This window comes from Cellulomonas sp., assembly GCF_017744555.1.
Taxonomy (GTDB): Bacteria; Actinomycetota; Actinomycetes; order Actinomycetales; family Cellulomonadaceae; genus Cellulomonas.
In genome coordinates this window covers 57672-115342 of record NZ_JAGIBD010000010.1, presented here as the reverse complement: position 1 = coordinate 115342, position 57671 = coordinate 57672, and the positions used below count along the sequence as shown (strand labels likewise).

General features: G+C 74.3%; 45 protein-coding genes and 1 tRNA gene (2 of these 46 cut by a window edge). 27 read left to right on the top strand and 19 right to left on the bottom strand.

Annotated features, from left to right (window positions below):
* The 5 genes from J7523_RS08930 to rpmE form a co-directional block, all read right to left on the bottom strand.
* On the bottom strand, positions 1 to 237 hold the start of the coding sequence (locus J7523_RS08930) for an MraY family glycosyltransferase (RefSeq protein ID WP_291885117.1). It extends 939 nt beyond the left edge of the window; only the first 237 of its 1176 coding nucleotides appear in the window; it begins with the start codon at positions 235 to 237; the stop codon falls past the left edge of the window.
* A complete protein-coding gene (locus J7523_RS08925) occupies positions 234 to 938 on the bottom strand; it encodes an L-threonylcarbamoyladenylate synthase (RefSeq protein WP_291885114.1) in 705 nt (234 codons plus the stop codon). The genes J7523_RS08930 and J7523_RS08925 overlap by 4 nt, the downstream gene beginning before the upstream one ends.
* The gene (gene prmC, locus J7523_RS08920) at positions 935 to 1891 is read right to left on the bottom strand and encodes a peptide chain release factor N(5)-glutamine methyltransferase (RefSeq protein WP_291885110.1); all 957 of its coding nucleotides are present in this window, start codon (positions 1889 to 1891) and stop codon (positions 935 to 937) included. Before prmC ends, J7523_RS08925 begins: the two co-directional genes overlap by 4 nt.
* The gene (gene prfA, locus J7523_RS08915) at positions 1888 to 2982 is read right to left on the bottom strand and encodes a peptide chain release factor 1 (protein WP_291885108.1); all 1095 of its coding nucleotides are present in this window, start codon (positions 2980 to 2982) and stop codon (positions 1888 to 1890) included. Before prfA ends, prmC begins: the two co-directional genes overlap by 4 nt.
* Positions 2983 to 3111: 129 nt before the next feature.
* Complete coding sequence (rpmE, locus tag J7523_RS08910) at positions 3112 to 3327, bottom strand: 50S ribosomal protein L31 (protein WP_291885105.1); 216 nt, start codon at positions 3325 to 3327, stop codon at positions 3112 to 3114.
* A 207-nt stretch (positions 3328 to 3534) separates the two neighbouring features.
* On the opposite strand from rpmE, the gene J7523_RS08905 reads away from it, so the two are divergent.
* Entirely contained in the window at positions 3535 to 4686 is a 1152-nt protein-coding gene (locus J7523_RS08905) for a glycosyltransferase family 4 protein (protein WP_291885102.1), read from the top strand.
* A 152-nt stretch (positions 4687 to 4838) separates the two neighbouring features.
* Here J7523_RS08905 and rho read toward each other — a convergent pair whose 3' ends face one another.
* The 7 genes from rho to J7523_RS08870 all read right to left on the bottom strand — a co-directional run bounded on the left by rho (position 4839) and on the right by J7523_RS08870 (position 15004).
* Positions 4839 to 6788: a transcription termination factor Rho gene (gene rho / locus J7523_RS08900; RefSeq protein WP_291885100.1), complete on the bottom strand. Its 1950-nt coding sequence runs from the start codon at positions 6786 to 6788 to the stop codon at positions 4839 to 4841.
* Between the two features lie 276 nt (positions 6789 to 7064).
* Positions 7065 to 8048: a homoserine kinase gene (gene thrB / locus J7523_RS08895; protein WP_291885098.1), complete on the bottom strand. Its 984-nt coding sequence runs from the start codon at positions 8046 to 8048 to the stop codon at positions 7065 to 7067.
* A 5-nt stretch (positions 8049 to 8053) separates the two neighbouring features.
* A complete protein-coding gene (thrC, locus tag J7523_RS08890; RefSeq protein WP_291885095.1) occupies positions 8054 to 9145 on the bottom strand; it encodes a threonine synthase in 1092 nt (363 codons plus the stop codon).
* Entirely contained in the window at positions 9145 to 10491 is a 1347-nt protein-coding gene (locus J7523_RS08885; protein ID WP_291885092.1) for a homoserine dehydrogenase, read from the bottom strand. Before J7523_RS08885 ends, thrC begins: the two co-directional genes overlap by 1 nt.
* Positions 10492 to 10636: 145 nt before the next feature.
* Positions 10637 to 11998, bottom strand: coding sequence for a diaminopimelate decarboxylase (lysA, locus tag J7523_RS08880; RefSeq protein WP_291885090.1), 1362 nt, complete (start codon positions 11996 to 11998; stop codon positions 10637 to 10639).
* Entirely contained in the window at positions 11995 to 13674 is a 1680-nt protein-coding gene (gene argS / locus J7523_RS08875; RefSeq protein ID WP_291885087.1) for an arginine--tRNA ligase, read from the bottom strand. Before argS ends, lysA begins: the two co-directional genes overlap by 4 nt.
* A gap of 40 nt (positions 13675 to 13714) precedes the next feature.
* A complete protein-coding gene (locus J7523_RS08870; RefSeq protein ID WP_291885084.1) occupies positions 13715 to 15004 on the bottom strand; it encodes an MFS transporter in 1290 nt (429 codons plus the stop codon).
* Between the two features lie 163 nt (positions 15005 to 15167).
* On the opposite strand from J7523_RS08870, the gene J7523_RS08865 reads away from it, so the two are divergent.
* The 5 genes from J7523_RS08865 (at position 15168) to J7523_RS08845 (ending at position 19123) form a co-directional block, all read left to right on the top strand.
* Positions 15168 to 15821 (top strand): FCD domain-containing protein, encoded by a 654-nt coding sequence (locus J7523_RS08865; RefSeq protein WP_291885081.1) that lies wholly within the window; start codon positions 15168 to 15170, stop codon positions 15819 to 15821.
* Positions 15822 to 15878: 57 nt separating this feature from the next.
* Positions 15879 to 15951 (top strand) — tRNA-Arg (locus tag J7523_RS08860).
* A 138-nt stretch (positions 15952 to 16089) separates the two neighbouring features.
* Positions 16090 to 16797: a rhomboid-like protein gene (locus J7523_RS08855; protein WP_291885078.1), complete on the top strand. Its 708-nt coding sequence runs from the start codon at positions 16090 to 16092 to the stop codon at positions 16795 to 16797.
* A 92-nt stretch (positions 16798 to 16889) separates the two neighbouring features.
* On the top strand, positions 16890 to 17984 hold the full coding sequence (locus J7523_RS08850; RefSeq protein WP_291885076.1) for a right-handed parallel beta-helix repeat-containing protein: 1095 nt from the start codon (positions 16890 to 16892) through the stop codon (positions 17982 to 17984).
* 101 nt (positions 17985 to 18085) lie between these two features.
* Positions 18086 to 19123 carry an LLM class flavin-dependent oxidoreductase gene (locus tag J7523_RS08845; RefSeq protein ID WP_291885073.1) on the top strand — a complete coding sequence of 346 codons (1038 nt, stop codon included), beginning with the start codon at positions 18086 to 18088 and terminating at the stop codon, positions 19121 to 19123.
* Here the strand turns inward: J7523_RS08845 and J7523_RS08840 are convergent.
* Complete coding sequence (locus tag J7523_RS08840) at positions 19120 to 20571, bottom strand: MFS transporter (protein ID WP_291885071.1); 1452 nt, start codon at positions 20569 to 20571, stop codon at positions 19120 to 19122. The two genes, J7523_RS08845 and J7523_RS08840, sit on opposite strands and share 4 nt — an antisense overlap.
* A gap of 269 nt (positions 20572 to 20840) precedes the next feature.
* Here J7523_RS08840 and J7523_RS08835 point away from each other — a divergent pair, with 269 nt between their 5' ends.
* The 8 genes from J7523_RS08835 (at position 20841) to J7523_RS08800 (ending at position 33666) form a co-directional block, all read left to right on the top strand.
* Positions 20841 to 23909 carry a hypothetical protein gene (locus J7523_RS08835; RefSeq protein WP_291885068.1) on the top strand — a complete coding sequence of 1023 codons (3069 nt, stop codon included), beginning with the start codon at positions 20841 to 20843 and terminating at the stop codon, positions 23907 to 23909.
* 51 nt (positions 23910 to 23960) lie between these two features.
* Positions 23961 to 25670: a sodium:proton antiporter gene (locus tag J7523_RS08830; protein ID WP_291885064.1), complete on the top strand. Its 1710-nt coding sequence runs from the start codon at positions 23961 to 23963 to the stop codon at positions 25668 to 25670.
* A 50-nt stretch (positions 25671 to 25720) separates the two neighbouring features.
* Complete coding sequence (locus J7523_RS08825) at positions 25721 to 26365, top strand: LysE family translocator (RefSeq protein WP_291885061.1); 645 nt, start codon at positions 25721 to 25723, stop codon at positions 26363 to 26365.
* Positions 26366 to 26829: 464 nt separating this feature from the next.
* Entirely contained in the window at positions 26830 to 28065 is a 1236-nt protein-coding gene (locus J7523_RS08820; RefSeq protein ID WP_291885058.1) for a DUF222 domain-containing protein, read from the top strand.
* A 156-nt stretch (positions 28066 to 28221) separates the two neighbouring features.
* Positions 28222 to 30993 carry a bifunctional acetaldehyde-CoA/alcohol dehydrogenase gene (adhE, locus tag J7523_RS08815; RefSeq protein ID WP_291885055.1) on the top strand — a complete coding sequence of 924 codons (2772 nt, stop codon included), beginning with the start codon at positions 28222 to 28224 and terminating at the stop codon, positions 30991 to 30993.
* Between the two features lie 215 nt (positions 30994 to 31208).
* On the top strand, positions 31209 to 31766 hold the full coding sequence (locus J7523_RS08810) for a hypothetical protein (protein ID WP_291885052.1): 558 nt from the start codon (positions 31209 to 31211) through the stop codon (positions 31764 to 31766).
* A 309-nt stretch (positions 31767 to 32075) separates the two neighbouring features.
* Positions 32076 to 32201, top strand: a complete 126-nt coding sequence (locus J7523_RS08805; protein WP_291885049.1) for a molybdopterin oxidoreductase — start codon at positions 32076 to 32078, stop codon at positions 32199 to 32201.
* A gap of 223 nt (positions 32202 to 32424) precedes the next feature.
* Positions 32425 to 33666, top strand: a complete 1242-nt coding sequence (locus J7523_RS08800; RefSeq protein WP_291885045.1) for a pyridoxal phosphate-dependent aminotransferase — start codon at positions 32425 to 32427, stop codon at positions 33664 to 33666.
* Positions 33667 to 33804: 138 nt separating this feature from the next.
* Here J7523_RS08800 and J7523_RS08795 read toward each other — a convergent pair whose 3' ends face one another.
* Together J7523_RS08795 and J7523_RS08790 are read right to left on the bottom strand one after the other, a co-directional pair.
* A complete protein-coding gene (locus J7523_RS08795; RefSeq protein WP_291885042.1) occupies positions 33805 to 35259 on the bottom strand; it encodes a Bcr/CflA family efflux MFS transporter in 1455 nt (484 codons plus the stop codon).
* 415 nt (positions 35260 to 35674) lie between these two features.
* A complete protein-coding gene (locus tag J7523_RS08790; protein WP_291885039.1) occupies positions 35675 to 37213 on the bottom strand; it encodes a PLP-dependent aminotransferase family protein in 1539 nt (512 codons plus the stop codon).
* A 94-nt stretch (positions 37214 to 37307) separates the two neighbouring features.
* Here J7523_RS08790 and J7523_RS08785 point away from each other — a divergent pair, with 94 nt between their 5' ends.
* The gene (locus J7523_RS08785; protein WP_291885036.1) at positions 37308 to 38294 is read left to right on the top strand and encodes an aldo/keto reductase; all 987 of its coding nucleotides are present in this window, start codon (positions 37308 to 37310) and stop codon (positions 38292 to 38294) included.
* A 77-nt stretch (positions 38295 to 38371) separates the two neighbouring features.
* Positions 38372 to 39109, top strand: coding sequence for an SOS response-associated peptidase (locus J7523_RS08780; RefSeq protein ID WP_291885033.1), 738 nt, complete (start codon positions 38372 to 38374; stop codon positions 39107 to 39109).
* A 10-nt stretch (positions 39110 to 39119) separates the two neighbouring features.
* Here the strand turns inward: J7523_RS08780 and J7523_RS08775 are convergent, their stop codons facing one another.
* Complete coding sequence (locus J7523_RS08775; protein WP_291885031.1) at positions 39120 to 40247, bottom strand: adenylate/guanylate cyclase domain-containing protein; 1128 nt, start codon at positions 40245 to 40247, stop codon at positions 39120 to 39122.
* A 14-nt stretch (positions 40248 to 40261) separates the two neighbouring features.
* Positions 40262 to 41131, bottom strand: a complete 870-nt coding sequence (locus J7523_RS08770) for a biotin--[acetyl-CoA-carboxylase] ligase (protein WP_291885029.1) — start codon at positions 41129 to 41131, stop codon at positions 40262 to 40264.
* 141 nt (positions 41132 to 41272) lie between these two features.
* Between J7523_RS08770 and J7523_RS08765 the strand changes: the two genes are divergently transcribed.
* From J7523_RS08765 to J7523_RS08750, 4 genes are all read left to right on the top strand, one after another.
* On the top strand, positions 41273 to 42892 hold the full coding sequence (locus J7523_RS08765) for an acyl-CoA carboxylase subunit beta (RefSeq protein WP_291885141.1): 1620 nt from the start codon (positions 41273 to 41275) through the stop codon (positions 42890 to 42892).
* A gap of 13 nt (positions 42893 to 42905) precedes the next feature.
* Complete coding sequence (locus J7523_RS08760) at positions 42906 to 43451, top strand: hypothetical protein (protein WP_291885026.1); 546 nt, start codon at positions 42906 to 42908, stop codon at positions 43449 to 43451.
* A complete protein-coding gene (locus tag J7523_RS08755; protein WP_291885023.1) occupies positions 43448 to 43666 on the top strand; it encodes an acyl-CoA carboxylase epsilon subunit in 219 nt (72 codons plus the stop codon). The genes J7523_RS08760 and J7523_RS08755 overlap by 4 nt, the downstream gene beginning before the upstream one ends.
* A gap of 147 nt (positions 43667 to 43813) precedes the next feature.
* Positions 43814 to 45526, top strand: a complete 1713-nt coding sequence (locus J7523_RS08750) for a DUF885 domain-containing protein (protein WP_291885020.1) — start codon at positions 43814 to 43816, stop codon at positions 45524 to 45526.
* 65 nt (positions 45527 to 45591) lie between these two features.
* Here J7523_RS08750 and J7523_RS08745 read toward each other — a convergent pair whose 3' ends face one another.
* Positions 45592 to 46302 carry a vitamin K epoxide reductase family protein gene (locus J7523_RS08745; RefSeq protein ID WP_291885017.1) on the bottom strand — a complete coding sequence of 237 codons (711 nt, stop codon included), beginning with the start codon at positions 46300 to 46302 and terminating at the stop codon, positions 45592 to 45594.
* A 248-nt stretch (positions 46303 to 46550) separates the two neighbouring features.
* Here J7523_RS08745 and J7523_RS08740 point away from each other — a divergent pair, with 248 nt between their 5' ends.
* The 7 genes from J7523_RS08740 (at position 46551) to J7523_RS08710 (ending at position 55931) form a co-directional block, all read left to right on the top strand.
* Entirely contained in the window at positions 46551 to 47246 is a 696-nt protein-coding gene (locus J7523_RS08740) for a nucleoside triphosphate pyrophosphatase (protein ID WP_291885014.1), read from the top strand.
* A gap of 194 nt (positions 47247 to 47440) precedes the next feature.
* Complete coding sequence (locus J7523_RS08735; RefSeq protein WP_291885012.1) at positions 47441 to 49258, top strand: biotin carboxylase N-terminal domain-containing protein; 1818 nt, start codon at positions 47441 to 47443, stop codon at positions 49256 to 49258.
* Between the two features lie 5 nt (positions 49259 to 49263).
* The gene (locus J7523_RS08730; protein WP_363266711.1) at positions 49264 to 49917 is read left to right on the top strand and encodes an NUDIX domain-containing protein; all 654 of its coding nucleotides are present in this window, start codon (positions 49264 to 49266) and stop codon (positions 49915 to 49917) included.
* Between the two features lie 218 nt (positions 49918 to 50135).
* Complete coding sequence (efeU, locus tag J7523_RS08725; protein WP_291885010.1) at positions 50136 to 51008, top strand: iron uptake transporter permease EfeU; 873 nt, start codon at positions 50136 to 50138, stop codon at positions 51006 to 51008.
* Positions 51009 to 51151: 143 nt separating this feature from the next.
* Positions 51152 to 52309: an iron uptake system protein EfeO gene (gene efeO / locus J7523_RS08720; protein ID WP_363266709.1), complete on the top strand. Its 1158-nt coding sequence runs from the start codon at positions 51152 to 51154 to the stop codon at positions 52307 to 52309.
* Positions 52310 to 52456: 147 nt separating this feature from the next.
* On the top strand, positions 52457 to 53803 hold the full coding sequence (gene efeB, locus J7523_RS08715) for an iron uptake transporter deferrochelatase/peroxidase subunit (RefSeq protein ID WP_291885137.1): 1347 nt from the start codon (positions 52457 to 52459) through the stop codon (positions 53801 to 53803).
* A gap of 58 nt (positions 53804 to 53861) precedes the next feature.
* Positions 53862 to 55931, top strand: coding sequence for an endonuclease/exonuclease/phosphatase family protein (locus tag J7523_RS08710; RefSeq protein ID WP_291885008.1), 2070 nt, complete (start codon positions 53862 to 53864; stop codon positions 55929 to 55931).
* Positions 55932 to 56008: 77 nt separating this feature from the next.
* On the opposite strand, the gene J7523_RS08705 is transcribed toward J7523_RS08710, so the two are convergent.
* On the bottom strand, positions 56009 to 57671 hold the 3' portion of the coding sequence (locus J7523_RS08705) for a peptidoglycan-binding protein (RefSeq protein WP_291885005.1). Its footprint extends 83 nt past the window's final position; only the last 1663 of its 1746 coding nucleotides appear in the window; its start codon lies beyond the right edge, outside the window; it ends in the stop codon at positions 56009 to 56011.

Genomic DNA, 57671 nt, shown 5'->3' with positions numbered 1-57671 from the left:
CGGGCGCGGGTTGCCGTAGAGCGCGTGCAGGAACGGCAGCCGGCTCGCCATGAGGATCGCGACGAGGATGCCGGCGAACATCGCCATGCCGCCGAGGCGCGGGGTCGGGATCGCGTGCACGTCCCGGTCGCGCACGGCGGTGATGGCACCCCAGCGCAGCGCGCACCACCGGGCCAGCGGCGTCGTCAGGTACGCGACCGCTGCGGCGATGAGCAGGACCAGGAGGTAGACCCTCATGCGGTCGGACCCTCCGGGGTGGGCCCGGGCGGGTCCGCGTCCGCCGTGCCGGCAGCCTCGGGCCCGTCGACGGCGGTGACCTCCCGCAGCTGCTCGAGCGAGAGCGCGCCCGCGCGGACCAGCCGCAGCCGGTCGCCGGTCGCGTCGACGATCGTCGACGCGACGCCGCCGGGTGCCGCGCCCGCGTCGAGGTAGACCGTGACCGACTCGCCGAGCTGGTCGAACGCGTCCTGCGCGGTCACGGCGGCGGGCGAGCCGGTGCGGTTGGCGCTGGACACGGCCATCGGACCGGTGCGGCGCAGCAGCGCGAGCGCCGTCGGGTGGTCGGGCACCCGGAGCGCGACCGTGCCGCGGGTCTCGCCGAGGTCCCAGGCGAGCGACGGCTGCGCGGTCACGATCAGCGTGAGACCGCCCGGCCAGAACGCCTCGGCGAGCGCGCGCGCCCCGGCCGGGACGTCGGTCGCGAGGCCGTCGAGCGTGCGCACGTCGGCGATGAGCACCGGTGGCGGCATCTGCCGGCCGCGGCCCTTCGCGTCGAGCAGCGCCTGCACGGCGGGCGGGGTGAACGCGTCCGCCCCGATGCCGTACACGGTGTCGGTGGGGAGCACGACGAGGGCGCCGCGGGAGACCGCGTTGACCGCCTCGTCGATCGCGGGTCCCCAGGTGCTCGGGTCGTCGGCTGCCGAGATCCGCTCGTTCACGCCTGCGATCCTCCCACGGTGTCGGTGGGCGACTCGCCGGACCTGCCGGGAGCGCCGGGGTGCGCGAGCCGCGCGACGAGCATGCGGGGCCGACCCGTGAGGTCGGGTCGGGTGTGGACGTCGGCGAACGCACCGGTCGCGTCGGCGTCCCGCCGTGCCGCGGCGTCCTGGACCTCGGCGTGCTCCATCACGAGCAGCCCGCCGGGGACGAGCAGCCGGACGGCCGCCGCGATCACCGCGCGCGGGATCTCGAGCCCGTCGGCGCCGCCGCCGTAGAGCGCGAGGTCGGGGTCGTGGTCGCGCACCTCGGGGTCGACCGGCACGGCGTCCGGCGGGATGTAGGGCGGGTTCGACACCAGGACGTCGACGCGGCCGTCGAGGTCGGCGAGCAGCGCCGCGTCGCGCACGTCGCCGAGCTCGACCCGCACACCCGGTGCTCCGTTGGCGTCCGCGTTGCGGCGGGTCAGAGCGACCGCGGCCGGTGCGGCGTCGACCGCCGCGACCGTGGCCGTCGGCACCTCGGTCGCGACCGCGACGGCGATGCCGCCGGCACCGCAGCACAGGTCGACGACGACCGGCGCGCGGCCCTCTGCGGCGAGCCGCGCAGCCTCGTCGACCGCGACCTGCGCGACCTGCTCGGTCTCGGGCCGCGGCACGAAGACGCCGGGCTCGACGTACATCGTCAGGTAGCGGAACCCGGTCGAGCCGGTGATGTGCTGCAGGGGCTCGCGCAGCCGACGGCGCTCGACGAGCTGCGCGTACCGATCGGCGAACCCCGCAGGGACGGGCGGCGGGAGCACGAGCTCGAGCCGTTCGACGCCGAGCGCGTACGCGGCCAGGGCCGTCGCGTCGCGGCGCGGGGACGCGACGCCGGCCTCGTCGAGCACGCGTGCCGCACCCTCCACGAGCGCGCGCAGCCCCGGCTCGGGCCGCCGGGCTGCCGCGGTGCTCACTCCGCGGTCCCCGCGGCCGCCGCCAGGCGGGCCGCCTCGTCCGCGTCGACCGCCGACTGCACGACCGGCCCGAGCTCGCCCGAGAGCACGGTGTCGAGGTTGTACGCCTTGTAGCCGGTGCGGTGGTCGGCGATCCGGTTCTCGGGGAAGTTGTAGGTGCGGATCCGCTCGGAGCGGTCGACGGTCCGGACCTGGCTGCGCCGGGCCTCGCTCGCCGCGGCGGCCGCCTCCTCCTGCCGGGCGGCGAGCAGCCGCGCACGCAGCACCCGCATCGCCTGCTCGCGGTTCTGCAGCTGCGACTTCTCGTTCTGCATCGAGACGACGATGCCGGTCGGCACGTGCGTGATGCGGACCGCGGAGTCCGTGGTGTTGACGGACTGGCCGCCTGGGCCGGACGACCGGTAGACGTCGATCCGCAGGTCGTTGGGGTCGATCTCGACCTCGCCCTCGTCCTCGGCCTCCGGGAAGACGAGCACGCCGGCGGCCGACGTGTGGATGCGGCCCTGCGACTCGGTGACGGGGACACGCTGGACGCGGTGCACGCCGCCCTCGTACTTCAGGTGCGCCCACACGCCGTCCTCGGGCGCGGCCGCGCCGCGCGACTTGACGGCGACCTGGACGTCCTTGAACCCGCCGAGGTCGGACTCCGTGGCCTCGAGGACCTGCGTCGACCAGCCCATCCGCTCGGCGTACCGGGTGTACATCCGCAGCAGGTCGCCGGCGAACAGGGCCGACTCCTCGCCGCCCTCGCCGGCCTTGATCTCGAGGATCACGTCGCGCGCGTCGTCGGGGTCGCGCGGGATCAGCACGTTGCGCAGCCGGGCAGCGGCGGCGTCGGCGGCTTCGCGCAGCGCCGGGAGCTCGGCCGCGAAGGACTCGTCGACCTCGGCGAGCTCCTGGGCCGCCTCGGCGTCGTCCGTGGCGGCGCGCCAGGCGCGGTAGGCCTGCGCGACACGGCCCAGCTCGGCGTAGCGGCGGCCGAGGCGGCGCGCCCGGGCGGCGTCCGCGTGGACCCCGGGGTCGGCGAGCTGCGCCTCGATCTCGGCGTGCTCGGCGAGCAGCGGCTCGGCGGCGGCGAACGCGTCGCTCATGGGGTCTCCTGGCTGCACCGGGGATGCCGTCCCGTCGGGACGGCCCTGACAACGACACAGCGCCGGTGCCCACGCGGACACTGCCATGGAGGGCAGTCGTCCGCGCCGGGCACCGGCGCTGCGAGGGTGCTAGTTGGCCGGCTTCTTGCCGTACCGCGCCTCGAACCGGGCCACGCGGCCACCGGTGTCGAGGATCTTCTGCTTGCCCGTGTAGAACGGGTGGCAGGCGCTGCAGACGTCGGCGTGGATCTTGCCGCTCGTCACGGTGGAACGCGTGACGAACGAGTTGCCGCAGGTGCACGTGACCTCGGTGACCACGTACTCCGGGTGGATGTCAGACTTCACGGGATTCTCCTCGCTGGGGGTGTCCCCGGGTCCCGCACGCGAGCGCGCGCAGGTGAACCGCAGACCAGCAGAACATTGTGCCAGAACGGTTCGCCAGCCAGAAATCTTCCCGGTCGGCCAGCCCGGTCGCCCGGGACCTCGGACCGGCGCGGTGCCCGTCCCGCCGGTCCTACGATGATCGGACCGATCATTGCCCCGGAGGACCGCTTGCCCAGGACGCTCGTCGTCACCAACGACTTCCCCACCCGGCAAGGCGGCATCGAGGCGTTCGTGGCCGCGCTGAGCGACCTCTTCCCGCCCGGCGAGGTCGTCGTCTACACCGCGTCCATGCCCGGCGACGCCGCGTACGACGCGGAGCTCGCCTACCCCGTGGTCCGGGACCGGGCGACGACGCTCCTGCCCACCCGCCGCGTGCGTCGCGACGTCGTGGCCGCGTTCCGCGAGCACGGGTGCGACCGCGTGCTGTTCGGGGCGTCGGCCCCGCTCGGCCTCCTCGCCCCCGCGCTGCGGGCGGCCGGCGCACAGCGCATCGTCGCGCTCACGCACGGCCACGAGGTGTGGTGGGCCCGGATGCCCGTGACCCGGCGGCTCCTGCGCCGCATCGGCGACGAGGTCGACGACCTCACCTACATCTCCGACTGGTGCCGCGACGAGATCGGGCGCGCGCTGTCGCCGGCCGGCCGCGCCAAGCAGCGCCGCCTCGCGCCTGGGGTCGACCCCGACCGGTTCCACCCGGGCTGCGGCGGCGCCGAGGTCCGCGCGGGGCTCGGTCTCGACCCTGGCGTCCCGCTGGTCGTGACTGCGTCCCGCCTCGTCGAGCGCAAGGGCCAGGACATGCTCGTCGAGGCGTGGCCCGCCGTGCGCGCGGTGGTCCCCGACGCCCGGCTGCTCGTGGTCGGCGACGGCCCGCACCGGCGCACTCTCGAGCACCGGGTCCGGACGCTCGGGCTCGACGACGCCGTGACGTTCGTGGGAGCGCGCGCGTGGAAGGACATGCCGCCGTACTTCGACGCCGGCGACGTCTTCGCGATGCCGTCACGGACGCGGCTGCACGGCCTCGAGCCCGAGGGCCTCGGCATCGTGTTCCTCGAGGCGGCGGCGTGCGGCAAGCCCGTGCTCGTGGGCCGCAGCGGTGGCGCGCCCGACGCGGTGGACGACGGCGTCACCGGGTTCGTCGTCGACCCGACCGACACCGCCGAGATCGCCGCCCGGCTCTGCGACCTGCTCACCGACCCGGCGCGCGCCCGTGCCATGGGCGCCCTCGGCCGTGAGCGCGTGGTGCGGGACTGGCGGTGGGAGCAGGTCGGCGCGACGTGCCGCGAGTACCTCGACGGGCAGACCGTCAGCGACGCCGTCTGACGCCGCTCGCCCCTGCAGGACCGGCCACACGGTCGCTGAACACCGCGCCCCGACGTCCGCGTGGCGTCACGGCGACGTCGGACCCTTCGCCGGGAGCGACGACGGCCCCGCACTCCACGAGGAGTGCGGGGCCGTCCGCCGGACGGGCGTTGTCAGTCCTGGCCGGGCGTCGTCTTCTGCACCTGGAGCAGGAACTCGACGTTCGACTTCGTGTCACGCAGCTTGCCGAGCAGCAGCTCGATGGCCTGCTGCTGGTCGAGGGCGCCCATGACGCGGCGGAGCTTGTAGATGATCTTCAGCTCGTCGTTCGCCATGAGGATCTCCTCGCGGCGCGTGCCCGACGCGTTGACGTCGACCGCCGGGAAGATCCGCTTGTCGGCGAGCGACCGGGACAGTCGCAGCTCCATGTTCCCGGTGCCCTTGAACTCCTCGAAGATGACCTCGTCCATCTTGGAGCCGGTCTCGACGAGCGCCGAGGCGAGGATCGTGAGCGAGCCGCCGTTCTCGATGTTGCGCGCGGCACCGAAGAACCGCTTCGGCGGGTACAGCGCGGACGCGTCGACACCACCGGAGAGGATGCGCCCCGACGCCGGGGCCGCCAGGTTGTACGCCCGCGACAGGCGCGTGAGCGAGTCGAGGAGCACCACGACGTCCTGCCCCAGCTCGACGAGCCGCTTGGCGCGCTCGATCGCGAGCTCCGCGACGATGGTGTGGTCGGAGGCGGGCCGGTCGAAGGTCGAGGCGATGACCTCGCCCTTCACCGTGCGCTCCATGTCCGTGACCTCCTCGGGGCGCTCGTCGACGAGCACGACCATGAGGTGGACCTCGGGGTTGTTCGCGGTGATCGCGTTCGCGATCTGCTGCATGATGATCGTCTTGCCCGCCTTGGGCGGCGCGACGATGAGGCCGCGCTGGCCCTTGCCGATGGGCGCCACGATGTCGATCACGCGCGGGGTGATGCGCGTGGGCTCGTACTCCAGGCGGAGGCGGTCCTGCGGGTACAGCGGCGTCAGCTTCGTGAACTCCGCGCGGCCGCGGGCCTCCTCGGGCGTCATGCCGTTGATGGTGTCGAGCCGCACGAGCGCGTTGAACTTGTTCGGCCGGTTGCCCTGCGGGGCGGGCTGCTGCTCGCCCTCGCGGGGCTGCCGGACGGCGCCCGTGATCGCGTCGCCGCGGCGCAGGCCCGACTTCTTCACCTGGCCGAGCGAGACGTACACGTCGTTCGGGCCCGGCAGGTAGCCGGACGTCCGGACGAACGCGTAGCTGTCGAGCACGTCGAGAATGCCCGCGACGGGCAGCAGGACGTCGTCGTCGGTGACCTCGATCTCGTCGAGGCCCGCCACGTCCGGGGTGCCCGTGCGTCCGCGGCCGCGCTTGCGGTCACGGTCGCGGTAGCGGTCGCGCGAACGACGACGGCGGCCGCCGCGCTCCTCGTCGTCGAGGCCCGCCTGGTCGCCGCTGCGCGGCGCCGTCTGCGTGCCCTGCTGCTGACGGTTCTGCTGACCGCCCTGCTGCTCGCCACGCTGGTCGGGGCGCTGGTCGCCGCGCTGCTGGCGGGGCTGGCCCTCCTGCTGACCCTGCTGGGCCTGGGACGCGTGGGCGTCTGTGTCGTCCGCCGGGGCACCCTGGCCGCGGCCCGCGCGACGCGAGCGACGCTCGCCCGTCACGGCGCCGACGGCCTCGGCCGCACGGCTCGCACGGTCCTCGCGCGGCTCTGCGGGGGCCAGGCGCGCGTCGAGCGCGGCCTCGAGGCCCGCGAGTGCGTCCGTGCGCGGAGCGCGCTCCGACTCGGTGCGCGCGTCCGCCTCGGGGGCCTCGGTCGTGGTCGCCGCGACCCGCGCGGGGCGCTCCCGGCGCGCGCGGGCCGGCGGCTCGGCGACGGCGACCGTCTCCGTGCGACGCGGCTCCAGCGCGTGCGGCCGGGAGCCGGCGCGGGCGGCCGAGATGGCCTCCACGAGGTCACCCTTGCGCATCTTGGAGGTGCCCTTGACGCCCAGCTCGGACGCGAGCGCCTGCAGCTCGGGCAGGCGCAGCGCGGAGATGGAGGCGCCACGAGCTGATCCGCCGGTGGGGCTCACGGCGGGATCGATGGTGTCTGTCACGAAGGACCCTTCCCCTCGTCGATGGGCCGACGCCCCGCGGGGACGGGGGTTCGGCCTGCGTCCGGTCGCTCTGACCGGAACGAGCTGGCACGCGCGGCGTACGACGACGTCTGCGACATCTGCGCGCGTGGGCTGGATTGTTCCCGGACCGTCGACTCGTGCTGGACACCCGGGCTCTTGACGGCGCGGGAGACCCGGAGGACGAAATCCGGGGAACGCGTCGATGCTACCACTGTCGGTCGCTCCTCCTGGGCGCCTGACGGGCCCGAACGGCATTCACCCGATCGGCCGTCGCGCCGCCGCGCCGACCCGCTCACCCGTTGCCCCGAGGGTGTCCACGGTCAGCGGCAGGATGCGCCAGCCGCCCATCGCGCCGCCGAACGCCGCCTCGAGCGCGGCGTCCGCGTCGGTGCGGGGGACGCCGTCCGCGCCGGGGGCGCCGCCGAGCCGGCGGGCGAGCGCGAGGACCGTCGGGCCGGCACCGGACACGACCGCCGCGACGCCGCGGGCCCGCAGCGCGTCGACGAGCGCCATCGAGTCGTGCATGACCGAGCGGCGGTACTCCTGGTGCAACCGGTCCTCGGTGCCCGCGAGCAGCAGCGACGGGTCCGAGCCCAGCGCCTGGACGAGCAACGCCGCCCGGCCGGCCTGGAACGCGGCGTCGACGTGCGGGACGGTCCGGGGCAGCACGCCCCGCGCCGCCTTCGTCGAGAGCTGGACGGACGGGACCACCGCGACGGGGACGACGTCCGGGTGCACGGCGATCCGGCTCGCGCGGACCGTGCCCGTCCCGGTCTCGGTCCAGGCGACCGTCGCGCCGCCGAGGATCGCGGGGGCGGCGTTGTCGGGGTGGCCCTCCATCGCGGTCGCGAGGGCGAGGACCGTCTCGTCGGGCAGCGCCTCCGGCTCGGCGACCAGCTCGCGCGCCGCGACGATGCCCGCGACCACCGCCGCGGCGGACGACCCGAGGCCGCGACCGTGCGGGATGCGGTTGCGGCACACCAGGTGCAGGCCGGTCTGCGGGGCGCCGACGTGGTCGAGCGCCGCGCGCAGCGCCTGCACCACGAGGTGCGACTCGTCGTCGGGCACCTCGCCCGCACCCTCGCCGGTCACCTCGACCGTGACGCCCGCGGTGCCGAGCGCCCGGACCTCGAGCTCGTCGTGCAGGCCCAGGGCGACGCCGAGCGCGTCGAAGCCGGGGCCGAGGTTGGCGCTCGTCGCGGGGACCCGCACGCGGACCTGGTCCGCCCCCAGGCGCACGGCCGTCAGTCCAGGCCGAGCGCGGACGCGATGGACACGACGTCCGCCGAGACCCGGACGGGCTGCACGTCGCTGCCGTCCGGCGTGCGCAGCGCCCACTGCGGGTCCTTGAGGCCGTGCCCCGTGACCGTGATGACGATGCGCGCACCCTGCGGGACCCGGCCCGCGTCGGCCAGCGCGAGCAGCCCCGCGACGCCCGCGGCCGAGGCCGGCTCGACGAACACGCCGACCTCCGCCGACAGCACGCGGTGCGCGGCGAGGATCTGCTCGTCGGAGACCGCCTCGATGAGGCCGCCCGACGTGTCGCGCGCGTCCTCGGCCTGCGCCCAGGACGCCGGGTTGCCGATGCGGATGGCCGTCGCGATGGTCTCCGGGTCGTCGATCGGGTAGCCCGCGACGATCGGGGCGGCGCCCGCGGCCTGGAAGCCCCACATGATCGGCGTCCTGGTGGCGACGGCGGCGTGCGCCGCACCGGCGTCGAGACCCGCGTACTCGCGGTAGCCCTTCCAGTACGCGGTGATGTTGCCCGCGTTGCCGACCGGCAGGACGTGGATGTCCGGCGCGTCGCCGAGCGCGTCGACGATCTCGAACGACGCCGTCTTCTGGCCCTCGATGCGGTCGGGGTTGACCGAGTTCACGAGCTCGACCGGGTACGCCTCGGCGAGCTTGCGGGCGGCCACGAGGCACGCGTCGAAGTTGCCGTCGACCTGCAGGAGCCGGGCGCCGTGCGCGATGGCCTGGCTGAGCTTGCCCATCGCGATCTTGCCGTCCGGCACGAGCACCGCGCAGACCATCCCCGCACGCGTCGCGTACGCCGCCGCGCTCGCGGAGGTGTTGCCGGTGGACGCGCAGACCACGGCCTTCGCGCCCCGGCCTGCGGCGGCGGAGATCGCCGACGTCATGCCGCGGTCCTTGAACGAGCCCGTCGGGTTCATGCCCTCGACCTTGACGAACACCTCGGCGCCCGTGCGGTCCGACAGCACCGGCGCCGGGACGAGCGGCGTGCCGCCCTCTCCCAGCGTGACGACAGTCTCCTGCACGTGCGCGGGCAGGCGGTCGGCGTACTCGGCGATGATCCCGCGCCACTGGTGGGCCATCAGGCTCCTTCGACTCTCAGGACGGACACGACCCGACGCACCACGTCGAGGGCCTCGAGGGCCTCGACCGTGCTGCGCAGCGCGTGCTCGGTGGCGGTGTGCGTGGTGATGACGAGCATGGCGAGGTCGGTCACGACCTTGCCGTCGCCCTTGGGCGTCTGCCGGACCGACTCGATCGACACCTCGCGGCCGGCGAGGACCGCGGCGACCTGCGCGAGGACACCCGGGCGGTCGGCGACCTCGAGGCGCATCTGGTAGCGGGTGCGCGCCGCGGCGGCGGGCAGCACCGGGAGCGCCGCGTACGACGACTCGACCGGTCCACGCCCGCCGAGCACGCGGTGCCGGGCGACCGAGACGACGTCGCCCAGCACGGCGGACGCCGTCGGCTGCCCGCCCGCGCCGCGCCCGTAGAACATGAGCTCGCCGGCCGCGTCGGCCTCGACGAACACCGCGTTGAACGCGCCGCGCACACCGGCGAGCGGGTGCGCGGCCGGCACGAGCGCGGGGTGCACGCGGACCTGGACCCCGGCGGTGACGGTGCCGTCGTCGGCGCGCGACTCGCCGCGCTCGGCGATCGCGAGCAGCTTGAGGACGTAGCCCGTGCGCTCGGCCCACGCGACGTCGTCGGCGGTGAGCGACGTGATGCCCTCGCGGTCGACGTCGTCGATCGAGACGCGCGTGTGGAACGCGAGCGACGCGAGGATGGCTGCCTTCGCGGCGGCGTCGTAGCCCTCGACGTCGGCCGTCGGGTCGGCCTCGGCGTAGCCGAGCGACTGGGCCTCCTTGACGGCCTGCTCGAGGTCGAGGCCCTCGGTGGCCATCTTGTCGAGCACGTAGTTGGTGGTGCCGTTGACGATGCCGAGCACGCGGCGGACGTGGTCGCCGGCGAGCGACTCGCGCACCGGGCGGACGATCGGGATGGCGCCCGCGACGGCGGCCTCGAAGTACAGGTCGACACCGGCCGCGTCGGCGGCGGCGTACAGCACCGGGCCGTCCTGCGCGAGCAGCGCCTTGTTGGCGGTGACGACGGAGGCGCCGTGCTCGATGGCCCGCAGCAGCAGGCCCTTCGCGGGCTCGAGGCCCCCCATGAGCTCGACGACGACGTCCGCCTTCGCGACGAGGCCCTCGGCGTCGGTGGTCAGCAGCGCACGGTCGACGACCGGGTCGCGCGGTGCGTCGACGTCGCGGACCGCGACCCCGACGAGCTCGAGCGGGGCACCGACCCGGGAGGCCAGGTCGTCGGCCTGCGTCGTGAGCAGCCGGACGACCTCCGTGCCGACGACGCCGCACCCCAGGACGGCGACGCGCAGGGCCGGGCGGACGTCGGCGGACGAGGGCGCAGACACGGCTGCCTCCAGACGGGTTCGGGCACCGTCCCCGACGATCCCGGGGCGGGCGCCCCCAGGATAGGGGTGCCGTCCACGTGGTGGGCCGCGCGGTCCGCCCTGTGGGAGCGCCTCGACGCGACGCGGTCCTGTGGACGGCTGGAGGTCAGCCCGCGTCGAGCGCGAGCAGGTCGTCGACCGTCTCGCGGCGGACCAGCACCCGCGACGCCCCGTCCCGCACCGCGACCACCGGGGGGCGCGTCAGCAGGTTGTAGTTCGACGCCATCGACCGGCCGTACGCGCCCGTCGCGGGCACGGCGAGCAGGTCGCCCGCGCGCACGTCGCCCGGGAGCTGCACCTCGTGGACCACGATGTCGCCGCTCTCGCAGTGCTTACCGACCACGCGCGCCAGCACGGGCTCCGCGGTCGACACCCGGCCGACGATCTCCGCGTGGTACTGCGCGCCGTACAGCGCCGGTCGGATGTTGTCGCTCATGCCGCCGTCGACCGAGACGTACGTGCGCACGCGCCCGTCGTCCAGCCGCACGGGCTTGACCGTGCCGACCGTGTAGAGCGTGAGCCCGGCAGGCCCGACGATCGCGCGACCGGGCTCGATCGAGAACCGCGGCAGCGCGGTGCCGAGCTCCGCGGCGGCCGCCGCGACCGACCCGGCCACGTCCTTGGCGATCCGGTCCGGGTCGAGCGCGACCTCACCGGGCAGGTAGGCGATGCCGTACCCGCCGCCCAGGTCGACCTCGTCGACCAGCACGCCCGTGCGTTCCGCGAGGTGCGCGCGCAGCGTGAGGACCGCGCGGGCGGCCACCTCGAACCCGGACGGGTCGAGGATCTGCGAGCCGATGTGCGAGTGGATGCCGAGCAGGTGCAGCTCGGGGCGGGCCAGCACCGCGAGCAGCGCGGTCACCGCCGGGCTGTCCGCGCCCTCGTCGGCCGCCAGGGACAGCCCGAACTTCTGGTCCTCGTGCGCCGTCGAGATGTACTCGTGCCCGCCGGCGTGCACACCTGTCGTCACGCGCACCATCACGGGTGCGGGGTCTCCCCCGCGGCGCTTCACGAGGTCCGCGAGGCGGTCGATCTCGACGAGCGAGTCGACGATGATCCGGCCGACGCCCGCGTCGAGCGCCGCCGCGAGCTCGTCGTCCGACTTGTTGTTGCCGTGCAGCCCGATGTGCGCACCCGGGACGCCGGCCCGCAGCGCGACGGCGAGCTCGCCGCCCGAGGCGGTGTCGACCCGCAGGCCCTCCTCGTGCACCCAGCGGGCGACCGCGACCGACAGGAACGCCTTACCCGCGTAGTACACGTCGACGCCCGCGCCGACCTCGGCGAACGCTGTCTCGAACGCGCGCCGGTAGGCCGTCGCGCGCGAGCGCAGGTCGGCCTCGTCGAGCACGTACGCCGGTGTGCCGTGGGTTGCCGCGAGCGTGTGCACGTCCACACCGCCGACCGACACGGTGCCGTCGTCGGCCCGTGCGACGCCCCGGGACCAGGGCTCGCCGGGGATCGTGCTCACATGCGCTCCGGCGCGCTCACGCCGAGCATCGCGAGGCCGTTCGCGAGCACCTGGCGCGTGGCGTCGTTGAGCCACAGGCGCGTGCGGTGCACGTCCGAGACCTCCTCGTCGCCGAACGGCGTGACCCGGCGCTGGTCGTACCACTTGTGGTACGCCCCGGCGAGCTCCTCGAGGTACCGGGCGACCCGGTGCGGCTCGCGCAGCTCGGCGGCCTGCGCGACGACGCGCGGCAGCTCGGCGATCTGGCCGAGCAGCACGGCCTCGGTCTCGTGGTCGAGGAGCGACGCGTCGAACCCGTCCTCCTTCGACACGCCCGCGTCGGCCGCGTTGCGGCCCACGTTGACCGTGCGCGCGTGCGCGTACTGGACGTAGTAGACGGGGTTCTCGTTCTTCGCGGACGCGAGCAGGTCGAGGTCGAGGTCGATCGACGAGTCCGCCGACGAGCGGGCCAGCGCGTACCGGGCCGCGTCGACGCCGACCGCGTCGACCAGGTCGTCGATCGTCAGGACCGTGCCGGCACGCTTCGACATGCGGACCGGCTGGCCGTCCTTGACGAGGTTGACCAGCTGGCCGATGAGGATCTCGAGGTTGACGTGCGGGGTGTCACCGAACGCCGCGCACACCGCCATCATCCGGCCGATGTACCCGTGGTGGTCGGCGCCGAGCATGATGACGACCCGGTCGAACCCGCGCTCGCGCTTGTCGAGGTAGTACGCGATGTCGCCCGCGATGTACGCGGCCTGGCCGTCCGACTTGATGATGACGCGGTCCTTGTCGTCACCGAAGTCCGTGGTCCGCAGCCAGACGGCGCCGTCGGCGTCGAACACGTGGCCGCCCTCGCGCAGGCGCGCCACCGCGTGCTCGACGGCGCCCGACTCGTGCAGCGAGTCCTCGTGGAAGTACACGTCGAAGTCGACGCCGAAGTCGTGCAGCGACTGCTTGATCTCGCCGAACATCAGCTCGACGCCGCGCGCCCGGAAGGCCTCGGTCGCCTCCGCCGTCGGCAGCGTGCGCGGGTCGGGCTCGCCGGCCGCGAGCGCGTCGGCGACCACCTGCTCGGCGATGTCGGTGATGTAGGAGCCGCCGTAGCCGTCCTCGGGCGCGGGCTGCCCCAGAGCGCGCGCGACGAGCGAGCGCGCGAACCGGTCGATCTGCGCGCCGTGGTCGTTGAAGTAGTACTCGCGCGTGACGTCGGCGCCCGACGCCGCGAGCACGCGGGCGAGGCTGTCGCCGACGGCCGCCCAGCGGACGCCGCCGATGTGCAGCGGGCCCGTCGGGTTGGCGGAGACGAACTCGAGGTTGACCTTGACGCCGGCGAACGACTCGTTCTGCCCGTACTCGCCGCCCTGCTCGACGACCGTCCGTGCGAGCTCGCCGGCCGCGGCCGTGTCGAGCCGGATGTTGAGGAACCCGGGACCCGCGACCTCGACGGACGCGATGCCCTCGACACCGCCGAGGCGCGCGGCGAGCTCGGTCGCGAACGCGCGCGGGTTCGTGCCGGCCTTCTTCCCGAGCTGCATCGCGACGTTCGTCGCCCAGTCGCCGTGCTCGCGCTGCCGGGGTCGCTCGAGGTGCACGGTCGCGGGGATGTCCGCGGCGTCGAGAGCGAACGTGCCGTCGTCGACGGCGTGCACCAGGGCGGCCCTCAGGGCCTCGGAGAGCTGTGCGGGAGTCACCCGTCAAGGGTAGGGGACCTCGGACGGCGTCCCGGACGGGTTATCGGGCGTCGACCGGCAGGCGGGCGTCGTCCGTCGCGGGCTTGCCGAGCATGTCCGGACGGCACGCCCGCCACGCGACGACGGCCTGCACGCCCACCAGCCCGAGCAGCACGGCGATCGGCACGTCCCAGCCGCCCGTCGCGTCGTAGAGCAGCCCGATCCCGACCGGCCCGAGCCCCGCCACCGCGTACCCGACGCCCTGCACCATGCCCGAGAGCGTCACGGCGATCGCGGGTGTCGCGGTGCGCAGCCCGATGAGTGCGAGCGACACGGGGAACGTGCCGCCACCGATCCCGAGCAGCACCATCCAGAGCGCGGTCGCGTGCGCCGGCGCGAACCACAGGCCCAGGTACCCGACGGCCCAGCACGCGAGGAAGGACGCGACGAGCGGGTACGGGTTGCGCATCCGAGCGGTCAGCACCGGGCCGAACAGGGCGGCGGGCAGCCCCATGATCGCCACGACCGCGAGCCACCGTCCGCCGGCCGCCGCGTCGAGGCCCGCGTCGGCGAGGATCTCGGGGAGCCACGCGAACAGCACGTACATCCCGGTCGTGTTGAGCGCCCACGTCGCTGCGAGCGCCCACGCGAGGGGCGAGCGCCAGACGAGCCGGGTGACACCGCGGTCGTGCGACACGAGCACCTGCTCGCCCGACCGCCGGGGCGCCCGGCGCAGCAGCTCGCGCAGGTGCGCGCGGGCCGTCACCGAGCGGACCACGACGACCACCCACGGCACCGCCGCGGCCACCCCGACGACCGCCCACCACCCGATCGCGACCCGCCACCCGTACCGCTGCGCGAGCGGCAGCGCGAACAACGGCGGCAGGGCCGTGCTGACCGAGATCGCCACGGAGTACACCGCGGTGACGAACCCGATCCGGTCCGGAAAGTAGCGCTTGACCAGCGGCGGGAGCAGCACGTTGCCCATCCCCATGCCCGCGAGCGCGAGCACCGACCATGCCAGGAACGCAGGCGCGGAGGAGACCGTCGCCCGGACCACCTCGCCGGTCGCCGACAGCAGCATCGCGAGGACCATCGTGGGCTCGAGTCCCAGCCGGCGCGCGCACGGCGTGGCGAGCGAGCCGAACACCGCGAACGACACGACCGGGATGGTGCCCAGCAGACCGGCCTGCCCGGCCGAGAGGGCCACGTCCTCGCGGACGACCACCAGGATCGGCGACACCGCCGCGACGGCGACCCGGAGGTTGAGGGCGACGAGCACGATGCCCGCGAGGACCACGAGCCGGCCGCGCCAGAAGGGCCGGGGGATCACGGGCTGGGAGGACTCCACTTGCCAGGAGCCTATCGGCCACGTGCCCGACGGCCTCACCCGTCCGGCGCACGGCCGCGCCCGCGGACGGGCCGGAGAGCCATGTCCCCTGGTCGGAGGTCTAGCACAGGCATGCCCCACCGGTGTTGACTGCACGGCATGCCTGGACACGGAGCCTGACCGGATGGCGCGTCGCACCGGTCTGATCGACACCGCCGTCGACGAGATCCGCACCCGCATCACCGCCGGCGACTGGCCGGTCGGGACGCGGATCCCGCCCGAACCCGCACTCGTCGACCTCCTCGGCGTCGGGCGGAACACCGTCCGCGAAGCGGTGCAGTCGCTCGTGCACGCGGGTCTGCTCGAACGACGCCAGGGCTCCGGCACGTACGTGCTGTCGACGTCCGAGCTCGCCGTGACCATGGGCCGCCACATCGCCGACGCTCGGCAGCGCGACGTCATCGAGGTGCGCCGGGCGCTCGAGATGGAGGCCGCTCGTCTGGCGGCCCGCCGCCGCACCTCGACGGACGCCGCCGCGCTGCTCGACCGCCGTGACGAGCGCGCCGCCGCCTACCGGTCCGGCGACCTCGACCGCATGGTCGTCACGGACCTCGACCTGCACCGCGCGATCGTCCGCACCGCCGCCAACCCCGTGCTCGTCACCCTCTACGAGAACCTGCTCGACGCGATCGGCGAGAACATCCGGTTCAACTTCGTCACGGACACGCACGGGTTCGACGCGCACGACGGGCTCGTCGAGGCGATCGTCGCGGGTGACGACCGCGCCGCGGTCGACGAGACCAGCCAGTACCTGTCCGCGCTGCTGGGTGAACGCTGACGGGCTGGTAGTGTCGTGCACCGCGCGAGGCGACTCGCGTGCCGCAGTACACAGCATGCCCGCGTAGCTCAGTGGATAGAGCGTCTGCCTCCGGAGCAGAAGGTCGAAGGTTCGAGTCCTTTCGCGGGCACCCTCACCGATCGCAGAGCCGTACCGTCACCACGCGGTGCGGCTCTCGTCGTCTCCGATGCGTTGCCCCGCAGCCGTCTCACAGGTCGGCGGAGCATCGTCGTGCCACGCCGGACCGTCCGCCGGCCAGGGAGACGCCATGGGCGCACGCGCGGGCCACGCGCTCGCGGCCGCCGGGGATGCGGCGCACCAGGCCGGCCGCTGGCTGCGGGGGGCGCCGGGGACGCTCGTGTGGCTCGGGATCCTGCTCGTCACCGAGATCATCAGCGGGCGCCTGTCACCCGAGGCGCTGCACGACGTGCTCGGTGCGCGGTCGACGAACCTCGACCACCTCGCGTCCGACCCGGTGCACGTCCTCGTCGTGAGCGCGTTCTGGCTCGCGGGCGGGACGTGGCTCTCCTACGCGGTGCTGTTCCTCGTCTTCGTCGCGACCACCGAACGGTGGCTCGGGACGGGCCGGTGGCTGGTGGTGCTCGCGACCGCGCACGTGCTCGCGACGTACGTCAGCCAGGGGGTCCTCGCCCTCTGGATCCACCTCGGCCAGGAGCCGGCCAGCGAGGCCCACACGCTCGACTACGGCGTGAGCTACGCGCTCGCGGGCTGCCAGGCGGTCCTGACGTGGCACGTCGCCCGGCCGTGGCGGTGGGCCTACCTGGCCGCGCTGCTGGCCGTGTACACGACGCCGCTGCTCGTCGACGTCGACTTCACCGACGTCGGGCACGTCACGGCCGCGCTCCTGGGCCTGGCGCTCTATCCGCTGACGCGCGGGATGGGCGAGCCGTGGGACCCCGGGCGCTCCTGGCGCCGGCGGCGCGCGGGCGTGACGCGCGGCTTCACCCGGACGTGACCTGTGTCGTACCGGGCATAACAGGGCATAGTGGACACACCCGGCGTCCGTGACACGGCCGTCGCCGCCCGAGCTCCACCGTGGAGGTCCCCGTGCGCGTCCCGGCCACCCTGTCCTGTCTCGCGCTCGCGAGCGCCGCCGTCCTCGTCGCGACCCCCGCGGCCGCCGATCCCGGCACACCCGCCTGCGGCTCGACGCTCACCGTCGACACCGTGCTGCGGTCCGACCTCGTGTGCGCGGGCGACGGACTCACGCTGGCCGCCGACGTCGACCTCGACCTGCACGGGCACACGCTGCGCGGCACCGCCGGCGGCGTCGGCCTGTCGATCGCGTCCGTCGGCAGCGCCACCGTCAAGAACGGCACGGTCACCGGCTGGGACACCGCGGTCCGCACGCTCGTCGACTGGGACGTTGACGAGGGGAGCGGGCCGCTCACGGTCGACCGGGTGTCGTTCCGGGGCAACGGCACCGGGATCGACGGGACCGGCGACGGAGGTCTGCGCGCCAAGTCCATGACCGTCACGCGGTCGACGTTCACGGGCAACCGCCGGGCGGGGATGACCGCCGAGCTGACCACCGTCCGCATCGACTGCACCACGTTCGCCGACAACGCCGTCGGGTACTGGGGCGACACGGGCTCCAGCGCGACGGTCACGAGCACCCGGTGGCTCCGCAACGACCGCGCACTCATCGCCGTCGAGGCGAACGCGGACATCGCGCGCTCGACGTTCCGCGACAACCCCCAGGCCGTCTACAGCACCGGTGCCGTCGCGGGGATCAGGCTCACGGACAGCCGGCTGAGCGGCTCGGACGTCGCGTTCGACGGTCGGGGCGCGGAGGCGCGGATCTCCTCCTCGACGTTCGTCGGCAACACCACGGCCGTCGTCGTGGGTCCGTTCGGGGCCACCGTCTCGTCGAGCACGTTCCGGGACAACGGCACGACGGTGACGCTCGACCCCGATGCGCTGTGGAGCGAGCCCTCCGTCGTCGTGCAGGGCAACGTCTTCCGGCACAACGCCGACGGCCTGCGGCTGGAGGGGGTGGGTGCGTTCGTGAGCATCGGCGGCAACACCGCGCGCTACAACACGGGCTGGGGCATCTACGCGCCGGGCGCGACCGACCTCGGCGGGGACACCGCCAGCCACAACGGGAACGAGCCGCAGTGCGTCGGGGTCGCCTGCTCCTGACGGCGGCCGCAGCGACCATCATCCGGGACGGTGCGCGTGACGGTTGACCTGCGTCGGACCGGTTCCTAGGGTCCGCACCCCCGACCGTCAGGAGCCCCGCCGTGCCCACGATCCGCTCGCTCGCGTTCCTCACGCCGGGCAACTTCCTCGACGACGACCCCGCCACCGGGCTGGAGTCGACGCTCGGCCTGTTCGCGTTCGCCGAGCGGCTCGGGTACCAGGGCGCGTGGGTGCGGCAACGGCACCTCGAGCACGGCATCTCGTCCGCGGCCACGTTCCTCGCGGCCGCCACGCAGCGGACGCGCACGATCGAGCTCGGCACGGCCGTGATCCCGATCGGGTACGAGAGCCCGTTCCGGCTGGGCGAGGACCTCGCGACCGTCGACGTGCTCTCGCACGGACGGCTGCAGGCCGGGCTCAGCGCGGGCACGCCGCCGCATCTCGAGCTGCTCGGCGAGAAGGTGTTCGACGGCGACTGGCGGGACGTCGACTTCTCGCACGCGCGCATCGAGCGGCTCGCCGACGGCCTGCGCGGCACGTACCTGGGCGACGAGGACACGCGGATCGTGTCGCCGGGCAACGTGCAGCGACCCCGGCTGCAGCCGCACAGCCCGGGGCTCGTGCGGCGGCTCTGGTACGGCGCCGCGTCGCGGGCGTCGTCGCTGTGGGCCGCGGAGCACGGGCTGCACCTGCTCACCGGCAACATCGTCGCCGGTGAGGGTTCCGACGACTTCGTGACCGCGCAGCGCGCCAACCTGGCGGCGTTCCGGGCCGCGTGGGCCGGTGCGCACACGCCGCGCGTCGCGCTCGGGCGGGTCGTCGTGCCCACCGACGGCGCCGACCGGGCGACGCGCGAGCGGTACCGGGAGTACGCGCGCAGCAGGCACGAGCGGACGCTCGCGCCCGTCGGCCCGCGCCGCACCCTTTTCGCGCCCGACCTCGTGGGGAGCAGCGACGAGATCGTGGAGCGGCTCCTGGCCGACGACGCCGTCGGCGACGTCGACGAGCTGCGGCTCGAGCTGCCGTACGAGCTCACCGCCGAGGACTACGAGCAGATCCTGCACGACGTCGCGAGGCTCGTGGCGCCGCGGCTCGGGTGGCAGCCGGCGACGACGTCCGAGGCCGTCGCGGTCCCCTAGCCGGGGACCTCCGCGAGGGCGGCGTCGGCCACGTCGACGTCGTCGGGCGTGCGGCCGTCGCGTCGGCCGCCGTGGAGCCAGCGGGTCGAGCCGACCACCGCCGCCAGGACCAGCAGCACCGCGCAGAACAGCAGAGACACGACGAACGACGACGAGGTCACCGCCGTGTCGGCGCCGCGGAACAGCAGGCCGGATGCGACCGCCACGCAGAACGTCGCCGACAGGCGCTGCGTGAGCTGCAGGAACGACGCGGCGACGCCGTGGAACCCGGGCGGCGCGAACGCGAGCGTCACGGCCCGCAGCGGCGGCTCGACCAGCCCGCTCGCGAAGCCCAGGAGCACCTCGACGACCGCGACGACGACCAGCAGCGCCGCGCCGTCCGCCCCGCGCGCGACGGCGGCGGCGAGTCCGGCGAGCGCGACCACGTGCAGCAGCAGCGCGACCGGGACGAGCCGCGAACCCTGGCGGTCGAAGACGCGTGCGGCGAGCGACGACGACACGACGCGGCTCGCCGCCGACGGCAGCAGCACCGCGGCGACCGCGAGCGCGCGGACGTGCGCGCCCTCGAGGAGGAACAGCGTGACGACCGTCGAGTGCGCGACGACGGACCCGAACCACAGCAGCGCGACCGCGTTCCCGGCGACGAACCCCGGCTGCCGGACGAGCGCCGGCGCGAACAGCGCGACGCGGCCGCGCCGCGCGTACCGCCGTTCCCAGACGACGAGCACGGTGACCAGGACGGGCACGGCGACGGCCGCGGTCCCCCACACGGACGGGCGGGCACCGGGGTCGATGACGGGCAGCGTGACCAGCACCGCGAGCCCGCCGAGCAGGACGACCGCGGGGACGTCGAGGTCGGGCCGCCGGCCCGTGCGGGCGGTGGCGGGGACGACGCGCACGGCGAGGACGAGCGTCGCGACGGCGAACGGGACGTTGACCAGCAGCACCGCCCGCCAGCCCCACGCGGGCGGGAGCAGCGCGAGGAGCGTCGCCGCCGACACCGGCCCGACGAGCGCCGCCGCGGCACCGGCGCTCGTGTAGGCCGCGAGCGCGCGGACCCGTCGGGCGGACGTGAACAGGTCCTGGATGAGGCCGAGCACCTGGGCGCTGATCAGGCCCGCGCCGAAGCCCTGCACCAGCCGCGCGCCGACGACCCACCACATGCCGCCCGCGACCGCCGCGGTGCAGCCTCCGACGACGAACACGGCCAGCCCGGCGACGAGCAGGCCGCGTCGTCCGAAGGCGTCGCCGAGCCGTCCGCCGGGCACCAGTCCGAGGCCGAACGTCAGCGAGTACGAGGCGAGCAACCACTGCACCTGCGCGGTGCTCGCGCCGAGCTGCTCGGACAGGCTCGGCACGGCGAAGCCGAGGACGGCGGAGTCGACGAGCGTCGCGAAGCCGGCGCCGAGGCAGCACCACAGGGCGAGCCTGGTCTGTCGGTCGGTCACGGTGCGGCCCTCCGGTCGGTGGGCACCCGGGGCGGGGTGCGGCGGGCACCGTAGGAACCGCGTCGAGCCTGGTCAACGGCGGGTCGGGTGTGCTCACGATGCGGACCGTGGCCGTGGGGCGCGCCTGCTCGCCGTCGTCGGCGCGGGTGGCCGATCGGGTGAAAGGCGCGACTGGTCGCGTCGCGTTCCCGCTGGCCAGGGCATCAGGGACGCGAGCGGCGTGTGACGTGGGCCACATCCGCCCAGGTCGCGTTCCTACACTGCGCCGCGTGCTCCGCTCCCCCCGTGCCTGGCCGGCGCTCGTCGCGGCCCTCGTCGTCCTCGCGCTCGGCGCCGCCGTCGCCGTGGGCGTCGGTCAGGTGCTCGGGCTGAGCTTCACGCCCGCCGACACGCCCGCCGCAGCGCCTGCCGGTCGCCCGCCCACGCCGGTCGTCGCCGCACCGGCGATCGCGAGCCTCGACGTGCCGGCCGGCGAGCGCGTCGCGTGGGCGGCCGAGGCCGTGCGCGAGGCGCTGACCGGGCGCGGGCTGCCCGCGCCGGCGATCACGACGGGCGCGACCGACGCCGACCTCGCAGCCCGCGTCGTGCCCGCCTTCGACGACTCCCCCGAGGCCTACCGGGTGCGCACGACCGGTGCCGGGCGCTACGCGGTCGAGGCCGCCGGCGTCGACGGGGTCGCAGCGGGGCTGTACGCGGTCGCGGACCGGATCAGGTCCGGCGCCGCCGTCGTTCCTGCCGGCACCGACGGCGCCACGCAGTCGCCGCGGCTCGGGCTGCGGCTCACCGACTCCGGGTCGGTCGGGCGCGAGCCGGACGAGGCCGCGTTCGCCGCCGGGGACGACTACTCGCTCAACACCGACGTCGTCGCCGGGGCCGTGCTGCCCGCTGCACCCTGGGTCGACGCGGCGGCGGTCGCGCGGATCGACGAGCAGTTCCGGCAGCTCGTCGGGCACGCACTGCGCCAGGGGTACAACGGGGTCGTCGTGCCCGGGTTCCTCGAGTACGTGTCGTTCCGCGACGTCGACGGCGTCTACCCCGCCGGCGACCCGCACGTGGAGCGCGCGCAGGCGATGGTCGAGGCGTTCGCACCGGTGTTCCGGTACGCGCACGACATGGGCCTGCACGTGTACCTCCTCACCGACATGCTCGCCGTCTCGCCCCCGCTCGAGGCGTACCTCGACCGGACCGTGGGCGGGCTGGACGTCGAGGACCCCGCGCTGTGGTCCGTGTACCAGGCGGGGCTCTCGGAGCTGTTCGACGCGATGCCGTTCGTCGACGGGCTCATGGTGCGGATCGGCGAGGGCGGCGACGTCTACCAGGCCGGGTGGGACTACTCGTCACGGCTCGCGGTCACCACGCCGGCCGCGGTCAGGACGATGCTGCGTGCCCTGCTCGACACGGCCGGCGCGCACGACAAGGACCTCATCTTCCGGTCGTGGACCGTCGGCGTCGGTGCGGTCGGCGACCTGCACACGAACCCGGCGTCGTACGACGAGGTCCTCGGCGACCTCGACGACCCGCACCTGGTGGTGTCGACCAAGTACACGATGGGCGACTTCTACAGCCACCTCCCGCTCAACCCGACGCTCTCGATCGGGTCGCAGCGTCGCATCGTCGAGCTCCAGGCGCGCCGCGAGTTCGAGGGGTTCGGTGCCCTGCCGAACGACCTCGTCGCCGAGCAGGGGCAGGCGCTCGCGACGTTCCTCGCCGCGAACCCGCACGTCGAGGGCATCTGGAACTGGACGCAGGACGGCGGCCCGCTGCGTGCCGGGCCGATGACGCTGTACCTGCGGACCGGGTTCTGGCAGCTCTACGACCTCAACACGTACGGCGCCGCTCGTCTGGCGTGGGACCCGTCGGCCTCGCCTGCGCAGGTCACGTCCGACTGGGTGCGCCAGACGCTGTCCGACGACCCCGCGACCGCGGACGCCGTCGCCGGCGCGCTGGCCCGGTCGCGCGAGGCGATCACGCGCGGGCTCTACATCGGGCCGTACGCCGAGCAGAGCGTCAAGGCGCTCGGCCTCGAACCGCCGCCCATGATGTGGATCTTCGAGTGGGACATCGTCACCGGCGACTCGGCCGCGCTCGACAGCATCTACGCCGTGAGCCGTGACGACCTCGACGGGGCGATCGCGGACGGTACGAGGGCGGCGTCCGTCGCGTCCGGCATGCGTGACCAGGTCGCGGCGACCGACCCCGCGACCTGGCGCTCGCCCGAGCTGTACCGGTCGTTCGTCGACGCGCTCGACTACGAGACGAACCTGCTGCAGACGCTCGCCGCCTACCGGGCCACCGTGCTGCGGCACGCCGAGTGGCTCGACACCGGAAGTGCGACCGCACGCGCGCAGTGGGAGGCGGCCGAGCAGGAGTACCGCGCGGCTCGGGCGGCGCACGTCGCCCGGTACTCGGGCGACGTCGACCTGCCGGCGTACAGCTTCACCGCCGCCGACCTCGGCAGCGTGCGGGCCGACCGCGACCCGGCGATGGCCTGGCTCGCGCGAGGGCTGCTCGCCGCGACGCTCGTCGTGCTGGCGCTCGGCTCCGGGCCCGTGCAGCGGCGGCTGCGGCTTCCTGGGTCAGGTGCGCTGCAGGCGCTGCTCGTGGCAGCCGTGCGGCCGTGGCGTCTCGGTGCGGTCGCGGCCCCGACGACGCGGGTGGACCGGGTCGTCGTCTGGGCGCTGCCCGCCGCCGTGCTCGTCGTGAGCCGCGCCGCCTACACCTGGTTCGCCGCGCCCGCGCACCTCGTCGCGACCCTCGGGGCGTGGGCCGTGCTCGCGGCCCTGCTGCGCCTCGTCGTCCGACGCCGGGACCCGTTCCACCTGTGGGCCGCGCTCGGCGGCGTCGTGCTGCTGCGGACCGTCGTGCTGCTCGTCGCGCTCGCCGTGCGTGGGCCAGGGCGGTACTGGTTCGCGTTCTGGACCGCCCCCGCGTCTCGCACCGTGTACGTCACCGTCGCGTTCGCGGCGTTCTGCTGGCTGTTCGTCGTCGTCGCGCTCGTGCTGCGGCGCGCGTACGGGCTGTCGACGCCACGCGCGGCCGGGCTGACGGCTGCAGCCGGCGGCCTCACGCTGGCCGTCGTCGCCGGGGTCGTCGCCGGGATCGGGCTCGAGCGTGCCCTCACGGTGTGGAACGACCAGATGGCGCTGCTGCCGTGGGGGCTGTCGCGGATCCTCGGGATCACCGTCTACCTGGGCATCCCCGCGTCGCTGCCGGGTGCGCTCGCGGTCGTCGGGCTGGTGGTCGCGGCCGTGGGGGCTGCCGTCGCGGTGCCGCGCCGCCGTCTTGCGCCTCCTGTCGCGGACGCCCCGGAGCGTGCGGCGGTCGTGCACGGCTCGTAGGGTCGCAGCAGCCCTGCACCCGACGGCTCGGAGGCGGCCACCGTGCACCACGTGGAGATCTTCCTGCTGGTCGCCGGGGCCGTGCTCGTCGCGGCCGCGTGCCGTCGACGGGGCTGGCCGGCACCCCTCGTGATCGTCGCGATCGCGCTGGTCGTCTCGTTCGTGCCGCACGTGCCCCGGTACGAGATCGACTCCGAGATCATCCTCGAGTTCGTCCTGCCGCCGCTGCTGTACTCCGCCGCGCTGTCGAGCTCGTACCGGGACTTCCGGGCCTCGCTGAACTCGATCACCCGGCTCGGCGTCGGTCTCGTGCTCGTCTCCGCGGTCGCCGTCGCGCTCGTCTTCTGGGCCTCCGAGATCGCCGTGCCGTTCGCGGCCGCGCTCGTGCTCGGCGCGGTCGTCGCACCACCGGACGCGGTCGCCGCCGCGGCCGTCGGGCGCAGGCTCGGGCTGCCCCGGCGCGTCATGACGCTGCTGTCGGGCGAGAGCCTCATCAACGACGCGACGTCGCTGACGCTCTACAAGGTCGCGCTCACCGGCGTCGCGACCGGCACGTGGCTGCTCGGCGACGCCGTCAGGACGTTCAGCCTCGCCGTGGTGCTCGGCGTCGGCGTCGGGCTCGTGCTCGGCTGGGTGGTGCACCAGATCCGGCTGCACCTCGACGACCCCGTCGTCGCGTCCGCCATCGGGCTGCTCACCCCGTTCGCGGCGTACTGGTTCGCCGAGGCCGTGACCGGCTCCGGCGTGCTGGCCGTCGTCACCGCCGGGCTCTACCTCGGGCACACGTCGCCCCGCGCCGGCTACGCCACCCGGCTCTACGAGGAACCCATCTGGTCGACGCTCGACATCCTGCTCGAGTCGTTCACGTTCGCCCTCATCGGCGTCCAGCTGCCCTGGGTCATCCGCGACGTCATCGCGTCCGACCAAGGCCTCGGGCACGGCATCGCCGTGTCGCTGCTCGTGCTGCTCACCGCGATCCTCGTCCGGCCCGCGTACATCTTCGTGACCTCACGGTTCGACCACCTGCGCCTGCGCGGCAGCCACCGACCGGCGCACGACTCGCTCACCGCGCGCGAGTCCGCCGTCGTGTCGTGGGCCGGGATGCGCGGCGTCGTCACGCTCGCCGCCGCCGCCGCCATCCCCGTCACGCTCGGCGGCGCACCGTTCCCCGAGCGCGCGACCATCCAGCTCGCCGCCTACACCGTCGCGCTCGGCACGCTCCTCGCGCAGGGGCTCACACTGCCGTGGGTCATCCGCCGCCTGCGGGTCGGCTCCGACGACGAGGCCGCGCGCGACGCCGCCCAGGAAGCCGCTACCCGCGTCGCGACCGCCGAGGCCGTGCAGCAGGCGCTCGAGTCGCGGCGTGACGCGTGGGCGGCGCTGGTCGGCCCCGAGCAGGCCGACGAGACGATCGGGCGGCTGTCCGCCGCATGGCGCGCGCGCGCCGCAGCAGCCGCCGTCATGCTCGACCCCGAGCACGCCGACGAGCTGCTGCCCGACGACCTCGACGTCTCCGAGAGTGCGCGCGGGCTCGGGCCGCTCGCCGCGCCGCCCAGCGAGGACGGTCGGCTGCCGGGGGCCGAGGAGTCTCGACGCGCCCAGAAGCTGCGGCGCCAGATCGTCGCCGTGCAGCGCGACGTGCTCATGCAGCGGCGGGACTCCGGGGAGCTCGACGAGACCGTGATGCGGCGGATGATGCGCGAGCTCGACCTGGAGGACGAGAGCCTGTCGTCGTCGTGGTTGGAGCGCGTGCAGGGCTGACCGCGGCTGTGCGGCCGGTGCGCGGGCCTGCGTTGCTACTGTGCGCCGCTGTGACCGAGGAAGGGGCCCACGACGTGATGCACTACCTGTCGTTCGCGGTGTTCGCCCTGGTGGTGGCCGTCGCGCCCGGACCGGACACCCTGCTGACGCTGCGGAGCACGGTCGCCGGAGGGCGCGCCCGAGGGCTCTGGACGATGGCCGGCATCACCGTCGCGGGGTCGCTGCAGGGCACGCTCGCGGCGTCCGGGCTCGGCGTCGTCATCGCCCGCGCGGAACCCGTGTTCGAGGCGATCCGGTGGGCGGGAGTCGCGTACCTCGTCTTCCTCGGAGCTCAGGCGCTGCGCGCCGCGCGGAGGTCCGACGGCGTCGACTGGGCCGCGTCCGAGCGCCTCCCCCGTACCTCGCCGCAGCGCGCCCTGTGGACCGGGTTCCTCTGCAACATCACCAACCCGAAGGTCCTCGCGTTCAACCTCGCCGTGCTCCCGCAGTTCGTCGGCGCCAGGGCGGGGGTGTCGTCGTGGCTGCTCTACGCGCTGACGCTGTCCGCGGTCGGCGCGCTCGTGCTGCTCGGCGTGGTGCTGGGCGTGGGGGCCGCCACCCGGGCGATCGCCTCGCGGCGGGCGCAGCGTCGGGTCGACGCCGCGGCCGGGGTGGCGTTCCTGGGGTTCGCCGCCGCACTCGCCGTGGAGGGGTGACGGCAGGATCGCTCACCGTCGAAGGCTGACGGCAGGACCGCTCACCGGTGGGGGCTGACGGCGTGACCGCTGACCGTCGGAGGCTGACGGCGTGACCGCTGACCGTCGGGGCTGACGGCGTGACCGCTGACCGTCGGGGGCTGACGGCGTGACCGCTGACCGTCGGGGCTGGCGGCGGGCGCCGGTGGGCAGGGGCGCCCTCACCTGTGGACGGAGTTGCCTGTGGACAGGGGGCCTGTGGACGGCTCGACGACGCGTTTGCGCAGGTCAGGGGCTTGACACGCACACCGCACTGGGGCACGATCGAACACATGTTCGACCCTAATCCGTCGCCTGCGCTCGCCGCTCTCGCGGCGCTGGAGCCGCTCGTTGACGCTCTCGTCGACGAGGCGCGCCGGGCCGACGGATGGACTCGACAGGCACGCGACGCTGCGCTGAACGGTCTGGACCGACTGAATGCCGCCGTGGCACAAGCGCGAGCGCACGTGCTCGTCGCGGAGCGTGCGGCCGGCACGTCGGTCGGGCCGGGCGACCGCTCGTTCGAGGCAGCACGGGCACGCCGCGCACGGCTCGGGCTGGGCGAGGCCTCACGGCAGGTGCGTCAGGCCGACGCCCTGGTCACCATGCCTGTCGTCGCGGCGGCGGTCCGGTCCGGCGGGTTGCCGCTCGAGCACCTGGACGCCGTCGCACGGACGACCGCCCGGGCGTCCCTCGCCGTCGCCGAGCGGCTGTCGTCCCCCGAGGGTCAGGCGGCCGTCGTGCGGATGGCGGCGTCCCAGAGCGCGCCCGAGTTCGCGCGGTCGCTCGCACACATGGTCGCCACGATGGAACCGGCGGCGCTCGAGCGAGGCCACGAGGCGCAGCGGCGCGAGCGGTTCTTCGTGCTGACCGACCGACCCGACGGGACGTTCGTGCGCGGGCGGCTGGACCGGATGGCAGGCGAGGCGCTGCGGCTCGCGGTCGAGGCGGTCGGGGAGGTTCCCGGCCCGGACCGATCGCCCGAGCAGGCGGCCGCGGATGCGCTGGTCGCGCTCGCGGAACGCGCCCTGGCGGCCGGTCGCGTGGGCGGGGATGTTGCTGCCGTGTCGGGGGTGTCGGCACGGCCGCACGTGTCTCTCGTCGTGCCCGCCGAGACGCTCGCCGAGCTGCGTGCGCACCACGCCGCACGAGCTGCCGGGGACGAGCCCGCATGGACGTCGGTCCCGCCCTCGTCGACCGAGGACGGCTCCCCCGTGCCCATGTCCGTGCTCGCCCGCGCGCTGTGCGACTGCGAGGTGACGCGGATCGCCGTCACGGCCGAGGGGACGCCGACCGACCTCGGCCGGACGCGGCGCGTCTACACCGGGGCGCAACGGCGGGCGGTCGTCCTGCGCGACAGGCACTGCGCGTGGAACGGGTGTGGCAAGCCGGCGCGTTGGGGCGAGGTCCACCACATGCGCTGGTGGGATCGCGACGGTGGTCGGACGTCGGTGTCGAACGGCGTGCTGCTGTGCGTCTACCACCATCACGAGGTGCACCGGATGGACCTGACGATCGAGCGCCACGTCGCGCCGCCACGACGAGAACGCCCTGTGCGCAGCGACGTCCTGGGCATGCCGACCGCCGCGAGGTACACGTTCCGCTCCCGGTCCGGTCGGGTCGTCAGCGCGCCGCCCCAGGCGGTGGGTGATCAGGGCGAACACGTTTGGTCGAGCCCCTGACCTGCAACAACGCCGCTGCACGGCCTCCGGGGGGCAGGTCAGGACCTTCGCCCCATTCATCCGACGTCTCGAGTCAATAGCGTCATGGATGTCGCAACCGCGATCTCCAGCGTCGGAGCGAACCCACACCTGTTGCCTGCTCAAGGGGAGCCCACGGTGACCGTCACCGAGTCCAGCACGTCGCGCACGTCCAAGGGCCGCAAGGCCGACACCGTCGTCCCGGCAGCCGCCTCCGCGGTCGCCGTTCCGACCACCGCACCCGCGCCGACGACGCCCGAGGCCGACATCACCGGTGCCATTGACCAGCTCGTCGCGAACGCCTCCAAGGCCCTCGCCGAGTACTCCCGCTTCACGCAGGAGGACGTCGACCGACTCGTGAAGAAGGGCTCTGTCGCCGCGCTCGACCAGCACGGTCAGCTCGCCAAGCTCGCCGTCGAGGAGACGGGCCGTGGCGTCTTCGAGGACAAGGCCGTCAAGAACATCTTCGCGTGCGAGCACGTGACGAACTCGATGGCGGACCTCAAGACCGTCGGCGTCATCAACCGCGACGACCTGCGGGGCATCACGGAGATCGCCGAGCCCGTCGGCGTCATCTGTGGCGTCACGCCCGTGACGAACCCGACGTCGACCGCGATCTTCAAGTCGCTCATCGCGCTCAAGACGCGCAACCCGATCATCTTCGCGTTCCACCCGAGCGCCCAGAAGTCCTCCGTCGCGGCCGCCAAGGTCGTGCGGGACGCCGCGGTCGCCGCCGGCGCGCCGGAGCACTGCATCCAGTGGGTCGAGACCCCCTCGATCGCCGCCACCAACGCGCTCATGAACCACCCGGGCGTCTCGACGATCCTCGCGACCGGCGGCAACGCGATGGTCCGCGCGGCGTACTCGTGCGGCAAGCCCGCGCTCGGCGTCGGTGCCGGCAACGTCCCCGCGTACATCGAGAAGTCTGCGAAGCTGAAGCGGGCCGTCAACGACGTCGTGCTGTCGAAGGCGTTCGACAACGGCATGATCTGCGCCTCCGAGCAGGCCGTGATCCTGGACGACGTCATCTACGACGAGGCCATGCGCGAGTTCGCGGTCCTGCACGCCTACCGTGCGACGCCCGCCGAGAAGGCCAAGCTCGAGCAGTTCATCTTCGGCGTGGACGCAGAGGGCACGAACTGCGCCGAGGCCAAGCTCAACCCGTCGGTCGTCGGCCAGACCCCGCAGTGGATCGCCGAGAAGGCCGGCTTCTCCGTCCCCGCCGACACGTCGATCATCCTGGCCGAGGTGTCGGGCGTCGGCCCGCAGGAGCCGCTGACCCGCGAGAAGCTCGCGCCGGTCCTCGCGGTGCTGCGCGCGACGTCGACCGAGCACGGCATCAGCCTGGCCGAGCAGATGGTCGAGTTCGACGGCCTCGGCCACTCGGCGGCGATCCACACGCGCGACGACGCCCTCACCGAGGAGTTCGGCAGCCGGGTCAAGGCCGTCCGCGTCATCGCGAACGCCCCCAGCTCGCTCGGCGGCATCGGTGACATCTACAACGCGTTCATCCCGTCGCTCACCCTGGGCTGCGGGTCGTACGGGCACAACTCCGTGTCCAACAACGTCTCGGCGGTGAACCTCATCAACGTCAAGCGGGTCGGTCGCCGCAACAACAACCTGCAGTGGTTCAAGGTTCCGGCGAAGACGTACTTCGAGCCCAACGCCATCCGCTACCTGTCCGACATGGCCGGCGTCGAGCGCGTCACGATCGTCACCGATGCCACGATGACCACGCTGGGCTTCGTCGACAAGATCATCGACGTCCTCAACCGCCGCCCCAACAAGGTCGCGCTGCAGATCATCGACCAGGTCGAGCCCGAGCCGTCCGTGCGGACCGTCAAGGCCGGTGCGGCGCAGATGCGCCACTTCCGCCCCGACACGATCATCGCCCTCGGCGGCGGCTCGCCGATGGACGCGGCGAAGGTCATGTGGCTGCTCTACGAGCACCCGGAGATCGACTTCAACGACCTCAAGCAGAAGTTCTTCGACGTCCGCAAGCGCGCGTTCAAGTTCCCGCTGCTCGGCGACCTGGCGCAGCTCGTCTGCATCCCGACCACGTCGGGCACGGGCGCCGAGGTCACGCCGTTCGCGGTCATCTCCGACCCCGACGCCGGCAAGAAGTACCCGCTCGCGGACTACGCGCTCACGCCGACCGTCGCGATCATCGACCCGGTGCTGACCTCGAAGATGCCCGCCTCGCTCGCCGCGGACTCGGGCTTCGACGCCCTGACGCACGCCACCGAGGCGTTCGTCAGCGTCTACGCCAACGACTTCACGGACGGCATGGCCCTCCAGGCGATCCGCCTGATCTTCGACAACCTGGCGATGTCCGTGAACGGGGACCCGAACGACCCCGCGACGCGGGACGCCCGGGAGAAGATGCACAACGCCGGGACGATCGCGGGCATGAGCTTCGGCAACGCGTTCCTCGGGATCGTGCACGCGATGGCCCACGTGGTCGGGTCGACGTACCACCTGGTGCACGGCCGCACGAACGCGACCCTGCTCCCCCACGTCATCCGCTACAACGGCACCGTCCCGACCAAGCTCACGAGCTGGCCGAAGTACGAGAACTACGTCGCTCCGGAGCGGTTCCAGCAGATCGCCCAGATGCTCGGCCTGCCGGCCTCGACGCCGGCCGAGGGCGTGGAGTCCTACGCCCTCGCGGTCGAGGCGCTGCGCTCGAAGGTCGGCATCCCGTCGTCCTTCCAGGCGCAGGGCGTCGACGAGCGGGAGTTCATCTCCCGGCTCGACGAGGTCGCGATGGGCGCCTACGAGGACCAGTGCGCTCCCGCCAACCCGCGCATGCCGATGATCGACGACATGAAGGACCTGATGACGGCGGCCTACTACGGAACGTCGCTGGAGGACGTCCGTACGCGCCGCAGCGAGCAGCTGGAGGCCTGAGACCTCCGCGGCCGCCCTGCCCCCCCTCTGCGGGAGCGGCCGACCTGCTCGCCCCGATGCCTCGCCCGGCTGACCACCCGCCGGGCGAGGCATCGCCTTGTCCGGTGACGAGCCGCGAGCGGCATCACGTTGCCGGGCCGGCGGCGACCGCACCGGTGGGCGAAGCCGGCGACGGGCGGGCAGACTATGGCGGACCCGACCCCCAGGAGGACACCGTGCCCCCGATCGGCCACCCCCTCACGCGGACCGCGACCCCCTTGTCGTTCCGCACCCGCACCACCTCACGCCTGGCCGTGCTCACGCTCACCGTGGGCGCCGTCGCCGGCCTCGCAGCCTGCTCCGACTCGGACATCGACGACGCCGCCCAGCAGGCCAAGGACGCTGCCAGCAGCGCCCGCAGCGCCGTCGACGAGGCCCGCCAGTCCCTCGAGGACGCCAGCCAGGAAGCGCAGAAGGCCAAGGACCAGATCGCGGCCGCGAAAGAGAAGCTGAGCGCGCTCGACGCGAACGCGAAGGCGAAGGCCGACGAGGCCGTGAGCCAGGCGCAGCAGGCCGTCACAGACGCCCAGGCCGCGCTCGACAAGGCCAAGGCCGACGGCACCGAGCAGAGCCAGCAGGCCATCGCCGACGCGCAGGCCGAGCTCGACGCGGCGCGGCAGAACCTCGACGCGGCGAAGGCCGACGCGGGCGGCGACGCCGCCGACGCGCTCGACGACCTCTCGCAGCAGCTGTCCTCGTTGAGCGACGACCTGCGGAACGCGACCTCCGGCTGACGGTCGACGGGGCTCCGGCCGGCGAGCCGGAGCCCCGTGGTCGGCACGCGCAGTGCCCACGGTCGCGAGCCGTCCCGTACCGCGTCGCACTCGACTGTCCACGACGGGCACCTCGTCGGGTGCGAGCCGTCCCGTCCGACGTCGCACTCGTCCGCCCACGACGGGCGCCTGGTCGGGTGCGAGCCAGACGTCGCACTCGTCCGCCCACGACGGGCGCCTGGTCGACCGGGGCCGCGCCCATCCGGGTGATTTCGCGGCTTCACGGCGCGGGACGTTGTACCGCCGGACCGACGTGCCGATGGTGAAGGTATGGCCGACCGACACCCCGTGCGCGTCACGCGCAGGCACCACGTGGAGTGGTGGGTGCTGAGCGCCTGGGCGTCGCTCGCGATGCTCGTCGTCGTCGGTGCGATGGCGGCGGCCGGCATCCTCTGAGCCGGCGCCCGACGCCGACGCTCTCGTCGACCCTGCGGCTCGTCGACCGTGCGGGTCCACCGTGCGGGTCCACCGTGCGAGTCGCCCACCGAACGGGTCGTCCATCGAACGGGTCGTCCGCCGCGCGGGTAGTCCATCGTGCGCGTCGTCGTCGACCGGCTGTCCCGCGCGGACGGGAACGGTCGACGGAGCCTCGGGCGCACGGTCGGCCTATCCTCGCGAGGTGACGACGCCGACCACCTTGACCCCTCGCTGGCGTGAGGTGGCCCGTGCGACGGGCCTCCTGACTCCGACCGGCGACGTTCGCGCGACGGTGTTCGCCGAGATGTCGGCGCTGGCGACCCGGACGGGTGCGCTGAACCTCGGGCAGGGCTTCCCCGACGTCGACGGTCCCGGATCGGTCGCCCGGGCGGCGGCGGACGCCATCGCACAGGGAGCGAACCAGTACCCGCCAGGCCCGGGGATCCCGGCGCTCCGCGAGGCCGTCGCGGAGCACCAGCTGGCCCGGTACGGGCTGACGTTCGACGTCGATCGAGAGGTGCTCGTCACCGCTGGCGCCACCGAGGCGCTCGCGGCCGCAGTCCTCGCCCTGACGGGTCCGGGTGACGAGGTGCTGACGCTCGAGCCGTTCTACGACTCCTACGCGGCCGCCGTTGCGATGGCCGGCGCGACGCACACGACCGCGCCGCTGCGCCCGACTCCCGACGGCTTCCGGCTCGACGTCCAGGCGCTCACGGCCGCGTTCACCGACCGCACCCGGCTCGTGCTGCTGAACACCCCGCACAACCCGACCGGCACCGTGCTGACCCGCGAGGAGCTCACGGTCGTCGCGCGCCTCGCGATCGAGCACGACGCCGTCGTCGTCACGGACGAGGTGTACGAGCACCTCCTCCTGGGCGGCCCCGCACGCCCCGAGCACGTGCCGATCGCGACGTTGCCCGGGATGGCGGAGCGCGCGCTGACCGTGTCGTCGGCGGGCAAGACGTTCTCGTTCACGGGCTGGAAGATCGGCTGGGTCACCGGCCCCGAGCACCTGGTCACGGCCGTGCGGACGGTCAAGCAGTTCCTGACGTACGTGTCGGGCGCGCCGTTCCAGCCGGCCGTCGCGTTCGCGCTGCGCGACCCGGAGGTCGCGGACTGGGTCGACGAGCTGGCTGCGTCCCTCACGCGCCGCCGCGACCTGCTGTGCAGCGGGCTGGTCGACGCCGGGTTCGGCGTGGTCCGGCCCGACGGCACCTACTTCGTGCTCGCCGACGCGGCCCCTCTCGGGTTCGACGACGGCGAGGCCCTGTGCCACGCGCTGCCCGGGCTCGCCGGTGTCGTCGGCGTGCCCGTCACCGCGTTCACGCACGCCGGGTCGGAGGCCGACACCGCGCTGCGCTCGTGGGTCCGGTTCACCTTCGTCAAACGGGACGACGTCCTGGAGGACGCCGTCCACCGCCTGCAGGCGCTCCGCACGCGCTGAGCGGCCGCCCAGGGCGGCTCCTGTCCGCTCGGTCCGCCGAGCCCGTCGACGCGGCACCGGTCGATACCGACCGGCGATGTCGCTGCACCGCTGCCGCCGCGGCCGGCGACCCGTCGGGACGTCGGCCGCGGAGCACGGTCACGCCGCCCAGGCGCCCCCGCGACGGTAGGCGGGGGTCGCGATCGCAAGCACCAGCAGGGCCGCCACCGCCGCAGCGACCATGACGCCGGCCATCGCGACGGAGTCCCCGCCGAACAGGCTCGACAGCGGGCTGATCGCCGCGGACACCCCGATGCCGATCGCCCCGATGAGCGCCGCGGCGGTGCCGGCGATCTCGCCGTGCCGGCTGAGGGCGAGCGCGGACGCGTTCGGCGGTGCGAGGTTGACGAGCGCGAGCACGAGCCACAGCGCCACGAGGATCGCGGCGAGCCCACCCCACCCGGTGATCGCGATGGCCAGCAGACCCGTCGTGAACGCCACGGACAGCGGCAGCGCGACGCGGATGATCCGGATCGGCGCGACCCGCCGGACCAGTGCCGCGTTGACCTGCGCACCGCCGACGAGCCCGAGGCCGTTCACGGCGAAGAGCAGCGAGAACTGGTGCGACGACAGCCCGTACCCCTCCTGGAGCACGAACGGCGACGCGACGACGTAGCTCATGAGCACGGCGTTCCCGAGACCGGGCATGAGCGCGAGCGCGAGGAAGTGCCGGTCGCGGAAGAGCCGGGCGTACCCCGACATCGCCGTCCGCATGCCGCCGTCGCGTCGCCGCTCGGGCGGGAGCGTCTCGGGCAGGCGGCGCCAGACGACGAGCCACAGCGCGACGCCGAACAGCCCGAGCGCACCGAACACGCCGCGCCACCCGACCTCGCCCGCGATGAGTCCGCCGACCGAGGGCGCGAACAGCGGGGCCACGCCGATGACGAGCATGAGGCGGGAGATCAGCCGGGACGCGTCGGCGCCGACGAACCGGTCACGGATCACGGCCATCGCGACCACGGTCGCGGCGGCGTTGAAGAAGCCCTGCGCCACCCGGATGCCGATGAGCGGGAGGATCGCCGGCGCGAGCGCGCACAGCACCGACGTGACGACGTGCAGAGCGACACCGATGAGCACCGGCTTGCGCCGGCCGAACCGGTCCGACAGCGGCCCGATGACGAGCTGGCCGAGCGCGCCCCCGACCATCATCGCGGTCATCGTCAGCTGGGCGGCCGTCGCGGACGTGTTCAGGTCGCGCGCGACGTCCGGCAGCGACGGCAGGTAGATGTCGTTCGAGATCGCCGGGAGCGCGCACATCATGCCGAGCAGCAGCACGTACTTCGCGTTCGGGCGGTACGTCGGCGCGGTGGACTCCGCTGCGGCGGGATGGACCGCGCCGCCGTCGGTGCCAGGCGTCTCGGCCGGGGCGGCGGTCGACCCCGGGGCCGGCGCGGCGTGGACCGTCGCGGGCGTCGCCGGCGTGGGGACGGACGGCGTGGGCACGGCCGGCGTCGGCACGGCCGGCGTCGGCACGGCCGGCGTCGGCACGGCCGGCGTCGGGTGGGGCGAACCGGGGAGGGTGGCGTGGCGGCCCGGGCTCAGGTGCGTGGTCATCGGCTGCTCGACGAGGGTCGGTGGCGGGCGGGATCGAGGGCGGGGGCATAGGTCGTGCGCAAGCTCATCGCGGTCAAGTCTCACACCGCCGACGCTCCGACGCGAATCGATTCGACCCGCGTCAACCTGCGGTGTCGTCAACATCACCCCGCTCGACGGCGGCGCGCATGGACCTCGTCATCGTCGGGTCACGCGGCCCCCCGGACACCGTCACGGGCCGGTCATGCCGGTCACGCAGTCACGCCGCCGCTCGCGTCAGGGGCAGGGGCCACCGCTCGCGTCAGGGGGCAGGGGCCACCGCTCGCGTCAGGGGGCATGGGCCACCGCTCGCGTCAGGGCCACCGCTCGCGTCAGGGCCACCGCTCGCGTCAGGGCCACCGCTCGCTTCAGAGCAGAGGTCCGGCGGGAACCGGGCTCACCGCGTGTGCACCTCAGCCCGGACCGCGTCGGCGAGCCGGTCGACCGCCTCCGGCAGCACCGCGTCGACGAGGTTGCCGTACCCGAGGACGAGCGCAGGCGGGTGCCCGTCGGGCACCACGTGGTAGCGGCCGGCGGCCACGACGTGCACCTGCCGCTGCGCGGCCAGCCGCACCACGCGCTGCTCGTCGGCCCCGTCGGGCAGCGCGAGCACCGCATGGAGCCCTGCGGCGACCCCGGAGACGCGCAGCTCGGGCAGCGCTGCCGCGAGCGCCGCCAGGAGCGCGGTCCGACGACGGCGGTATCGCGTCCGGGCCGCCCGGAGGTGGCGGTCGTACGACCCGTCGGCGACGAGCGCGGCGAACGTGAGCTGGTGCAGCACCGGCGGAGGCGGCACGGACGGGTCGAGCCCGGCCCACCTCCGCGCAGCGACGACGAGCCACCCCGTGCCGAACGCTGGCGCGAGCGTCTTGCTGAGCGACCCGACGAGCACGACGCGGTCGGGCGCGAGGCCCTGGAGCGCCGCGACCGGTCGCCGGTCGTAGCGGAACTCGGCGTCGTAGTCGTCCTCGAGGACCACGCCGTCGACGTCACGCGCCCACCGGACGAGCGCCTCGCGCCGCGCGGGGGCGAGGACGCCGCCCGACGGGAACTGGTGGGCGGGCGTCACGAGGGCAGCGCGGGCACCGGTGCGCTCCGCGAGCGCCACGAGCGCGTCGGTGTCGACGCCGTCGGAGTCGACCGGGACCGGCACGGGCTCGAGGCCGGCACGCCGGGCGACGTCGCGCAGGACCGGCCAACCCGGGTCCTCGACGAGGAGTGCACGGTGCCCCGCCGCGACCAGCGCGCGTGCGACCCGCGCGACGCCGTCGCTCGACCCGTGCGTCACGACGACGTCGTCCGGTGCCGCGACGACCGCCCGGGACACCGTGAGCCTCGCCGCGAGCGCCGCGCGCAGCCCTGGTTCGCCGAGCGGGTGAGCGCCGAGGAGGTCGGACGGGCTCGCTGCCATGACGGCGTCGTGGGCTGCGCGTGCCCACGCCTGGCGCGGGAGGTGGCGGAGGTCGGCGACGCCGGGTCCGAGGTCGTAGCGCAGACGCCCCGACGGTGGCGGAGGGCTCGTCGCGGGTGGCACGACGGTGGTGCCGGGGCGACCGTCGGCCGGCACGCCCGTCGAGGACGCGGCGGAGAGCGACGACGCGACCTGCGAGCGCGCGGTCGCGGGCAGGACGGGCGGCGTCCCGCCGACGCCCTGCACGGGCCAGGCACCCTGCGCGACGCGCGTGGCGGAACCGGTGCGGGCGTCGAGCACGCCTTCGGCGACGAGCTCGCCGTACGCCTCCGTGACGACCCACCGCGAGACGCCGAGGCTCTCCGCGAGCGCCCGACTGGGGGGCAGCGCCGCCCCCGCGGCGAGCCGCCCTTCCCGGACGGCGGCGCGCACGGCCCGAGCGAGCTGGTCACGCATGGGCCCGGACCCGTCGAGAGCGAGCAGCAGATCAGCGCCGGTCAACGAATTGGTCTGGTCGGACCGCATGGAATCGGACCGTACCACCGGGCCGCTCATCTCCTACCGTCGACGCGTGACCCTGACGCACGGGTCCCGACGCCACGACCACCGAGGAGCCCCCATGCAGTACCGCACGATCGGCACCGGCGCCACGACCGTCGAGGTCAGCACGCTGTGCCTCGGCGCGATGAACTTCGGCACCAGCACCGCCGAGGACACCGCGTTCGCGATCCTCGACCGCTTCGTCGAGGCGGGCGGAACGTTCGTCGACACCGCGAACAACTACAACGCGTGGATCCCCGGCGGGCACGGCCGCGAGAGCGAGGACGTGCTGGGCCGGTGGATCCGGTCGCGCGGCGCGGCCGGCCTCGTCAAGGTCGCGACGAAGTGCGGTGCCGGCAAGAAGGACCCCGCGCTGCCGCTGTCGGGCGTCGCGCCGACGAACTTCGAAGGCCTCGGCGCCGACGTCGTCAAGCGCGAGGCGTTCGGGAGCATGCGCCACCTCGGCGTCGAGAAGCTCGACGTGCTGTACGGGCACGTCGACGACCGCGAGACACCGCTCGAGGAGACGGTCGGCGCATTCGGTGAGCTCGTCGCGGACGGGGCGGTCACTGTGCCGGGCATCTCGAACGTCACCGTGTGGCGGGTCGTCGAGGCCCGGGCGACCGCCGAGCGGCTGGGCGTGGCGCCGTACGGGATCGTGCAGCAGCAGGGCGGGTACCTGCAGCCGACGCAGAACCCGTTCCGCACCAACTGGATCACGGGCGACCTGCTCGACTACGCGGCCTCGACCGGCGTCGACGGCCGGCCGTCGCTCGCCGTCGTCGCGTACTCCCCGCTGCTCAAGGGGGCCCTGTCCCGCGACGACAAGCCCCTCTCGGGCGGCACCGACCATGCGGGCGGCAGGCACCGGCTCCAGGTGCTCCGCGACGTCGCACGCGAGCTCGGGGTCAGCCCCGAGACCGTCGCCCTCGCGTGGCTGATGGGGGGCGAGGTGCCCGTGGTGCCGCTCGTGGGCCCGAGCAGCGTCGCGCAGCTCGACGACGCCCTCGCCGCGGTGGACCTGGTGCTGGACGACGACGTCCGGGCACGGCTCGACGCGGCCTGAGCCCACGGGAAACGTCGCCGCGCGGGAGGACGGCCGCGGTCGCGCGCGGTGTCGGTGGCGCCTGCGATCCTGGGGGGATGTGTGGGCGATACGCGTCCTTCCGCGAGGACCAGACCCTGGCCGACGAGTTCGCGATCGCGACCGTGGCCGACGACGTGCGGCTGCTCGGGCCGTCGTGGAACGTGGCGCCGACCGACGGGGTCCGGATGGTCGTCGAGCGGGCCGACAAGCAGACGGGTGAGGTGACCCGCCAGCTCCGGGTCGCCCGCTGGGGGCTGGTCCCGTCGTGGGCCAAGGACCCGTCGGTCGGCAACCGGATGATCAATGCTCGCGTCGAGTCGGTCGCGGACAAGCCGGCGTTCGCCCGTCCGTTCGCGACCCGCCGGGCGCTGCTTCCCGCCGACGGCTACTACGAGTGGAAGAAGCCCGGCCCGGGCGCGACGACGAAGCGCAAGCAGCCGTTCTACCTGCACCCGGAGACCGGCGAGGTCGTCGCGCTGGCCGGCCTCTACGAGTTCTGGAAGGACCCGTCCAAGACCGACGACGACCCCGACCGGTGGATCGTCAGCACCACGGTCATCACCCGCCCGGCCACCGACGAGCTCGCGCACATCCACGACCGGCAGCCGCTCATGCTCCGGCCAGAGGCGTGGGACGCGTGGCTGAGCCCCGCGACGAGCGCCGACGAGGCGGCCGCCCTGCTCGACGCCGAGCCGCCGCGCATCGTCGCGACTCCCGTGTCCACGCAGGTCAACGCGGTCGCGAACAACGGGCCGGACCTCGTCGAGCCGGTGGAGCCGGAGCCCGAGGCCTGAGCGTGCGGGGCTAGGCCGGCGCGGCTGTCAGCCGGACCGGCGTGACGCTCCCGATCCCGGCGAGGTCCCGAGCAGCGAGCGGTTCGACCACGAACCGCGCGTCGCCGGCCAGCACCTCGGCTGTCGCGGTGTCGGTCAGGACGGTGCTCGGCTCGGCGATGTCGGTGAGCCGGGCGGCGAGGTTGACGTGCGGCCCGAACACGTCGCCGAACCGGGACAGCACCCGCCCCCACACGAACCCGACGCGGACGGGTGTGACCCCGCGCGCGCCGTCGGCGAGCCCGCCGATCTGCTTGGCGACGCCGACGTCGAGCCCGCTGCCCAGCTCGTCGGCCAGCCCGAGCGCGATGCGGGCGCCAGTCGCGGCGTCGTCGGCGACGAACAGCACGGCGTCGCCGATGGTCTTGACCACGCGGCCGCCGGCGCCGGTGACGATGTCCCGCGCGGCGGCCTCGAAGCGCTGGACGAACTGCGACAGGTCGGTCGACCCGAGCCCGGCGGTGCGCCGCGTGAACGAGACCATGTCCGCGAAGCCGACGGCCCGCGCGAGGGGCAGGGCCGTCCGGTCACCGGCGTCGGCGCCGCGCAGGTGCCCGAACTCGGCGGCGTACCGGCCGGCGATCGCGGACAGCTGCCGGCGGTAGGAGTGCACGAGCTGCGCCTCGAGCACGGGCGCGAGGTCGGCGAGCCGGTCGAGCACGAGGAGCCGCGCGGTGGTGTCGTCGAGCTCGTAGCGGTCGGCCATGTCCTCGACGAGCGCCTCGACCTGCCAGAGCGCGAGCCGGTCGGACGTGTGGCCGAGGGCGCGGGTGACGGTCATGACGGTCTTGATGTCGAGCCCGTGCTCGCGGACGAGAGCGGCGGCGCGGTCGACGGCCTCGGCGTCGCGCTCGGTGTAGACGGCGTCGTCGGCGGCGGCGTGCGGGAGGCCGAGCGTGGTCCAGAAGCCGCGGACGACGTCGAGGTCGATGTCGGCGCGGGCGGCGAGGTCGCTCGCACTGAGGGTGCGTGGCCCGCCGAGCAGCGCGGCGTCGAGCTCGCCGACGGTCGACTCGACGACCTCGAGGTCGTGCGCGTCGGGCGCCTCGGGGGTGGGAGGCGCGGCGTCGGCGCCGCGGCTGGCAGGGTCGTCGGGCACGCGTCGAGGGTAGTTCACCCCGCGTCGCGGACGTGACGCACGTCACCCGCGAGGACGTGGTGCGTGTCGCCCGCGTCGTCGACGAGCAGCAGGGCGCCGTCGTCGTCGAGCCCTTGCACGAGCCCCGTCGTGGACCCGCCGCCGGGCTCCTCGACGCGGACGCGGCTGCCGATCGTGCCGCACACCGCGGCGACCTCGTCGGCGAGCCCGGACGCCCGCGCGTCCCCGCCGGCGACGCGCCACCGGCCGGCGACGTGGTCGAGCGCGGTGACGAGCGCGACGAGGAGCCCGAGCCGGTCGACGTGCTGCGCGCCCGCGAGCGCGAGCGACGACGCGGACTCGACCGGCAGCTCGTCGGCGGTCTGCGACACGTTGAGGCCGATCCCGATGACGACGGCGGGATCGTGCCCGGGCGGAGCGGGCACGACCTCGGTGAGGATGCCGCCGACCTTGCGGTACGCCCCCCAGCCCTCGACGGCGCTTCCCGCCGGGACGAGCACGTCGTTGGGCCACTTGAGCAGCGCGGGCACGCCCGCGGTGGCACGGACGGCCGTCACGGCACCGAGCCCCGCGAGCAGAGGCAGCCACCCCCACCGTTCGACGGGTGCGTGCGGCCGGATGACGAACGAGCAGGTCAGCGACGTCCCGGCGGGCGTCTCCCACCCGCGTCCCGCGCGGCCTCGGCCACCGGTCTGGTGGTGCGCGACGAGCAGGCCCGTGTCCGGCCACGCCTCGGGGTCGGCGCGCAGGGCGTCGACGACGTCGGTGTTCGTGGACCCGGTGCTCTCCACCACGTCGACACGGGCGAGCGGCCCGTCGGGCGCGACGAGGAGTCGGCGGAGCTCGGCGACGTCGAGGGGGGCGCGGGGGTCGTCGGACGGCATGGCGCCCATGATGACGTGCGACCGTCCACCACGCACAGGCCCGTCCGTTGTGGGATCCCGACGACCGCGGGCCCGCAACGCCGTGATCGCCCTGCACGCGCATGGTGGGGTTCCACAACTAGCCTCGGTCGGGTGACCCAGATCGACGACGCCGCCGACACGTCCGCCACCCCGCCCGCGAGCGGAGGCGCGGCCGGCACGACCGCCACCCGCCTGGCCGACCTGGCCGAGCGGCACGCCGCCGCCGACGCCGCCGAGCAGGCCGCGGTCGACAAGCAGCACGCACGCGGCAAGAAGACCGCCCGCGAGCGCATCGACGCACTGCTCGACGAGGGCTCGTTCACCGAGCTCGACGCGTTCGTGCGGCACCGCTCGCAGAACTTCGGGCTCGACAAGAAGCGCATCCCCGGTGACGGCGTGGTCGTGGGCCACGGCACGGTCGACGGTCGGCCGGTGTGCGTGTACTCGCAGGACTTCACGGTGTTCGGCGGCAGCCTCGGCGAGGTGCACGGCCAGAAGATCACCAAGGTGATGGACCTGGCGCTGCGCACGGGCGTGCCGCTCGTCGGCATCAGCGACGGCGGCGGCGCGCGCATCCAGGAGGGCGTCGCGGGCCTCACGCAGTTCGCGGAGATCTTCCGCCGCAACGTGGCCGCGAGCGGCGTGGTGCCGCAGATCAGCCTCATCCTCGGCCCGTCCGCGGGCGGCGCGGTGTACTCCCCCGCCCTGACCGACTTCATCGTCATGGCCGACGGCACGTCGAACATGTTCATCACGGGCCCCGACGTGATCCGCGCGGTGACCGGCGAGGACGTGGGCTTCGAGGAGCTCGGCGGCGCGACGACGCACAGCACCCGCTCGGGCGTCGCGCACTACATGGCGTCCGACGAGGACGACGCGATCGACTACGTGCGCTCGCTGCTCGCGTACCTGCCGGCGAACAACCTCACGGACCCGCCGAGCTACCCGCACGAGGCCGACCTGTCGGTCACGCCCGAGGACGAGGAGCTCGACACGCTCGTCCCCGACTCGGACACGCAGCCGTACGACATGCGCACCGTGATCGAGCACGTGCTCGACGAGGGCGTGCTGCTCGAGGTGCAGCCGCTGTACGCGCAGAACGTCATCATCGGGTTCGGGCACGTCGAGGGGCACCCGGTCGGGGTCGTCGCGAACCAGCCCATGGCGATGGCCGGCACGCTCGACATCAACGCCGCCGAGAAGGCCGCCCGGTTCGTGCGGACGTGCGACGCGTTCAACATCCCGGTGCTCACGTTCGTCGACGTCCCGGGCTTCCTGCCGGGCACCGACCAGGAGTGGAACGGCATCATCCGGCGCGGCGCGAAGCTCATCTACGCGTACGCGGAGGCGACGGTCCCGCTGGTCACCGTCATCACCCGCAAGGCGTACGGTGGCGCGTACATCGTCATGGGCTCCAAGCAGCTCGGCGCGGACGTCAACCTCGCCTGGCCCACGGCCCAGATCGCGGTGATGGGTGCCGGTGGCGCGGTGAACATCCTGCAGCGCGGGGCGCTCGCCGCGGTCGCGAAGGACGGCGGGGACGTCGAGGCCGAGCGTCGGCGCCTGACGGCCGAGTACGAGGAGGCGATCGTCAACCCGTGGGACGCAGCCGACCGCGGCTACGTCGACGCGGTCGTCGAGCCGTCGCGGACCCGCACGGAGATCACCAAGGCGCTGCGCCTGCTGCGCACCAAGCGCGCGAGCCTGCCGCCCAAGAAGCACGGCAACATCCCCCTCTGAGAGGAACCACCCGTTGAACGACCACGACCACGACGACGACCACGAGCACTCGCACAGCACCGAGCCGCTGACGGGCATCGACGCGACCGAGCTGCACGCGGCCGTCGAGCTGCTGAGCGCCGCGCTGCACGGGTACGTCGACACGGCGGTCGGGGTGCGGGCCGAGTTCGGCGCGCACGAGGCCGACGAGGATCCGCGCGTCCTGTCGCTCGAGGGCGAGATCGGGGCGCTCAACGCCCGCCTGTACGACCTGCTGCACGACCAGCTCGGCATGCACGCCGACCTCACGGGGATGTCGTGGGGCGACGAGGAGGAGACCGACGCGGACGCGCCGCCGACGCCCGACGCAGTCGACACGTTCCACGTCGGGTTCGTCGTGGGTCCGCAGTCGCAGGCGTCGGACCTGTCGCTCGACTCGGTGCTCGACCTCATCGACGGCGGAGGCGCGGACATCGCGCAGCGACTGGTCGACGCGGGCTTCACGGTCTCCGAGTGGGGCGTCTCGCGCGGCGCGCCGGTGCTGTTCGAGGAGGACGAGGACGAGGACGGCGGGTCGTGACCGACGCGCACGTGCAGGTGGTGCGGGGCACGCCGGACGACGTCGAGCTCGCGGCGCTCGTCGCGGGGCTGCTCGCCGCCGGCTCGGACGAGCACCACCACCCGGACGCCGACGCCCCGGTGACGTCGGCGTGGAACGACCGCCGGCGCACGGTCCGGGGCGGTGGCCCCGCACGTCCGGGACCGGACGCGTGGCGCTGGAGCCTGCGGGACTGACTCGGGAGGCGGGGCGCGTGGCCGCCGAGCCCACGTCCGGCGCGTCGGCAGACGGCTCGTGCACGGCTCACGCGGGCGTCCGGCCGGCTGCCCCGCGCGTCCCCGGGACGCTTCAGCCGCTCCCTACCGCCCAGTAGGGTCGGGCGGGTGACGACGACGCCCACCTCGCGTGAACCCTCCCCCATCGACGCCGTGGCCGAGGCCTACCTCGACACGTACGCCAGGCTCGACCCGTTCGCGGCGACGAGCATCGGCATCGCGGGCCACGACCACGAGTCCACCGACTACTCTCCGGCCGGTCACGCGGCCCGGGTCGACGCGGCCCGGTCGACGCTCCAGGCCCTCGACGGCCTCTCGCCCCGCGACGAGGTCGACGACATCACGCTCGCCGCCATGCGCGAGCGCCTCGGCCTGTACGCGGAGCACGACGCGGCCGGCGAGACGCTGCGCGACCTCAACAACATCGCGTCGCCCGTGCAGGGCATGCGCGACGTGTTCGACCTCATGCCGACCGGGACCGTCGAGGCCTGGGAGAACGTCGCCGCCCGTCTCAACGCGCTGCCCGGCACGGTCGAGGGCTACGTCGAGTCGCTGCGCGCGGCCGCGGCCGCCGGGAACGTCGCCGCCGTCCGGCAGGTCGTCGAGGCGGCGCGCCAGGCCGAGGAGCTCGCCGACCCCGCCGAGTCGTTCTTCACGTCGTTCGTCTCCGGCAAGGAGGCGGCCGCGGTGCTCGACGACTCGGCGTCCTGCTCGCTCGTGCGCGCCGAGCTGGAGCGGGGTGCGGCCGCCGCCCGCGGCGCGTACGCGAGCCTCGCCGCGTTCCTGCGCGACGAGCTCGCGCCGCAGGCTCCCGAGCAGGACGCGGCGGGCCGCGAGCGGTACTCGCTGTGGTCCCGCACGTTCCTCGGCGCCACGGTGGACCTCGAGGAGACGTACGCGTGGGGCGTCGACCAGCTCGACCGCGTCATCGCCGAGCAGGAGGCCGTCGCGGCCGAGGTCGCCGGACCGGGTGCGAGCGTCGAGGACGCCGTCGCGAAGCTCGACCAGGACCCGAGCCGCCAGCTGCACGGCACCGAGGCGCTGCGCGCGTGGATGCAGGAGACGTCCGACGCCGCGATCGACGCGCTCGACGGCCGCCACTTCGAGATCCCCGCCCCCATGCGCACCCTCGAGTGCCGCATCGCCCCGACGACGACCGGCGGCATCTACTACACCGGCCCCAGCGACGACTTCAGCCGCCCCGGCCGCATGTGGTGGTCCGTGCCGCCGGAGGTGACCACGTTCAACACGTGGCGCGAGAAGACGACCGTCTACCACGAGGGCGTCCCCGGGCATCACCTGCAGGTCGGCCAGGCCGTCTACCAGCGGGCCACGCTCAACGGCTGGCGCCGGCTCATGTGCTTCACGTCCGGCCACGCCGAGGGCTGGGCGCTGTACGCCGAGCGGCTCATGGCCGACCTCGGCTTCCTCGACGACCCGGGCGACCGCCTCGGCATGCTCGACGCGCAGCGGCTGCGGTCCGCCCGCGTGGTGTTCGACATCGGTGTGCACCTCGGGCTGAAGGTGCCCGAGCGCTGGGGCACCGGCACGTGGGACGCCGACAAGGGCTGGGAGTTCCTGCGGGCCAACGTCAACATGCCCGAGCCGTTCGTGCGGTTCGAGTGGAACCGGTACCTGGGCTGGCCCGGGCAGGCGCCGTCCTACAAGATCGGCCAGCGCCTGTGGGAGCAGACCCGTGACGAGGCCGCGGCGGCCGCCGCCAAGCGCGGCGAGGAGCTCGACCTGCGGGCGTTCCACGCGCGGGCGCTCGGCATGGGGTCGCTGCCGCTCGACGTGCTCAAGGCGGCGTTCGCGGGCTGAGGCTCGCAGGACGACGACGGGGCGGGCGCCGTGACGCGCCCGCCCCTTCGTGTCGCACGTTCGCGTCAGGATAGGAGCGACGACCCGTACTTCGCGACGACCATGATCGCGATGACGACCAGGAACGCGATCGTCACGAACCAGTCGTTGCCCGACGCCACGAAACGGCGCAGCGGCGCGCCGCGCGGACCGGGGAAGAGGTGCCCGTCGCGGACGCAGATGCGGGTCAGACCCGCCCAGACGACCGTCGTCGTGAGCGTGATCAGCAGGCACCACGGGCACAGCGCGCCGATCACGGCCCACGCCTCGTAGAACAGCCACATCGCGAACAGGAAGCCCAGCGTGTAGATCGTCTCGGCCGCGAGCATGAACCAGCGCGGGAACGTGACCCCGCCGATCATCGCGACCGCGACCGTGATGACGACTGCCTCCGCCGCGATGCCGAGGAACGCGTTGGGCCACCCGAACAGGCTCGCCTGCCACCGGCTGGCGACCTCCGCGCAGCTGATCACCGAGTTGAGGTCGCACGCGAAAGTCGAGTCCGGGTCCTTCGCGAGCGTGATCGCCTCGATCGACAGCACGAACGACGTGTACAGGCCGATGACGCCGGAGATCGCCATCTCGATCGCGGTCCGTCGGCGCCATGCGAGCGGCGCCGGGCGCAGCAGGTCGGGGTCGTCGTCGACGAGATCGAGGTCGTCGTCCTCGTAGGCGTCGTCGAGCGCGTCGAGGTCGGGGTCACTCCCCTGGCTCGTCGGCGTGGCCGCGTCTGTCACAGCGTCTCCTTCGTTGCCGTCCGCGACCCGGTCCGTGCCGCGTCGTCGCTCACCAGCCGCCCATTCTGCCCCGGCGACCTGTGCGCCGGGACCGGACGGAGGACCTAGTGGCCGCAGATCGCGGGCTCGGGCCTCGGGAGGGCGCGCTCCCGACCGCGGGACCGCCGGCGGGGGCCGCGCGAGGCGTGCGCCCGACGCTCCGACGCGCCCCCGTGCGACGCCGCGCCCGTTCGTTAGGCTCGCGGACCGTGACCCGTCTGCTGCTCGCCTCCGCCTCGCCCGCCCGCCGTGCCACGCTCCTCGCGGCCGGCATCGACCCGCTCGTCGCGGTCTCCTCGGTCGACGAGGTGGCGGTGCTCGAGGCGGCCCGCGCCCGCTTCGGCGACCTGGACCCCGCCGACGCGGTCCTGGTGCTGGCGCAGGCGAAGGTCGAGGACGTCGCCCGGTCGCTCGCGGACGGTGACCTCACCGAGCGGCTCGGGCTCGACGCGGACGACGCGGACGACGAGCTGCTGCTGCTGGGCTGCGACTCGATGCTCGAGCTCGACGGCGAGATCCTCGGCAAGCCGCTCGACGCGGACGACGCGGTGGCCCGCTGGCGGGCGATGCGGGGCCGCCGGGGCGTGCTGCACACGGGGCACTGGTTGGTCGACGAGCGCACGAGCGGCGAGGGCGGCGCCGGTACGGGCGGCACGCTGGGCGCGACGTCGTCGACCGTCGTGCACTTCGCGGACCTGTCCGACAGCGAGATCGCGGCGTACGTGCGCACGGGCGAGCCGCTCGCCGTCGCGGGCGCGTTCACGGTGGACGGGCTGGGCGGCCCGTTCGTCGAGCGGATCGAGGGCGACCACCACGGCGTCGTGGGCCTGAGCCTGCCGCTGCTGCGCGAGCTGCTCGGTGAGATCGACGTGACGATCCCGAGCCTCTGGCGCGACCACGCCTGACCGTCCGGCCACACGGACCGCGTGGCGGACCTTGTCGCCTCCGGACAACCGGGGACGCGTACGAGGCGGCTCGTCACGGTGTCGTCGTCGGATTCCTACAAAACCGCCCGGGGGCGGGTTGGGCGGTTCCCCAATCTTGGGCGGGTGAGCTCCGTCCGCCGCGGCCAGGCACGCGGTGCGCGTTACGGTGAGCCGTGCCCGCCATCTCCAAGGTCCTCATCGCCAACCGCGGTGAGATCGCCGTCCGTGTCGCCCGCGCCTGCCGCGACGCCGGCATCGCCTCCGTCGCCGTCTACGCCGACACCGACCGCGAGGCCCTGCACGTCCGCACCGCCGACGAGGCGTTCGCCCTCGGGGGCGCCCGGGCCGCCGAGACGTACCTCGACATCGCCAAGCTGCTCGACGTGGCCCGCCGCGCCGGTGCCGACGCCGTGCACCCGGGGTACGGGTTCCTCTCGGAGAACGCCGACTTCGCGCGTGCCGTGATCGGCGCGGGCCTCGTGTGGATCGGCCCGCCGCCGTCGGCCATCGAGTCGCTCGGCGACAAGGTGAGCGCGCGCCACATCGCGCAGCGCGCCGGTGCCCCGCTGGTCCCCGGCACGCCGGACCCGGTGTCCGGGCCCGACGAGGTCCACGCCTTCGTGGCGCAGCACGGGCTGCCCGTCGCGATCAAGGCGGCGTTCGGCGGCGGCGGTCGCGGTCTCAAGGTCGCCCGCACGGTCGACGAGATCGACGAGCTGTTCGAGTCCGCGGTCCGCGAGGCGACGGCCGCGTTCGGCCGGGGCGAGTGCTTCGTCGAGCGGTACCTCGACAAGCCGCGGCACGTCGAGACGCAGTGCCTCGCCGACGAGCACGGCACGGTCGTCGTCGTCTCGACGCGCGACTGCTCGCTGCAGCGTCGTCACCAGAAGCTCGTCGAGGAGGCGCCCGCGCCGTTCCTGTCCGACGACCAGCGCAAGCAGCTCGTCGAGTCGAGCATCGCGATCCTGCGTGAGGCCGGCTACGTCGGCGCGGGCACGTGCGAGTTCCTGGTGGGGCTCGACGGCACCATCTCGTTCCTCGAGGTCAACACGCGCCTGCAGGTCGAGCACCCGGTGACCGAGGAGATCAGCGGCATCGACCTGGTGCGCGAACAGCTCCGCGTCGCGCAGGGCGAGCCGCTCGGCTACGACCGCGTCGAGACGCGCGGCCACTCGATCGAGTTCCGCCTCAACGGCGAGGACCCGGGCGCCGGCTTCCTGCCCGCCCCCGGCAAGATCACCACGCTGAACTTCCCGGCCGGTCCGGGCGTACGCGTCGACTCGGGCGTCGTCGAGGGCGACACCGTGTCGGGCATGTTCGACTCGATGATCGCCAAGCTCATCGTCACGGGCGCCGACCGTCCGCAGGCCCTCGCGCGTGCGCGCCGTGCACTCGCCGAGCTCGAGGTCGTCGGCATCCCGACCGTGGCGCCGTTCCACCGCGCTGTCCTCGACGCCCCCGAGTTCGCGCCCGCGGACCCCGAGCAGCCGTTCGGCGTGCACACCCGCTGGATCGAGACGGAGTTCGCCGACCGGCTGGCCCAGCTCGCCGCCGCCCCGGCACCGGCGCCCACCGAGGACGACGAGGAGCCGACGACGACGCTCGAGCGCGTCGTCGTCGAGGTCGGCGGCAAGCGGCTCGAGGTCGTGCTGCCCGCCGCGCTGGCCCTGGGCCGTGGCCCCGGCGGCCCGGCCCGACCGGGTGGCGCCGGCTCGCGCGGCCCGGCGGCCCGCCGCCCCGTGCGTCGCGGACCCGCGAAGGCGGCCGCCGGCAACGGCACGGTGCTCGCCTCGCCCATGCAGGGGACAATCGTCAAGGTCGCGGTCGAGGAGGGGACGCAGGTGGCCGAGGGCGACCTGGTCGTCGTCCTCGAGGCCATGAAGATGGAGCAGCCGCTCGTCGCCCACCGGGCCGGGACCGTGACCGGTCTGGCCGCGGGCGTCGGGTCGAGCGTGAGCGCCGGTACCGCGATCTGCGAGATCGTCGGCTGATCGCGTTGGGCGACGGCACGTCGGCCGACCCGCGCACGGGCACGCCGCCGGCCGACGCGCGCACAGGCACGCCGGGGCGCGACGCGCCCGTCGACGTCCGGCCCGTGCCCGACGGTCGCGTCCCGACCGCACCGGCCGTCGGCGGCCCTCCCTCCGGCGTGACGCACCACCGGCAGCCCGGCGACGGCTGGGTCGAGTGCGCGTGCGGCCGCCGGCACTGGGGCCTGCACGGCGCCGCGGGCCTGCTCCTGACCCGCCGGGACGCGCACGGCCGCCCGCTCGCGGTGGTCCTGCAGCACCGCGCCCCGTGGAGCGACCAGGGCGGCACGTGGGCCCTGCCGGGCGGTGCACGGACGCCGCACGAGTCGGCCGAGGACGCGGCGCTGCGGGAGGCGGCCGAGGAGGCGGGGATCGACCCGACGGTCGTGCGGGTCCGCGGCACGAGCGTGCTGACGCACCCCGACTGGTCGTACACCACGGTCCTCGCCGACGAGCTCGCGCCCGTGGCGCCGGCGGCGACGGATGCGGAGAGCGTCGAGGTGCGCTGGGTGCCGGTCGAGGACGTCGACCGCCTGCCGCTGCTGCCCGCGTTCGCGGACGCGTGGCCCGACCTGCGGCGACGCCTCGAGGAGCTCACCGGCGCGGCGGACGGGCCGTAGCGGGACGGGTCCGGCGGCCCGTCCACGGCATGACGAGGCTCACACACGCATCCTCGGACGACCGTCGCGCGGCACCACCGGCGGGGAGTATCGTCCCCGACGGTGAGGTAAGCCTGCCCTCACCGAGCACGACGCAGTCACCCGCTGAGAGACGTCCCCCGCACCACCCCTCGCCGGTCCGCGGCGCAGGGTGCGGCGCCCCACCGACGGAAGCACACATGGTCGCGAACTACCTGATCGGACTCCGCGAAGGCCTCGAGGCCGCGCTCGTCGTCTCGATCCTCGTCGCCTACCTCGTCCGCACCGGACGCCGCGACCTGCTCCCCGTCCTGTGGGTCGGTGTCGGCATCGCCGTCGCCGCGTCGCTCGCGTTCGGCGCGATCCTCACGTTCGGCCCTCAGGGGCTGTCGTTCGAGGCGCAGGAGGCCATCGGCGGCACGCTGTCGATCGTCGCGGTCGGGCTCATCACCTGGATGATCTTCTGGATGGCGCGCACCGCGCGGCACCTCAAGTCGGACCTGCAGCACAAGCTCGACGACGCGGTCGCCGCCGGCAAGCGGGCCGTGGTCGTCATGGCGCTGCTGGCCGTCGGGCGCGAGGGCCTCGAGACCGCGCTGTTCCTCTGGGCCGGCGCGCAGGCGACGAGCGGCCGGTCCGGCACCACGGGCCCGCTCGTGGGTGCGGCGCTCGGCCTGGCCAGCGCGGTCGTGCTCGCGTGGCTGCTCTACAAGGGCGCGGTGAAGATCGACCTGCGACTCTTCTTCGGCTGGACGGGCACGTTCCTCGTGCTCGTCGCCGCCGGCGTCCTGTCGTACGGCGTGCACGACCTGCAGGAGGCCGGCATCCTCCCCGGCCTGCACACCCTGGCGTTCGACGTCTCGTCGACCGTCCCGCCGACCAGCTGGTACGGCACGCTCGCGAAGGGCGTCTTCAACTTCACGCCGGCCACCACGTGGCTCCAGGCCGTCGCGTGGGTCGCGTACGTGGTCCCCACGATGTTCTTCTTCGTCCGCATCGCGTGGGCGAAGCCGCCGGCCCGCCCGGTCCAGGCCGCCGCCCCCGCCGTCCCGGTCGCCGCCCCGGCGCGGTGACCCGCTGATCCCCCGGGCGCCGGGCTCGTCCCCCGCCGCCGTCGCCCCGCACCGACCGCCGTCGGCGTGCGCGCCGCGCACCCGCACGCTCCCGAGGAGTTCGATGTCCCGCCGATCCGCCACCGCGCTCGCGCTGGCCGCTCTTGTCCTGCCGCTCACCGCCGCCTGCGTGCCGAACGACGCGCCCGGCGGACGGGTCGGCGTCGACGGGTCCGCTCACCGTCCGGTCCACGGCGGACGCGTGCGAGGTGTCCGCGACGTCGGTGCCGGCCGGACCCGTGACGTTCTCGGTGACGAACGACGGCGACGACGTCACGGAGTTCTACCTGCTCGGCGAGGACGGCCTGCGGGTGGTCGCCGAGGTCGAGAACATCGGACCGGGCCTGAGCCGCGACCTCGTCGCGCAGGTGCGTCCCGGCACGTACTTCACGTCGTGCAAGCCGGGCATGGTCGGCGACGGCATCCGCGCCGAGTTCACCGTCACCGAGTCCGACGCGGCCGTCACGCCGACGGGCGACACGGCCGACCAGCTCGCCGCGGCCGAGTCCCAGTACGTCGCCTACGTGAAGGACCAGGTGGGCGCGCTCGTCGCCGCGACGCAGCAGTTCGCCGACGCGTACGCCGCGGGCGACGACACGAAGGCCCGCGACCTGTACGCGTCGACGCGCGTGCACTGGGAGCGGATCGAGCCCGTCGCGGAGTCGTTCGGCGACCTGGACCCGCTGCTCGACCTGCGCGAGGCGGACCTCGAGGACGGGCAGACGTGGACCGGCTGGCACCTCGTCGAGAAGGACCTCTGGCAGCCGACGCCCGACGCGAACGGTGGCGTCGCGTACACGCCGCTCACGCCCGAGCAGCGCAAGGCCGCCGCCGACGACATCGTCGCGAACACCGCGAAGCTGCAGGCGCAGGTCACCGACCCGGGCTTCACGTTCGAGGCGTTCCAGATCGGCAACGGCGCCAAGGAGCTGCTCGACGAGGTCGCGACCGGCAAGGTCACCGGCGAGGAGGAGATCTGGTCGCACACCGACCTGTGGGACTTCCAGAGCAACGTCGACGGCGCACGCGTGGCGTTCGAGGTGCTTCAGGACGTCGTGACCGACAAGGACCCCGACCTGGCCGCGCAGCTCGACGAGCGGTTCGACGCGCTCCAGTCGCTGCTCACCGCCCAGGGTTCGGTCGAGACCGGGTTCACGTCCTACACCGACCTGACGGACGCGCAGGTCAAGGAGCTCGCCGCCGCCGTGGACGCCCTGTCCGAGCCGCTCTCGCGGCTGACCGCGACGGTCACGAGCGCCTGATCCCGCCGACCTGACACCGCTGACCCGACACCGCTGACCCGACACCGACCGGAGCCGCCCGTGTCCGCACCCACGGACCCGCACGACGAGCCGACCAGCGCAGCGTCGCCGACCGACCAGGCCATCCCGGCCGGGCGCGGCCCGGCGATGTCCCGTCGCGCCCTGCTCGGGCTCGGTGGCGGCATCGCCGCGGGTGTCGCGGCCGGGTTCGGGCTCGCGCGGACGACCGGCGTCGCGGAGCCCGCGACGGCCGCGGCGCCGATGTCCTCCGGCCCGGGCACGTACGCGTTCACGGGGGCCCACCAGGCGGGCATCGTCACCCCGGCGCAGGACCGGCTGTACCTCGCGGCGTTCGACGTCACGACGACGTCGCGCGACGAGCTCGTGGCCCTGCTGCGCCGGTGGACGACGATCGCGGCCCGGCTCACGCAGGGCCTGTCCGCCGGCCCGTACGGCCCGGCGTCGGGCCCGTACGACGCCCCGCCGGACGACACCGGAGAGGCTGCCGGCCTGCCGCCCGCGGGCCTGACGATCACGTTCGGCTTCGGCCGGTCGCTGTTCGTCGGCACGCCCGCCCCCGACGGGACGCCGGGGACCGACCGGTTCGGCCTCGCCGGCAAGCTCCCCGGCGGGCTCGTCGAGCTCCCCCACTTCGCGGCCGACAACCTCGACCCGGCGCGCAGCGACGGCGACCTCGTGGTGCAGGCGTGCGCGGACGACCCGCAGGTCGCGGTGCACGCGATCCGCAACCTGTCCCGGGCCGCGTTCGGTGCGGCGACGATCCGCTGGACCCAGCTCGGGTACGGCAGGACGTCGTCGACCAGCACGAGCCAGCGCACCCCGCGCAACCTGTTCGGGTTCAAGGACGGCACCGCGAACGTCAAGGCCGAGGAGACCGACGCGCTCGACGAGCACGTCTGGGTGCCCGCGGGCGCGGCCGCGCAGGACACCACCGACTCCGCGTGGCTGACCGGCGGCAGCTATCTCGTGGCGCGCCGCATCCGGATGCGGATCGAGACGTGGGACCGCACGTCGCTGCGCGAGCAGGAGGGCCTCGTCGGGCGCACGAAGGGCGAGGGCGCTCCCCTGTCCGGCGGCCACGAGCACACCGAGCCCGACTTCGCGCGCACGGGCCGCGGCGGTGCGCCCCTCATCCCGGTCGACTCGCACGTCCGGCTGGCGCACCCGGACCAGAACGAGGGCGTGCGGATGCTGCGCCGCGGGTACAACTTCACCGACGGCAACGACTCGCTCGGCCGGCTGGACGCGGGGCTGTTCTTCCTCGCGTTCGTGCGCGACCCCCGCACGCACTACATCCCGATGCAGACGCAGCTCTCGAGCCACGACGGGCTCATGGAGTACCTCGAGCACACGGCCTCGGGCCTGTTCGCCGTCCCGCCGGGGGTGCCCGACGGGTCGCTCCGACTGGGCGCCGACGGCACGCCGGTGACGACGGACGACGGTCCGTTCGTCGGCGAGGCGCTGTTCGCCTGACGTGCGGCTCGGTCGCGTTCGCGCGGGCCGGGCGCGGCGGCCGGAGTAGCGTGCGGCCGTGACGACGACGCCGGACCGACACCCCCGACGCCTCCGCCGGACCGGGACGGCCGGCGCCGACGGCCCGGGCACCGGCCGCCGCCCGGCCCCCGCGACACCCCCGGACGCCGGTGTGCCGACCCGGGTGTGGCTTGTCGCGTCCCTCACGGTGCTCGCCATCGAGCTCGTCCGCGCGAGCGGGCCGTTCCTCGACCGCTGGTTCGCCGTCGGCACGGCCGCGGCCGGTGCGGCGGCCCTCGGGACGTATGCCGGCGCCGGGCTGGTCGCCGCGGTGCTCCTGCTCGTCACAGGTCGCCGGTCCGGGGTGCCCGGCGGGCGCACGCTGCTGGTCGGCGTCACGGTGCTCGCGGTCGCGCGGCTGACGCTGCAGGCGCTCGACGGGCTCGCGCTCGACGTCGTCGGGCTCGTCACCGTGGCCCTCGCGGTCGGCGTGCTCACCCTGGCCGTGGCGTTCGTCGCCGGCCGGCCGTCCGGCGGGAGGCAGGCGTCGATCGGGCTCGTCGTCGGCACGGGCCTGTCCGTCGGCCTGCAGCTCGTGCTGGGCACCTGGGACGCCGTGTGGCGGTCCGGGGACGTCGGGTGGGTCGTGGCCGCCGTCGTCGCCGTCGCGCCGCTGACCGCGGCCCGGGCGCTCGTCGTGCCCCGGAGGACGTCGGCGGCAGCCGCCCCGGTCGGCGACGATGCCACGCAGGTGGCGGGCATCGACGCGACGGGCCGCCCGCGCCGCCTGTGGGCGATCGGCCCCTACCTGGCCCTCGTCGCGATGGTGCTGGGCAACCCGGCGTTCGCCGCGTCCCAGTCCGACGTCGCGCAGGGCATCGCGGGCCTCGTGCTCGTGCTGGGCACGACCGTCGGCGCGTGGCTGCTGCTGCGCCCGGACCCGTGGCCCGCCGCGGTCCGCGTCACCGCCGCCGTCCTGCTGGTGGTCGCGACGGCCGTCGCGCTGCTCGTCTCGGGCCCGGCGGCGCTCGTCGCCGTCGCCGTCCTGGAGGTCGTCGTCGGTCTGGTGCTCACCGGCGCGCTCAGCACGCACCGCCCGGCCCCACCCGGCATCCCTCGGACCGCGGGCGCGGTCGCCGTCACGGGGCTCGGCGTGATCGGCCCGCTGCTGCTCTACATGCTCGACTACGACGTGCCGCTCGGGTTCGACAACGCGTGGGTCATGGTCGTCGCGGCCCTCGTGCTCGCGCTGACCGGGCTGCGCCGACGGACGCCCGGCACGGCACGAACCCCGCAGGAGACGATGCCCGCAAGGGTGAGCTCCGTGCGGCTGCTGCTGCTGCCGGCGGTCGTGCTGGCGCTCGTGGGCCTGGTCCCGTCGACGACGACCACGACGGGCGCGTCCGTCCCCCCGCGCGCGGCGGACGACACGCTCACGCTGGTCGACTGGAACCTGCACTACGGCGTGTCGCCGCTCACCGCGGTGGACCTCGAGGCCGTCGCGCGGACCATCGAGGCGCACGACCCCGACGTCGTGACGCTGCAGGAGGTCGAGCGCGGCTGGATCCTCGGCGGCGGCGCGGACGTCGCGACGTGGCTCGCCCGCCGGCTCGACATGACGATCCGGTTCGCGCCGGCCGCCGACCGCCAGTTCGGCAACGCCGTGCTGGCCCGGTCGGACCTCACCGACGTCGTCGTGCACCCGCTGCCCTACGGCGCCGGGCCGCAGGAGCGGTCCGCGCTGGCGACGACGCTCACGACCGCGAGCGGCACGCCCCTGCGCGTCACGTCCGTGCACCTGCAGCACCGCGCCGAGAACACGCAGACCCGCCTCGACCAGCTCGAGACGCTGGTTGCCGCCGAGCCCGTCACGGGCCCCGCCGTGCTGGCTGGCGACCTCAACGCGACGCCGGGGTCGCCCGAGCTGACGCTCCTGACGGACGCCGGGTGGATCAGTGCGGTCGACACCGCAGGCGACCCCGACGCCCTCACCGAGCCGAGCACCGGCCCGACCGAGCGCATCGACTGGGTGCTCGGCCAGGGTGTGACCTTCCGGTCGGCGACCGTGCTCACCGAGCCGCGCGAGTCCGACCACCTGCCGCTCGTCGTGTCGCTGTCGGTGCCCTGACCTGCTGACGGGCGCACGACGACGGGGCGCACCCCCGGCGAGCTGCCGGGAGTGCGCCCCGTCGATGTCGTGCCGGGTCAGCTCGACGCGGTGAGCGCCGCCCAGGTGCGCTGACCGACGACGCCGTCCGCGAGCAGGCCGTGCGCGCTCTGGAACGACCGCACGGCGACCGCGGTCTTCGGGCCGAACACGCCGTCGACGGTGATGCCGAGCAGCTGCTGGATGGTGGCGACCGCCTGGCCGTGCGCGCCCATCCGGACGCCGCGGTTGATGACCGCACGCGGCACCGACGTCGACGTCACAGGCGCCGCACCGACCCCGCCGTTGGCCGCGTGGACGATCGCCGCCCAGGTACGGGCGCCGACGACGCCGTCCGCGACCAGGCCGTGCGTGCGCTGGAACGTGCGGACCGCGGAGGCCGTCTGACGTCCGAAGACACCGTCCGCCGTGGCGCCGACGACCCGCTGGATGATCTGGACCGACGGGCCGGCCGCACCCGTACCGATGCCCCGGTTGACCAGACCGGCGGGGATCGCGGACAGGCTGAGCACGGGAGTCGGCGACACCACCGGGGGCGCCGGAGGCGCGGTGGGCGGGACGACCGGGCTCGCCGCCGTGACGTCCCACTCGTACGTGAGCACGTCGGAGTACTCGTCGCCGAGGACGGCCGCGACCATGATCTTGTGGTGGCCGACCGACAGACCGGTCAGCGTGAACTCGGTGCCGTCGACGGACTGGGCGTCCGCCGACTGGGCCCCCTCCGGCAGGTCGAGCACGTACTCGACCGCGGCGCCGTCGGTCACGGCCACCGCGAAGTGCGCGGAGGTCGAGGGGGACGACGCGGCGGGCTTCGACACCCACGTGATCGTCGGCACGACCGCCTCCGGTGCGGCGACGACCGTGAAGCCGATCGTCAGCGGCGTGGACGCGTTGCCCGCGGTGTCGGTCGCGACGACCACGAGCGTGTGCGCGCCGAGCCCCAGGTCGAAGAACGCGACGTCGTCGCCGTCCTCTCCGACGACCGGCGCGCCGTCGAACGTGTACGCCCATGTGACGTCCTCGTCGGCCGTGAACGCGAAGTACGCGTCGTCGCCCTCGACGAGGTTCTCCGACCCGTCCGGGCCCGCTGCCTGCTGGATCACCGGCGCCGTCTCGTCGGCCGGGGCGGCCTCCGCGACCTCGATGGTCAGCGTGTGGTTGCCCGTGGCGTTGTCCAGCGCGTCGAACGCACGGACCACCACGGTGTGGGTGCCGGCCGTGAGGCCGGTGACCGTGTACGTCGGCTCCGTGGTGTCGACCGGGACGCCGCCGTCCACGACGTACGTGAACCGCACGGCGTCCGCGTCCGCGTTCGCGCTGACCACCACGACGTCGCCCTCGACCGGCTCGACCGGCGAGTAGTCCGGCTCGATCGCCGGGGCCGTCGTGTCCGTCGTGAACGCGCCCGAGTCGAGGGGCGTGCCGTCAACCTGGACGACGTACGTGTGGTCGCCGTCGAGGACCGCGGGACCGGCGACCGCCCACGAGCCGTCGACGGGGTCGGAGCCGGCGGCGAGGATGGCGGACCCGTCGACGAGCACCTCCACCAGGGCGCCGGGGGCGGCGGTGTGGCCGGAGAAGTCCGGGGTGTCGTCGTTGGAGATGCTCGCGGGCTTGACGTCGACCGAGTCCGGAGCGGGCGTCGCGAGGGCCGGTGTCACGGCGCCGACGGTGAGCGCGGCGACGATGACGGCGCTCGCG

Bases quoted from the DNA above. Each gene is read 5' to 3' on its own strand.
- prfA (WP_291885108.1), bottom strand. From the start codon at position 2,982: ATGAGCGACGCGTTCGCCGCCGCCGAGCCGCTGCTCGCCGAGCACGCC.
- thrC (WP_291885095.1), bottom strand. From the start codon at position 9,145: ATGGCCCACCAGTGGCGCGGGATCATCGCCGAGTACGCCGACCGCCTG.
- J7523_RS08865 (WP_291885081.1), top strand. From the start codon at position 15,168: ATGGCGCGTCGCACCGGTCTGATCGACACCGCCGTCGACGAGATCCGC.
- J7523_RS08855 (WP_291885078.1), top strand. From the start codon at position 16,090: ATGGGCGCACGCGCGGGCCACGCGCTCGCGGCCGCCGGGGATGCGGCG.
- J7523_RS08805 (WP_291885049.1), top strand. From the start codon at position 32,076: ATGGCCGACCGACACCCCGTGCGCGTCACGCGCAGGCACCACGTGGAG.
- J7523_RS08795 (WP_291885042.1), bottom strand. From the start codon at position 35,259: ATGACCACGCACCTGAGCCCGGGCCGCCACGCCACCCTCCCCGGTTCG.
- J7523_RS08790 (WP_291885039.1), bottom strand. From the start codon at position 37,213: ATGCGGTCCGACCAGACCAATTCGTTGACCGGCGCTGATCTGCTGCTC.
- J7523_RS08785 (WP_291885036.1), top strand. From the start codon at position 37,308: ATGCAGTACCGCACGATCGGCACCGGCGCCACGACCGTCGAGGTCAGC.
- J7523_RS08780 (WP_291885033.1), top strand. From the start codon at position 38,372: ATGTGTGGGCGATACGCGTCCTTCCGCGAGGACCAGACCCTGGCCGAC.
- J7523_RS08770 (WP_291885029.1), bottom strand. From the start codon at position 41,131: ATGCCGTCCGACGACCCCCGCGCCCCCCTCGACGTCGCCGAGCTCCGC.
- efeU (WP_291885010.1), top strand. From the start codon at position 50,136: ATGGTCGCGAACTACCTGATCGGACTCCGCGAAGGCCTCGAGGCCGCG.
- efeB (WP_291885137.1), top strand. From the start codon at position 52,457: ATGTCCCGTCGCGCCCTGCTCGGGCTCGGTGGCGGCATCGCCGCGGGT.